Annotated in this window: 56 protein-coding genes (2 of these 56 cut by a window edge); 37 read left to right on the top strand and 19 right to left on the bottom strand. The window is 64.1% G+C overall.

Annotated features, from left to right (window positions below; all coding sequences use genetic code 11):
- On the bottom strand, window positions 1–211 hold the 5' portion of the coding sequence (locus tag DEIPE_RS13290; RefSeq protein ID WP_015236488.1) for a hypothetical protein. Its footprint begins 38 nt before the window's first position; only the first 211 of its 249 coding nucleotides appear in the window; the start codon lies at window positions 209–211; the stop codon falls past the left edge of the window.
- Window positions 212–287: 76 nt separating this feature from the next.
- Window positions 288–1,079, bottom strand: a complete 792-nt coding sequence (locus DEIPE_RS13285) for an APH(3') family aminoglycoside O-phosphotransferase (protein ID WP_015236487.1) — start codon at window positions 1,077–1,079, stop codon at window positions 288–290.
- Between the two features lie 75 nt (window positions 1,080–1,154).
- Here DEIPE_RS13285 and DEIPE_RS13280 point away from each other — a divergent pair, with 75 nt between their 5' ends.
- From DEIPE_RS13280 to DEIPE_RS13270, 3 genes are read left to right on the top strand one after another with little or no spacing between them, the layout of a single operon-like run.
- Window positions 1,155–1,691 (top strand): RNA polymerase sigma factor, encoded by a 537-nt coding sequence (locus tag DEIPE_RS13280; RefSeq protein WP_015236486.1) that lies wholly within the window; start codon window positions 1,155–1,157, stop codon window positions 1,689–1,691.
- Between the two features lie 8 nt (window positions 1,692–1,699).
- Complete coding sequence (locus DEIPE_RS13275) at window positions 1,700–1,966, top strand: hypothetical protein (RefSeq protein WP_041231540.1); 267 nt, start codon at window positions 1,700–1,702, stop codon at window positions 1,964–1,966.
- Complete coding sequence (locus DEIPE_RS13270) at window positions 1,963–2,736, top strand: hypothetical protein (protein ID WP_015236484.1); 774 nt, start codon at window positions 1,963–1,965, stop codon at window positions 2,734–2,736. The genes DEIPE_RS13275 and DEIPE_RS13270 overlap by 4 nt, the downstream gene beginning before the upstream one ends.
- A 13-nt stretch (window positions 2,737–2,749) precedes the next feature.
- On the opposite strand, the gene DEIPE_RS13265 is transcribed toward DEIPE_RS13270, so the two are convergent.
- Window positions 2,750–3,220 (bottom strand): MarR family winged helix-turn-helix transcriptional regulator, encoded by a 471-nt coding sequence (locus tag DEIPE_RS13265; protein WP_015236483.1) that lies wholly within the window; start codon window positions 3,218–3,220, stop codon window positions 2,750–2,752.
- A 283-nt stretch (window positions 3,221–3,503) separates the two neighbouring features.
- Here DEIPE_RS13265 and DEIPE_RS13260 point away from each other — a divergent pair, with 283 nt between their 5' ends.
- A complete protein-coding gene (locus DEIPE_RS13260) occupies window positions 3,504–5,084 on the top strand; it encodes a catalase (protein ID WP_015236482.1) in 1,581 nt (526 codons plus the stop codon).
- A 137-nt stretch (window positions 5,085–5,221) separates the two neighbouring features.
- Here DEIPE_RS13260 and DEIPE_RS13255 read toward each other — a convergent pair whose 3' ends face one another.
- Window positions 5,222–5,650, bottom strand: coding sequence for a hypothetical protein (locus DEIPE_RS13255; protein ID WP_015236481.1), 429 nt, complete (start codon window positions 5,648–5,650; stop codon window positions 5,222–5,224).
- A gap of 316 nt (window positions 5,651–5,966) precedes the next feature.
- Here DEIPE_RS13255 and DEIPE_RS13250 point away from each other — a divergent pair, with 316 nt between their 5' ends.
- Window positions 5,967–8,375, top strand: coding sequence for a glutamine--tRNA ligase/YqeY domain fusion protein (locus tag DEIPE_RS13250; RefSeq protein WP_015236480.1), 2,409 nt, complete (start codon window positions 5,967–5,969; stop codon window positions 8,373–8,375).
- Window positions 8,376–8,436: 61 nt separating this feature from the next.
- Window positions 8,437–8,892: a hypothetical protein gene (locus DEIPE_RS24065; RefSeq protein ID WP_157448869.1), complete on the top strand. Its 456-nt coding sequence runs from the start codon at window positions 8,437–8,439 to the stop codon at window positions 8,890–8,892.
- Between the two features lie 64 nt (window positions 8,893–8,956).
- On the opposite strand, the gene DEIPE_RS13240 is transcribed toward DEIPE_RS24065, so the two are convergent.
- The 3 genes from DEIPE_RS13240 to paaZ form a co-directional block, all read right to left on the bottom strand.
- Window positions 8,957–9,175 (bottom strand): hypothetical protein, encoded by a 219-nt coding sequence (locus tag DEIPE_RS13240; protein ID WP_041230902.1) that lies wholly within the window; start codon window positions 9,173–9,175, stop codon window positions 8,957–8,959.
- A gap of 193 nt (window positions 9,176–9,368) precedes the next feature.
- Window positions 9,369–10,649, bottom strand: coding sequence for an AMP-binding protein (locus DEIPE_RS13235; RefSeq protein ID WP_015236477.1), 1,281 nt, complete (start codon window positions 10,647–10,649; stop codon window positions 9,369–9,371).
- A 45-nt stretch (window positions 10,650–10,694) separates the two neighbouring features.
- Entirely contained in the window at window positions 10,695–12,758 is a 2,064-nt protein-coding gene (gene paaZ / locus DEIPE_RS13230; RefSeq protein ID WP_015236476.1) for a phenylacetic acid degradation bifunctional protein PaaZ, read from the bottom strand.
- Between the two features lie 257 nt (window positions 12,759–13,015).
- Between paaZ and DEIPE_RS13225 the strand changes: the two genes are divergently transcribed.
- Window positions 13,016–13,759: an alpha/beta hydrolase family protein gene (locus tag DEIPE_RS13225; protein ID WP_015236475.1), complete on the top strand. Its 744-nt coding sequence runs from the start codon at window positions 13,016–13,018 to the stop codon at window positions 13,757–13,759.
- Between the two features lie 38 nt (window positions 13,760–13,797).
- On the opposite strand, the gene DEIPE_RS13220 is transcribed toward DEIPE_RS13225, so the two are convergent.
- From DEIPE_RS13220 to DEIPE_RS13205, 4 genes are all read right to left on the bottom strand, one after another.
- Window positions 13,798–14,007 carry a hypothetical protein gene (locus DEIPE_RS13220; protein ID WP_041230901.1) on the bottom strand — a complete coding sequence of 70 codons (210 nt, stop codon included), beginning with the start codon at window positions 14,005–14,007 and terminating at the stop codon, window positions 13,798–13,800.
- Between the two features lie 21 nt (window positions 14,008–14,028).
- The gene (locus DEIPE_RS13215) at window positions 14,029–14,478 is read right to left on the bottom strand and encodes a MarR family transcriptional regulator (RefSeq protein WP_015236473.1); all 450 of its coding nucleotides are present in this window, start codon (window positions 14,476–14,478) and stop codon (window positions 14,029–14,031) included.
- 93 nt (window positions 14,479–14,571) lie between these two features.
- Entirely contained in the window at window positions 14,572–15,528 is a 957-nt protein-coding gene (locus tag DEIPE_RS13210; protein ID WP_015236472.1) for a CPBP family intramembrane glutamic endopeptidase, read from the bottom strand.
- 93 nt (window positions 15,529–15,621) lie between these two features.
- Window positions 15,622–16,668 (bottom strand): threonine aldolase family protein, encoded by a 1,047-nt coding sequence (locus tag DEIPE_RS13205; protein WP_015236471.1) that lies wholly within the window; start codon window positions 16,666–16,668, stop codon window positions 15,622–15,624.
- A gap of 256 nt (window positions 16,669–16,924) precedes the next feature.
- On the opposite strand from DEIPE_RS13205, the gene abc-f reads away from it, so the two are divergent.
- From abc-f to DEIPE_RS13180, 5 genes are all read left to right on the top strand, one after another.
- A complete protein-coding gene (gene abc-f, locus DEIPE_RS13200) occupies window positions 16,925–18,529 on the top strand; it encodes a ribosomal protection-like ABC-F family protein (protein WP_157448868.1) in 1,605 nt (534 codons plus the stop codon).
- A gap of 155 nt (window positions 18,530–18,684) precedes the next feature.
- Window positions 18,685–19,827, top strand: a complete 1,143-nt coding sequence (locus tag DEIPE_RS13195; RefSeq protein WP_157448867.1) for a CinA family nicotinamide mononucleotide deamidase-related protein — start codon at window positions 18,685–18,687, stop codon at window positions 19,825–19,827.
- A complete protein-coding gene (gene thpR / locus DEIPE_RS13190) occupies window positions 19,824–20,378 on the top strand; it encodes an RNA 2',3'-cyclic phosphodiesterase (protein WP_015236468.1) in 555 nt (184 codons plus the stop codon). Before DEIPE_RS13195 ends, thpR begins: the two co-directional genes overlap by 4 nt.
- Before the next feature lie 49 nt (window positions 20,379–20,427).
- The gene (gene recA / locus DEIPE_RS13185; protein WP_015236467.1) at window positions 20,428–21,474 is read left to right on the top strand and encodes a recombinase RecA; all 1,047 of its coding nucleotides are present in this window, start codon (window positions 20,428–20,430) and stop codon (window positions 21,472–21,474) included.
- Window positions 21,475–21,787: 313 nt separating this feature from the next.
- On the top strand, window positions 21,788–22,048 hold the full coding sequence (locus tag DEIPE_RS13180; RefSeq protein ID WP_015236466.1) for a hypothetical protein: 261 nt from the start codon (window positions 21,788–21,790) through the stop codon (window positions 22,046–22,048).
- A 9-nt stretch (window positions 22,049–22,057) separates the two neighbouring features.
- Here DEIPE_RS13180 and DEIPE_RS13175 read toward each other — a convergent pair whose 3' ends face one another.
- Entirely contained in the window at window positions 22,058–22,843 is a 786-nt protein-coding gene (locus DEIPE_RS13175; RefSeq protein WP_015236465.1) for an enoyl-CoA hydratase/isomerase family protein, read from the bottom strand.
- A 190-nt stretch (window positions 22,844–23,033) separates the two neighbouring features.
- On the opposite strand from DEIPE_RS13175, the gene DEIPE_RS13170 reads away from it, so the two are divergent.
- The 7 genes from DEIPE_RS13170 to DEIPE_RS13140 all read left to right on the top strand — a co-directional run bounded on the left by DEIPE_RS13170 (window position 23,034) and on the right by DEIPE_RS13140 (window position 29,108).
- Window positions 23,034–23,243, top strand: coding sequence for an FmdB family zinc ribbon protein (locus tag DEIPE_RS13170; RefSeq protein WP_015236464.1), 210 nt, complete (start codon window positions 23,034–23,036; stop codon window positions 23,241–23,243).
- Between the two features lie 69 nt (window positions 23,244–23,312).
- A complete protein-coding gene (locus DEIPE_RS13165) occupies window positions 23,313–24,404 on the top strand; it encodes a S1C family serine protease (RefSeq protein ID WP_245557537.1) in 1,092 nt (363 codons plus the stop codon).
- A 66-nt stretch (window positions 24,405–24,470) separates the two neighbouring features.
- Entirely contained in the window at window positions 24,471–25,421 is a 951-nt protein-coding gene (locus DEIPE_RS13160) for a GNAT family N-acetyltransferase (RefSeq protein WP_052326704.1), read from the top strand.
- A gap of 32 nt (window positions 25,422–25,453) precedes the next feature.
- Window positions 25,454–26,065, top strand: a complete 612-nt coding sequence (locus DEIPE_RS13155; protein ID WP_015236461.1) for a deoxynucleoside kinase — start codon at window positions 25,454–25,456, stop codon at window positions 26,063–26,065.
- On the top strand, window positions 26,066–26,689 hold the full coding sequence (locus DEIPE_RS13150) for a deoxynucleoside kinase (protein ID WP_015236460.1): 624 nt from the start codon (window positions 26,066–26,068) through the stop codon (window positions 26,687–26,689). It begins immediately after the preceding gene.
- 561 nt (window positions 26,690–27,250) lie between these two features.
- Window positions 27,251–28,699, top strand: a complete 1,449-nt coding sequence (locus tag DEIPE_RS13145) for a UDP-N-acetylmuramoyl-L-alanyl-D-glutamate--2,6-diaminopimelate ligase (protein WP_015236459.1) — start codon at window positions 27,251–27,253, stop codon at window positions 28,697–28,699.
- The gene (locus DEIPE_RS13140) at window positions 28,692–29,108 is read left to right on the top strand and encodes a universal stress protein (RefSeq protein ID WP_015236458.1); all 417 of its coding nucleotides are present in this window, start codon (window positions 28,692–28,694) and stop codon (window positions 29,106–29,108) included. The genes DEIPE_RS13145 and DEIPE_RS13140 overlap by 8 nt, the downstream gene beginning before the upstream one ends.
- A gap of 7 nt (window positions 29,109–29,115) precedes the next feature.
- Here the strand turns inward: DEIPE_RS13140 and DEIPE_RS13135 are convergent, their stop codons facing one another.
- Window positions 29,116–30,933: a glycoside hydrolase family 15 protein gene (locus DEIPE_RS13135; protein WP_015236457.1), complete on the bottom strand. Its 1,818-nt coding sequence runs from the start codon at window positions 30,931–30,933 to the stop codon at window positions 29,116–29,118.
- 360 nt (window positions 30,934–31,293) lie between these two features.
- Window positions 31,294–32,838 carry a sensor domain-containing diguanylate cyclase gene (locus DEIPE_RS13130; protein WP_015236456.1) on the bottom strand — a complete coding sequence of 515 codons (1,545 nt, stop codon included), beginning with the start codon at window positions 32,836–32,838 and terminating at the stop codon, window positions 31,294–31,296.
- Window positions 32,839–32,942: 104 nt separating this feature from the next.
- Between DEIPE_RS13130 and argF the strand changes: the two genes are divergently transcribed.
- From argF to argJ, 6 genes are read left to right on the top strand one after another with little or no spacing between them, the layout of a single operon-like run.
- Window positions 32,943–33,938 carry an ornithine carbamoyltransferase gene (argF, locus tag DEIPE_RS13125; protein WP_015236455.1) on the top strand — a complete coding sequence of 332 codons (996 nt, stop codon included), beginning with the start codon at window positions 32,943–32,945 and terminating at the stop codon, window positions 33,936–33,938.
- Between the two features lie 51 nt (window positions 33,939–33,989).
- Window positions 33,990–34,280, top strand: coding sequence for a PAAR domain-containing protein (locus DEIPE_RS13120; protein WP_015236454.1), 291 nt, complete (start codon window positions 33,990–33,992; stop codon window positions 34,278–34,280).
- A gap of 8 nt (window positions 34,281–34,288) precedes the next feature.
- Window positions 34,289–34,735, top strand: coding sequence for a hypothetical protein (locus DEIPE_RS13115; protein ID WP_015236453.1), 447 nt, complete (start codon window positions 34,289–34,291; stop codon window positions 34,733–34,735).
- Window positions 34,728–35,726: an N-acetyl-gamma-glutamyl-phosphate reductase gene (gene argC / locus DEIPE_RS13110; protein WP_015236452.1), complete on the top strand. Its 999-nt coding sequence runs from the start codon at window positions 34,728–34,730 to the stop codon at window positions 35,724–35,726. The genes DEIPE_RS13115 and argC overlap by 8 nt, the downstream gene beginning before the upstream one ends.
- A 32-nt stretch (window positions 35,727–35,758) precedes the next feature.
- Window positions 35,759–37,528 (top strand): sensor histidine kinase, encoded by a 1,770-nt coding sequence (locus DEIPE_RS13105; protein WP_083865812.1) that lies wholly within the window; start codon window positions 35,759–35,761, stop codon window positions 37,526–37,528.
- A gap of 21 nt (window positions 37,529–37,549) precedes the next feature.
- On the top strand, window positions 37,550–38,698 hold the full coding sequence (gene argJ / locus DEIPE_RS13100) for a bifunctional glutamate N-acetyltransferase/amino-acid acetyltransferase ArgJ (RefSeq protein WP_015236450.1): 1,149 nt from the start codon (window positions 37,550–37,552) through the stop codon (window positions 38,696–38,698).
- Between the two features lie 116 nt (window positions 38,699–38,814).
- Here argJ and DEIPE_RS24620 read toward each other — a convergent pair whose 3' ends face one another.
- Entirely contained in the window at window positions 38,815–39,234 is a 420-nt protein-coding gene (locus DEIPE_RS24620; RefSeq protein ID WP_052326703.1) for a hypothetical protein, read from the bottom strand.
- On the opposite strand from DEIPE_RS24620, the gene DEIPE_RS24615 reads away from it, so the two are divergent.
- The 3 genes from DEIPE_RS24615 (at window position 39,221) to DEIPE_RS23615 (ending at window position 41,512) form a co-directional block, all read left to right on the top strand.
- Window positions 39,221–39,397 carry a hypothetical protein gene (locus DEIPE_RS24615; protein WP_157448866.1) on the top strand — a complete coding sequence of 59 codons (177 nt, stop codon included), beginning with the start codon at window positions 39,221–39,223 and terminating at the stop codon, window positions 39,395–39,397. The genes DEIPE_RS24620 and DEIPE_RS24615 overlap by 14 nt on opposite strands.
- A 201-nt stretch (window positions 39,398–39,598) precedes the next feature.
- Window positions 39,599–40,696, top strand: a complete 1,098-nt coding sequence (locus tag DEIPE_RS13090) for a hypothetical protein (RefSeq protein WP_015236448.1) — start codon at window positions 39,599–39,601, stop codon at window positions 40,694–40,696.
- Between the two features lie 381 nt (window positions 40,697–41,077).
- Window positions 41,078–41,512, top strand: coding sequence for a DUF2511 domain-containing protein (locus tag DEIPE_RS23615; RefSeq protein WP_015236447.1), 435 nt, complete (start codon window positions 41,078–41,080; stop codon window positions 41,510–41,512).
- On the opposite strand, the gene DEIPE_RS13080 is transcribed toward DEIPE_RS23615, so the two are convergent.
- From DEIPE_RS13080 to groES, 3 genes are all read right to left on the bottom strand, one after another.
- Window positions 41,478–42,053 (bottom strand): YfiT family bacillithiol transferase, encoded by a 576-nt coding sequence (locus DEIPE_RS13080; protein ID WP_015236446.1) that lies wholly within the window; start codon window positions 42,051–42,053, stop codon window positions 41,478–41,480. The genes DEIPE_RS23615 and DEIPE_RS13080 overlap by 35 nt on opposite strands.
- A 269-nt stretch (window positions 42,054–42,322) precedes the next feature.
- The gene (gene groL / locus DEIPE_RS13075) at window positions 42,323–43,969 is read right to left on the bottom strand and encodes a chaperonin GroEL (RefSeq protein WP_015236445.1); all 1,647 of its coding nucleotides are present in this window, start codon (window positions 43,967–43,969) and stop codon (window positions 42,323–42,325) included.
- 74 nt (window positions 43,970–44,043) lie between these two features.
- Complete coding sequence (groES, locus tag DEIPE_RS13070) at window positions 44,044–44,337, bottom strand: co-chaperone GroES (protein ID WP_015236444.1); 294 nt, start codon at window positions 44,335–44,337, stop codon at window positions 44,044–44,046.
- A gap of 479 nt (window positions 44,338–44,816) precedes the next feature.
- On the opposite strand from groES, the gene DEIPE_RS13065 reads away from it, so the two are divergent.
- The 9 genes from DEIPE_RS13065 to DEIPE_RS13025 all read left to right on the top strand — a co-directional run bounded on the left by DEIPE_RS13065 (window position 44,817) and on the right by DEIPE_RS13025 (window position 54,173).
- On the top strand, window positions 44,817–45,434 hold the full coding sequence (locus DEIPE_RS13065) for a GGDEF domain-containing protein (protein WP_015236443.1): 618 nt from the start codon (window positions 44,817–44,819) through the stop codon (window positions 45,432–45,434).
- Between the two features lie 201 nt (window positions 45,435–45,635).
- Window positions 45,636–46,934, top strand: a complete 1,299-nt coding sequence (locus DEIPE_RS13060) for an alpha/beta hydrolase family protein (protein ID WP_015236442.1) — start codon at window positions 45,636–45,638, stop codon at window positions 46,932–46,934.
- 196 nt (window positions 46,935–47,130) lie between these two features.
- Window positions 47,131–48,216 carry a M12 family metallopeptidase gene (locus DEIPE_RS22360; RefSeq protein ID WP_015236441.1) on the top strand — a complete coding sequence of 362 codons (1,086 nt, stop codon included), beginning with the start codon at window positions 47,131–47,133 and terminating at the stop codon, window positions 48,214–48,216.
- A gap of 169 nt (window positions 48,217–48,385) precedes the next feature.
- Window positions 48,386–49,777 (top strand): TldD/PmbA family protein, encoded by a 1,392-nt coding sequence (locus DEIPE_RS13050; protein ID WP_015236440.1) that lies wholly within the window; start codon window positions 48,386–48,388, stop codon window positions 49,775–49,777.
- A gap of 5 nt (window positions 49,778–49,782) precedes the next feature.
- Window positions 49,783–51,120, top strand: coding sequence for a TldD/PmbA family protein (locus tag DEIPE_RS13045; protein WP_041230899.1), 1,338 nt, complete (start codon window positions 49,783–49,785; stop codon window positions 51,118–51,120).
- A gap of 112 nt (window positions 51,121–51,232) precedes the next feature.
- Entirely contained in the window at window positions 51,233–52,357 is a 1,125-nt protein-coding gene (gene mqnE, locus DEIPE_RS13040; RefSeq protein WP_015236438.1) for an aminofutalosine synthase MqnE, read from the top strand.
- Window positions 52,358–52,375: 18 nt separating this feature from the next.
- On the top strand, window positions 52,376–53,245 hold the full coding sequence (locus tag DEIPE_RS13035) for a menaquinone biosynthetic enzyme MqnA/MqnD family protein (RefSeq protein ID WP_245557536.1): 870 nt from the start codon (window positions 52,376–52,378) through the stop codon (window positions 53,243–53,245).
- A gap of 73 nt (window positions 53,246–53,318) precedes the next feature.
- Complete coding sequence (locus DEIPE_RS13030; RefSeq protein ID WP_157448865.1) at window positions 53,319–53,819, top strand: DinB family protein; 501 nt, start codon at window positions 53,319–53,321, stop codon at window positions 53,817–53,819.
- A 9-nt stretch (window positions 53,820–53,828) separates the two neighbouring features.
- Complete coding sequence (locus DEIPE_RS13025; RefSeq protein WP_015236435.1) at window positions 53,829–54,173, top strand: MGMT family protein; 345 nt, start codon at window positions 53,829–53,831, stop codon at window positions 54,171–54,173.
- A 13-nt stretch (window positions 54,174–54,186) separates the two neighbouring features.
- Here the strand turns inward: DEIPE_RS13025 and DEIPE_RS13020 are convergent, their stop codons facing one another.
- A protein-coding gene (locus DEIPE_RS13020) for an NAD-dependent epimerase/dehydratase family protein (RefSeq protein WP_015236434.1) crosses the window boundary here: on the bottom strand, window positions 54,187–54,251 show its end. Its footprint extends 880 nt past the window's final position; 65 of the gene's 945 nt are visible here — the last part of the coding sequence; its start codon lies beyond the right edge, outside the window; the stop codon is at window positions 54,187–54,189.

The following is a 54,251-nucleotide window of genomic DNA, read 5'->3' as shown; positions in this document are numbered from 1 at the left end:
CAGGCTGATGGCCGTCGATGACGCGGACATTGCGGATGTGGTGATGCTGTCCTTCGAAGACGAGGTGGTTGTCGTACTCGCCCTCGGTACCCTCGCCACGACCAGGCTCGATCAGCACGCGCGCGCCCTGCGGCAGCCACGCGAGTGGGCTTTCGAGTACCACATGCTCGTTTTGTGCGCCGTTCGGAATGGTTTCTACGATGACGTCCATGCCGGCATTGTTCCGGGCCCGCCGCCGGGCGCCGTGAGGAGCGCCTCAATGCGTCTTGACCCAGTACCGCGCGAGCTTAGAACAGTTCGTCGAGCAACTGGTAAAACTGCAGCTTGTCCTCATCGACCAGGGCACGCCCATACGTGTCCAGGAACAGCAAAGCAAACTCTTCACCGTAGTTGCGTCGCAGGCTGCGCACGGCCAGGGCGAGGTCGGCATGCCGGTCGGCGATGCCGGCGCGCCCCACATCGACAAACCCCGCCACGAACTCACCGGCCACGATCACGTTGGGCAGACAGGCGTCGCCGTGGGTGAGCACCAGGTCCTCACGGTCCGGGCGAGTGCGCACCACCTCGCGCAGCACGTCCCGCGCGCGGTGCCCGGCACGCTCCCCGTCGAAGTCGGCTTCGTCGACCAGCCCCAGCCCGACCCGCTCGCGGGCTTCTGCCAGCATGACGCGCAGACTCATGTCGAAAGGACAGTCGCGTACAGGCAGCGCGTGCAGTTCCCGCAAAGCGCGCGCCAGCAGTTCGGTGTTGCGACGGGCGTGCAGCGCCGCGTCGGGATGGCTCATATCGATGCCCCGCAACCGCTCAGTGGCCAGGTACTCGGTGCCGCTTTCCTGGTGATAGGCCACCACGCGTGGAACGGGAATGCGCGACGCCAGCCAGCGCAGACGCTCTTTTTCGGCGAAGAGCGTGCCGTGGATGCGTTTCGGCTGAATTTTCAGCATGAAACGCGAGGAACGCAGCACGCGCGCACCGCTCTCGCCGACCGTGACCTCTTCCCAGCGGGCAGCGGGCAACGTGGCCCTCAGCGCACCGGGCAGCACGAGGCTGCGCGTTTTCAACGACTCGGAATCGCTCACCCGCGCAGCATAGCGAGTCTGGGACAAGCGCGGGAACTTTTTTCGATCGGCGTCCTCCAATAAGGTGAGGAAAGCTTGGAGCACTGGAGCGACGAACAACTGCTCGCCGAAGCACGGCGAAGCGAGGCGGCCTTTGAAGTCCTGATGCGCCGTCACCTGCCACGTGTTCACCTGCTGGCGCACCACCTCGTGGGCCGCGGCGCGGCGAACGATGTGGTGCAGGAGGTGTTGATGAGCGTGCACCGGGGCCTGCGCTCATTTCGCGGTGACGCGCAGTTCTCGACCTGGCTGCACCGTGTTACCCTCAATGCCTGCTACAAGGCGCTGTGGGCCAGGCCGAGCCTGCCACTGGACGACACGCCGGACCTGGTGGCGTCCAGCGATCCGGTGCACGTGGGTGAAATCGCCGATCTGCGGGCCCGGTTGGCCTGGGCGTTCGCGCAATTGCCCGCCGATCAGCGTGAAGCGGTGGCACTGCGTGAACTTTCCAGTCTGGAGTATCAGGAAATCGCTCAGGTGTTGGGCGTGGAACTCGGCACCGTCAAGTCACGCATCTCTCGTGGACGCCAGGCGCTCAGGAAGCTGCTGATCAAGGAGGGAGTCACTCCGTGAAGGGTCCCATGAAACCACAACCGTTCGACGACGAGAACCTGGACGCGCTGTTCGCCGGCGCGCGAACCCTCACGAGCCTTGACGAAGCTGCGGCAGAACGTGCCCTGCGAAGCTGGCGGCAGACCCGCGCGCGCCGCAATGGATGGCGCTGGGCTTCGGGACTGCTGGCCACGGCAGCGATGCTGGGCGGCGTGTTGTATCTGCAGCACGGTCAGACGCTGCCCACGCACGCCGCGTACGAGGTGTACAACCAGGCCAGCGGGGTGGGCTGGTGAGGCGTTTCGCCTGCGGCGTCCTGGCACTGCTGCTCGGCAGCAGCGCCCAGGCCCAGGACCTCGCTTCCTTTCTGGACGCCATGCGCCGTGCGCGGCACCTGGAGGTCCACGGCACCGTCGAGAGCAGCGTCTATTTTCCACCGCGCGGAAACCCGACGCGGCGTGTGCGTACTTTGCCTCGGGTAGAGTTCGTTCCCTGGCTGGTGCAGCGCAACTTCGACCTCAGCGCGGGCACGAACGAGACGCTGGCGGGTCGTGGGGTGGTGCGTTACGACCTGACTCCCAAACGGGGTTCAGCCGACCGCTGGACCATCTGGCTCGACGCCCGCTGGGATGTGCCGCTGGCCTACGAACAGCGTACGTCCACCGGCGAGGTGATCCGGCGTGCCGCCTTCACGCGTGTGCAGGGCAAACCCAGGCGGCGCCTGAACATCATGACCGAGCGCGTCAGTGACCCACCGTTCCGCCAGGCCGTTTTGCGTGGCTTGCCCGGCCTGGCGTTGCCCGAGACTTTCGAGCCGGTGGGCTGTCACGCCAGTGAGACTGGACGCGAAATTCTGCTGTCAGACGGCCTGAACGTGCTGGCGCTCGTGATCGCGCCGCGCGATGTACAAGGTGGCAGCGGCGTGACCTCGCGCCGCGTCGGGCCGTACTACCTGTGGCTGATCGGCAGTCTGCCGCAGGCGCAACTGCGCGACGTCATCGCGCAGGTTCAGGACGTGAAACTCGAAGCGCTGGAATTTTTCGCTCCGCAGGAGGGTGGACGCTGACCCCAACGCGAACTCAAGAAGACGATTCGGAAAGGGTTGCCGCGCGAAAATGTGCCGTGACGCTTTGCAGGGTCCGCTTGAGGTCCTGCAGTTCCTCGACCGAGAGTCCGGTCAGGCAGGACACCTGAGCGGGGACGTGCTCGAGCTGCTGTTTCAGGGCATGACCAGTTGGGGTCAGCGAAATTCGCAGCGTCCGCTCGTCGCGCTCATCACGCACGCGTGAAATAAAGCCGCCCGCTTCCAGGCGCTTGAGCAGGGGCGAGAGCGTACCCGCGTCGAGGACCAGGCGTTCGCTGAGTTGGCGCAGACTCTGGGCGTCGTGCTCCCACAAGGCCAGCATGACCAGGTATTGGGGGTAGGTCAGCTTCACCGCTTCAAGATGCGACCGGTACGCCGCGATCATGGTGCGTGACGTGACGTACAGATCGAGACACAGCTGATCGTCGAGCAAAAAGGTGGTGACGGGGGCCGTTGATGGGTCCAAGGGAGGACACTCTCTTCCTGGCGCCGTACGCCAGCGTGCGCCGGGACGCCGGCGGTACTGGGCTGATTATGGCACGCCGCTCGTGGGCGTGCCCGCTTGACGCGCAATAGTTTGTATGCAAAGTATAGGGCGGAGCTGCCCTCTTGCCCTGTGTGCGGTGACGCCGGACCGGTCGGTTCCCTCAGCATTGGCGTTTCATGACGAGCGGCCGGGTGGTATTGGCCACCGTGTCACAAACGAATGTCAAGGGAAGAGGACAGCGACGCCACCCGAGGAGGACACCATGAGCGAGACCAAAAAACCACCGACCTCAGTCACCGACACCCCCAAAGAGCAGACCCTGACCACCCGCCAGGGGCACCCGGTCTACGACAATCAGAATCTGCGCACCATCGGCAGCCGTGGACCGACCACGCTCGAAAATTACCACTTTCTGGAAAAAATCACCCACTTCGACCGTGAGCGCATTCCCGAGCGCGTGGTGCACGCGCGCGGCGCCGGAGCACATGGTTACTTCGAAACGTACGGCAAGGTCGGTGACGAAAATATCGCCAACTACACGCGCGCCAAGCTGTTTCAGGAAGCCGGCAAGCGCACTCCGGTGTTCGTACGCTTCTCCTCGGTGATTCACGGTGGACATTCACCCGAAACCCTGCGCGATCCCCGCGGCTTCGCGGTCAAGTTCTACACCGAGGACGGCAACTGGGACCTGGTCGGCAACAACCTCAAGGTGTTCTTTATCCGTGACGCCATGAAATTCCCGGACATGGTGCATGCCTTCAAACCCGACCCCGTCACCAACGTGCAGGACATGGGGCGCTTTTTCGACTTCATCAGCAATACTCCGGAAGCGCTGCACATGGTGACCTTCCTGTTTTCGCCCTGGGGTATTCCTGCCAACTACCGCCAGATGCAGGGTTCGGGCGTGAACACCTACAAGTGGGTCAATCAGGACGGCGAAGGGGTGCTCGTCAAATACCACTGGGAACCCAGGCAGGGCATCAAGAACCTCACGCAGGAGGAAGCCGAGGCCATTCAGGCCAAGGACTTCAACCACGCCACCCTGGACCTCTACAAGGCCATCGAGCGCGGCGAGTTTCCGGAGTGGGAGCTGTGCGTGCAGATCATGTCTGACGGCGAGCACCCGGAACTCGACTTCGATCCGCTCGACGCCACCAAGCTGTGGCCCGAGGACCGCTTTCCTTTCCTGCCCGTGGGCCGTATGGTACTTGACCGCAACGTGGTCGACTACCACGCCGAGGTCGAGCAGGTGGCCTTCGGGACGGGTGTGCTGGTCGACGGGCTGGACTTCAGCGACGACAAGCTGCTGCAGGGCCGCACCTTCTCGTACTCGGACACCCAGCGATACCGGGTGGGGTCGAATTATCTGCAGCTGCCCATCAACGCCCCCCAAAAGCAGGTGGCCACCAACCAGCGTGGCGGGCAGATGGCCTACCGCGTGGACCTCGCGCTCGGTCAGAATCCGCACGTCAACTACGAACCGTCCTCGCTGGGGGGTTTGCGTGAAGCGAAAAGCGCGGGCAAGGACCACACTCCGACCGTGCAAGGTCCCCTGGTCCGCCAGAAGATCGCACGGCAGAACAACTTCCAGCAGGCCGGTGAACGCTACCGGCTCTTCAGCGACTTCGAACGTGATGAGCTGATCAAGAATCTGGTCGGTGCCCTCAAGGACGCCCGTGAAGACATTCAGGAGCGCATGGTGTTCCTGTTCTCACAGTGCGACGAGGACTACGGCCGCCGCGTGGCAGAGGGCCTGAGCCTGGATGTCCAGAGCGTCAAGGACAAGCAGGACCAGGCGGTCAGCCAAGCCGAAGAGCAAGGACACGAAGCGCAGCCGTACTGATCATTTGGACGTAAAGCGAGCGGCGCTCTGAATATCAGAGCAGGGGAAGTGAACCTCGGCTTCCCCGCTCACATGTCTCATTTTGTCCGTTCGGCGCGCCGTCGTACAAGACAGGAAGCGCCTGGCACGCTGGCGCGTCACGCGCGACTGGCGTCTGGATCTTCTCCGTCAACGTAGTCACCGGTGTCGGGTGCATTCTCAAGTTCGACTTTCGGCTTCGAGCGTGCGAGGCGTTCCTCGAAGCGGCTCATGGCACTTTCGAGGTCATCACGCGCCGCACCGCCGAAGTCCTGAGGAGAAGCAACGCCGCCTGGGTAAACGCGCTCACGGTATATACACAAAGCGCGGGCCAACAGGAAAGTTTCGTGTTCCATCAGCGCTGCACCGTTCCCGGGCGCCTCGCCGAGCTTCTCGATGGACGGCGGAACAGGCACCGGGCGGGCAATGGTGCCGATCAGTTGCTGCACCCAGCCGCGAAGCTCGGGACCAAAGTCCGGGAAAAGCGTGATGGCGGACTCGAGCAGGTTGAGCGCTTTGTTCTCGGGGTGCAGGGTCGCGAAGTCCATGCCTCATGCTAAGAACGCCGTGCGGCAGCATTCTCTAGGTTAAGGATCCCTGAAATGGCCATGTCAATATTTCACAAAATCACATTTGCCCGTGATGTTTTTAGCGTAATATGAGCGCACTGGAACAGGAGCGCCGTGAGCGTGCTCGCCCGCAGTTTCCAGCTTGCCCTAGAGGCTCAAAGCTTGATCGCAAGAAAGTCCTGCCTCGCGCGAGGCAGGACTTTCTTCTCATCATCCTGTGCGCTGCGTATATCCGCACGGCCACAGTTCCCGACACAGCGCTGTCCCACCAGGGCGTGTATCCTGCGTTCACTGCATGAGCACGCCAACGAACAGCCCACAAGAGCGACTGGTCAGCCCGAACTTCATCACGGACGTGATCGACGCCGACGTGCAGTCCGGACGCGTTACGCAGGTCGTCACGCGTTTCCCACCCGAACCCAACGGATACCTGCACCTCGGCCACACCTACGCCAGCTTTCTGGACTTTCAACTCGCCAAAGATTACGGTGGCCGCTATCACCTGCGTCTGGACGACACCAACCCTGAAGGTGAATCCGAAGAGTATGCCCAGGGTATCGCGCGTGATCTTCGCTGGTTGGGGTGGGATTGGGGTGAGCATCTCTACTACGCCAGCGACTATTTCGAGCAGTACTACGCCTACGCGCAGGAACTGATTCAAAAAGGGCTGGCCTACGTCGACAGCGTCAGTGGGGAGGAGATGGCCCGGCTGCGCGGCACGGTCGATACGCCCGGCACCCCGAGTCCCTACCGGGAACGCAGCGTCGAAGAGAACCTGGATCTGTTTCGTCGCATGCGTGCGGGAGAATTTCCGGATGGTGCCCACGTGCTGCGCGCCAAAATCGATCTGGCGAGCCCGAACTTCAAGTTGCGCGACCCGGTGCTCTACCGGATTCTGCGTGCCCATCACTACCGTCAGGGCGACGCGTGGTGCATCTATCCCCTGTACGACTTTCAGCATCCCCTGCAAGACGCCATTGAAGGTGTGACCCACAGTCTCTGCTCGCTCGAATTCGTGGACAACCGCGCCATCTACGACTGGCTGATGGAACACCTCTTCGCCAATCGGCCGAGGCCGCATCAGTACGAATTCGGCCGGCGAGCACTGGAGTACACCGTGGTCAGCAAACGCAAACTGCGCAAGCTGGTCGAGGGTGGCCATGTCAGCGGATGGGACGATCCCCGCATGCCGACCATTGCCGCGCTGCGCCGCCGGGGGGTCACGCCTGAAGCCGTGCGCCGCTTTGCCGCCGGCATCGGCGTCAGTCGCACCAACCGCACCGTGGACATCGCAGTGCTGGAACACGCCATCCGGGATGACCTCAACACCCGCGCTCCGCGCGTGATGGCCGTACTGCGCCCCCTGCGGGTGGTCATCGAGAACCTCCCAGAGGGTGATGGGCAGAAGGTGAGCCTGCCATACTGGCCGCACGACGTGATCAAGGAGTCACCCGACGGGCTGGTGGCCCTTCCCTCCGGCGAACGGGTTCCGCCGGAGCAGGCCGTGCGTTTCGCGCGCCTCACGCGTGAAGTGTTCATCGAGCAAGAAGACTTCGCCCTCACGCCATCACCGGGTTTCAAGCGTCTTTCGCCGGGCGGACGGGTCCGGCTGCGGGGCGCGGGCGTCATCGAGTGCCAGGAAGTCATCCAGGATGATGCGGGCGAGGTGAACGAACTGCGCTGCACGCTGCTGCCCGAGACCGAAAATGCCAAAGGCGTGATTCACTGGGTCAGTGCTTCACAGGCGCTGAGGGCCGAGTTCCGCCTGTACGACCGCCTGTTCACGGTACCCAGCCCTGAGGAGGGTGCAAGTGACATCGAGCCTCAGGACGGTGAAATCAGCGATGCCAGCCTCGGCCCGGTTGACACCGACTTCCTCGCTTACCTCAACCCCGACAGCCTGCACATCCTGCACGGCTTCGTCGAGTCCAGCGTCCTGCACGACCCGATGGACACCCGCTACCAGTTCGAGCGTACCGGGTACTTCTGGCGCGACCCAACCGAGAACGTGCAGCGCCCGTCGGGGGCGCCACTGGTCTTCAACCGCATCATCACCCTGCGTGACTCGAAGCCCCGCGAAGAAAGCGCGCCAGACAGCAAAAACAGAAACAGCAGGTCCGAGCGGACCCGCCCCCCGCAACCCGCCAGCGCGGGCGCCGCTCCGCTCCTGACGCCTCAGCAACAGGCAATATATTCTGCCTGGCGCGAACGGGGCACCGGGGACGCCGAAGCGCTGGTGCTGGCCCGTGAAGCGACGTTGGCCGCCTGGTTAGAAGAAGCCGCCGTCCACGCTTCCGTCAGCGTGGGAATTCTGGCGGGTTGGGTGGTCAACGAGCTTGGCAGCGCCCTGCGCGACGGCAGCAACCGAATCTCCCCCGCCGCACTCGCGCAGTTGGTCGCCCGCCTCCAGGACCAGACCATCACGGCCCGCATCGCCAAGGAGGTGCTGGCCCAGGCCCAACTGTCGGGCGAGGACCCGGTGCAGATCGTGGAGCGTGAAGGACGTCGCACGGTCAGCGACCGCGCCACGCTGATGGCCGTGGTTGACCGCGTCATGGCCGACTCACCTGACAAGGTTCAGGCTTACCGCAGTGGCCGCACCGGCCTGATCGGCTTTTTCACCGGTCAGGTCATGCGTGCCACAGGCGGCCAGGCCGACCCTCAGCGGGTCGCTGAACTGCTCCACGAAAAGCTGGACACCTGAGTGCATTCTCGGTTCATGGAGAGCGCCGGGCCGCTGTGCCCGGCGCTCTCCATGAAAACTGATGAAGGCGGCGTTCACAGTGTCAGTCGGGGCTGTCAGTGGGGCCGCACCAAGCGGGCAGCTTTCAGAACGCCTGAGCCGCAAAGGCTGTCCGGTCGGCGGGCAGAAGGCTCATCTTGGGAAGAGCTTTTTCTTTCAATGTTGCGCTAAAGAAAAATGGACGCCCCGCGCGGCGGCGTTCACGAAACCAGATGTCGGGCCGCATTCCGGCCTTTTACGCTGGGTCATGGAAGTCATGATTCTTTGCGAGGCTGGGAACTTCGAGCATGGCGTGCCGGGTCATGTCGTGGAGAGTTCGCTGGGTTGGCTGAAAACAGGTGATTCGGTGGGGTTTCAGGTGGCGCAGAACGGAACCACCTGGGTCCAGCACCACGGCCATGACTACCAGTTCGCCTTGCACGGACTGTCCGATGTGGTCGAAGAAAAACAGGTGTTTCTGCTCGCCATTGTCAATTGACCCGGCCAAGGGAGCTTCAGGCGCTGCCCTTCTCCGTGAAAACGGTTGACCGTGTTTCGTCCGCTCATCCGGCGGCGCTGGGCTCAAGCCGATGGTTGTGTGGCTCCCCGAATGAACGGTAGTTGAGCTGTTCTGTACGGTAGGTGCGCAAGAGACCCTCAAAGGTCGCCTCTCCCCCCTGGCAGACCTGCTCGATTTCGCTCATAATCACACTCCGACCGGCCAGGTGTAGGGACAGGAGCTGCAGCAACTCGGTCAGTGCCTGCTGCTCAGCTTCGTTCAAAGCGAGTCGGGTACCGAGCAGTTCCCTACTTCCGTTGCCAACCGGGCGTTCACGCCATCCAACCACATGACTGTACTTTACTCAACGTTCACCCGCCTCACCTGACAGCGTCATGACCAATCGTTGACTTTTTACTCATGACGCACGGGCTGCTCCGTGTTTCTGCACGATGAGGGCGGTTTCTGGTCGCGCTTCAACGCGCTTCTCGCAGATCGAGGACCCGCTTGAGTTTGCCACCCTCGCTGCGCGGCACCGTGCCCACTTCGCACAGCTCGCAGCTGATGCTGATACCAACGCTGTCCCTGACGCGCCGTACCACTTCCTGCGACAGAGAAGCGTCGCGCCGTGCGCTTTCGATGCGCAGTTGCAGCTCGTCCATCAGGCCGGTGCGGGTCAGTACGATCTGGTAGTGCGGCGTGAGTTCCTCCAGTTGTGCCAGCACCGCTTCCAGCTGGCTGGGGTAGACGTTCACGCCCCGCAAGATGATCATGTCATCCACCCGGCCCTGAATGCGGTCCATTCGCCGCACGCTGCGTCCGGTGCTGTTTTCACCGGTCAGCAGTCGGGTGATGTCGCCGGTCCAGTAGCGCAGCACGGGCATCGCCGTGCGACTCATGGAAGTCAGGACCAGTACACCCAGCTCGCCGTCGGCCACGTTGAGGCCCGTTTCGGGATCGACGATTTCGGGATAGAAGTGGTCTTCCCAGAGGTAGCTGCCGCGCTGTTCGGTCACGTCCTCGTTGCTGACTCCAGGCCCGATGATCTCGCTGAGACCATAGATGTTGGTGGCCTTGACCCCGAGCTTCTGCTCGATTTCACGCCGCATGCCTTCCGACCACGGTTCGGCGCCCAGAATCGCGTACTTCAGGCGGGTGGTGCCAGGCGCGTGGCCCCGTCTGCTCAGCGCTTCAGCGAGCACCAGCGCGTAACTGGGCGTGCAGGCGATGATCTCAGGCTCGAAATCCTCGATCAGGGTGACCTGCCGCTCGGTCATGCCGCCCGAGACCGGCACGGTGGCGAGGCCCAGACGGTCGGCACCTCCATGCAGTCCCAACCCGCCCGTGAAGAGTCCGTATCCGTAGGCGTTGTGAAAGACCATCCCCGGTCGGGCACCGGCTGCATACAGGCTGCGTGCCACCACCTCGGAAAAGACTTCCAGGTCATTTTCGTCGTACCCGACGACGGTGGGTTTTCCGGTGGTACCGCTCGACGCGTGAAAGCGCCGGATGTCCTCACGCGCCGCGCTCAGAAGCCCGAAGGGGTAGTGGTCGCGCAAATCCGCCTTGCGGGTGAAGGGCAGGCGCGCGACGTCGGCCAGGGTCCGGAGTTCCCCAGGGTTCATGCCGACCTCGCCAAGGCGCCGACGATAAAACGGCACCTTCTCGTGCACGCGCGCGACCGTGTCCTGCAGGCGCTGCAGCTGTAATTCCCGCAGTTGCGCGAGGGGCATGCTTTCAGCGGTCGGGTTGAACATGTTTCCTCCAGAAGAAGCAACTTCTGAACTGCGCCTGGACCGTACTTACCCCTGCGTCCGCTCGACCAGCGTCAGGATCGAGTAGGTCGCCACAAGCTGATCATGCTGGTTGGTGATGTCGACTGCCCACTCGACCACGCCGGTCGGCCGCTCGCCGGGACGCGTGTCCTTGGCGGTCTTGCTTTTGACGGTCAGACGCGCACGGATGGTATCACCGATGCCCACGCTCTCGATGAAACGCAGATGCTCCAGGCCGTAATTTGCCAGCACTGGGCCAGGAGCCGGGCTGACGAACAGGCCGGCAGCGGCGGACACCAGAAAATACCCGTGCGCGACGCGGCGCCCGAAAATCGAGTCGCGCGCGGCAATCTCGTCGGTGTGGGCATAGAAGGTGTCACCGCTGACGTTGGCAAAGTTCACCAGATCCGTCTCGGTCACGGTGCGGCGGTGGGTCAGCAAGGAATCACCCACCTGCAGCTGCTCGAAATGCTTGCGAAACGGGTGGACGGCGTCCTCGCTGACCTGCGCGCCACGCACATACTCGCCCGTCAGCGCCATCAGGGTGGTGGGATCGGCCTGCAGGGCAGTGCGCTGCAGATAGTGCTTGACGCTGCGCAGCCCTCCCAGTTCCTCTCCTCCACCCGCGCGGCCCGGCCCGCCGTGCTTGAGCTGTGGCAGCGGAGAGCCGTGGCCGGTGCTTTCCCCCGCGTTGTCGCGGTTGAGCATCAAGACCCGCCCGTGCGCGCTGGCCAGCCCGAAGAAAAGCGAACGGGCTTCGGTGCGGTCATAGGTGACAATGCTGGCCACCAGGCTGCCACGTCCGCGCCGCGCCAGCGCGCTGGCTTCCTGTTCGCCCTCGTAGGGCATCAAGGTCACGACCGGCCCGAAGGCTTCGAGTTCGTGCGGCGCGTTGGCCGTCAGTGGCCGCTCGCACAGCAGCACGGTCGGGGCCATGAAACCGCCCTTTTCCCAGTCACCGCCCCGCAACTCGGGCACCTCGCCGCCCACCACCAGCTCGGCCTCACCGCACAGGGCTTCCACGACCTTGCGGGTTTCGTTACGCTGATGCGCGCTCACCAGTGGACCCATGCGCACATCCTCGCGCGAAGGGTCACCGAGGGTCACTCCCGACAGTCGCGTCCGCAAGGCTTCCACCACCTCTCCGGTCACGCTGCGTGGCACGATCACCCGCCGGATGGCCGTACACTTCTGCCCGGCCTTGGAGGTCATTTCGCCCGCCACCTCACGCACGAACAGGTCGAATTCGGGGTCGTGCGGACGCACGCTCTCCCCCAGCACGATGCAGTTGAGCGAATCGGCCTCGGTGTTGAAAGGAATGCTGCGCGCCACGATGTTCGGGTGAACTTTCAGGCAGCTTGCGGTGGCCGCCGAGCCCGTGAAGGTCACCAGGTCCTGCTCCTCGAGGTGATCGAAGAGATCGCCCGTACCGCCGCAGATCAGCTGCAAAGCGCCTTCGGGCAGCAGACCCGACTCGGTGATGGCGCGCACGACCGCCTCGGTCAGGTACGCGGTCTGGGTGGCCGGCTTGACGATGGCCGGCACACCCGCGATGAAGTTGGGCGCGAATTTCTCCAGCATGCCCCACACTGGAAAGTTGTAGGCGTTGATGTGCAGCGCCACCCCCTCGCGTGGTACGAGCACGTGGCGTCCCACGAACGACCCTCCCTTGGAGAGCTGCTCGACCTCGCCTTCCAGCAGGAAACGCTCGTTGGGCAGCTCGCGCCGCGCGATGCTGGAGTAGCTGAACAGCGCGCCGATACCGCCTTCGATGTCCACCCAGCCGTCACGCCGGGTGGTGCCGGTGTGAAAGGAGAGCTGGTAAAAGGCTTCTTTGCGCTCCAGCAGGTAGCTGGCCAGGGCGCGCAGCATGCGGGCACGGTCGTGAAAAGTGGTGCGCGAGAGGTGCCGGCAGCCGGTTTCGCGTCCGTAGCGCAGCACCTGCGCAAAATCGATGCCGTCACTGCTGACCCGCGCGAGGGGCGCGCCGTACACGGCGTCGAGCACTTCGGTACCGCCCTGGCCGTGGATCCATTGACCGTGCACGAAGCTGGCCAGCGACCGGGCGGATGAAGGAGGAGAAGTTGTCATGTTGCTTCCTTTCAGGCTTCAGGCGAGGAGCGTGGGCGTCCGAAGGGCAGGACCCGCACGGGAAACGAGCCGGCAGAGTCTACCTGAGCCTACCCGGTCCGAAATCACCCAGGAAGCAGCACTTCCGGGCGACATTTAACTGGCCTCTCCAAGCGCTTCCTAACATTAGTTAGGATGATTTAAGCAGGGCCCGTCACCGGTGTCAACGCGCTTGTCTGGCAGCCGAACGTCAGACTGCGTCTGCCAGAGGAGCAGGCATGAACGAATACCCGCACATCGCCGGTGTGCACTTGCCCCAGGTGCCCGACGCGCACCCAGTCGAACTCGTCTTCGACGACCTGACGCTGGGAGGCTATCTGCTCGAAGCGTGGACCTCACAGCGGGCGTTGCTGCTGCTGCACGGCTGGGGCGAAGATGCCTCCAGCCATCTGCATGCCGCGCGTTTTTTTCGTGAGCGTGGCTTTCACGTCCTCACGCTGTCCCTGCGCGGCTCACGAGGCTCAGGGGGCTGTGACGACTACGGCCTGCGGCAGCCTCACGACACCATCCGGGCACTGAACTGGCTTCAGGCACGCACCGGGGCCCAACAGCTGTATCTGTACGGCTTTTCGCAAGGCGGTCTGGTGGCGCTGCTCACCCTGGCGCAGGGCGCCCCGGTCACGGCCACCGCCGTCCTGAACGCGCCCACGGACGTTAAGGATTTTGCGCGCACCACGAGCTTCTCTTTTGTCACCCGTTACCTCGAAGCAGTCTGCGCCGACGGCCTGTGGCAGGAACGCTCGCCGCTGCATCAGGCCGGGCGGATTCGCGCGCCCGTACTGATCGTCGCGTCGACTGCCGACCGGCAGGTGCGGCCTGAGCAGAGCGCCAGGCTGCACGCCCTCCTGCCCGGCAGCACGTTGAAGACCCTGCCCGACGAAGACCACCTGCCCGGCGAAACGGTTCTGCGCGAAGTCTGGGAAGCAGTCGCCCGCTTCTACGACGCGTCCTCTCTCCGTTGACGCGGCACACCCCCAGCCCGACATACCCTCAGCTCGACTCAGAGCGGCAGTAACGGCGGCTGCGTCCGCAGCACCGCGTGAATTTTCTTGGCCACCGCCCGCACCTTGCGCTTTTGTTGCGGGCGCAGTCCGTTGAGCGGTGAGGCGATGAACACGGCCGGATCGTTGCGCAGGGCCTGCATCAGCTCGGGGCGGCCGGCCAACAGCACGTCGGCGCGCGACAGGAGTTTCACCAGTTCACCTTTCAAGAGAGGTGTAGTGTACTACCTTCAGGCCGCCAGGGCGTAAAGATGACGGCCGCGACCGCGAGACGCGCCGATCCTGACCACCGTGCGAATCAGGTAGCCGTCGGCGGCCAGTTCCTGCGCCACGCGCTGGGTGGCGCTGCTGCTGGCCCCCAGCGCCTGCGCGATCTGCTCGGAGGTCAGCGGCCCGATGGCCGACAGCAGCCGCAGGACACGCATGGTCAGGTCGCCGTCCGGCTGGGCATGCAGCCGCAAGAACAGCACGTCAAGCCGGTCTTCTCCCTGGCGCGTCAAAAAGTACAGATCGCCACGCCGAACCAGATACCCGACGGCGACGGCTGCGAGGAGCGCGTCGCGCCCACCGGGCACCACACCGTACAAGGCCTGCGCGCTGCAACCATGCGCGCAGGCGCGACTGAGCAACGCGTATTCCAGGGCCTCGTGGACGAGGGGGCCAAATTGAGCCTCGGTCATGCCCCAGGGTACGAAACAGCTTCTTGCAAGGTTCTTACGAAGCAGATAAAGGCCCGTCGGCGGGGCCAGGCGGGCAGCAGCCAGACCAGCAATTTATTGGGGGCGCAGCAAGCCGATCAACTGCGACAGCCGTTGTCCTGACAAGGACACGGCTGCGCTCAGCACAAAAAAAGCCAGCGGTACCAGCAGGCTGGCCGACCACAGCGGACCCCGCTCGATTGGACGCGTTTCACGCACCCGCAGCCAGGCCGCCGCACCCCACAGCGCGGCGAGCGCCACTACAAGCGCTGCCAGGCCCGCTGCCAGTGACACCCGCGCGCTGGAGGCACTTTCCTGCAGCAGTTGCTCGAAGACGGGACTGGAGAGCAGCAATGCAGCCAGCCCCAGTGACAGCGAGTTGTTGAGCACGTGCATTCCTACCCCGGTCCAGAAACTGCCGGAAAACTGCACTGCCCGCGCGATCACCCAGCCCAGGGGCAGCACGGCCAGCACTTGTGCCGGCACGCCGTGAATCAAGGCAAAAAGCAGGCTGGTCCACAAGGCCGCCATCAGTGGCGATCGCCGCCGCTCGTAACCGGTCAGCCCGAAGCCCCGAAAAACCCATTCCTCGACAAAGGGTATCAGCAGTCCGCCGCCGATCAGGACCAGCAGCACGCCGCCGCCCTGCAGAAACTGCAGATTGTACTCCTGCAAAGCCTGGGAGCTGCCCGGCCAAACCGCCTGCAAAAACACCGTGAAGGCACGCGAGGCGACAAAACCCAGACCAAACGCGCCCAGCATGGTGAGCAGGTCGGGGGGGGTGCGCCATCGGTGATGCTGGCGCAGTTCACGCCACGCTCCCGGAAACATCAGCGGCAGGAGGATGATCAGCAGCAGCCCTTCGATCACCAGAATCGCGCCGATGGACAGGCGGAAAACCAATCCCAGCAGCAGTTGCAGTCCCGCCGAGAACAGCAGGTACAGCAACATCGCGCGGTTGGCGGTCACGGGATTGAGGTGGGACAGTTCGGGGGCAGCGGAAGGCAAAGAGGCGCCGGACTCGGACGTCATGCCGCCAGCCTAACCGAGGACCGGGCAAACGGCGTCATAGCCGAAAAGACCAAGCGTGGAATCATCCTTGCCACGCTTGGTCTTCTTCCCGTTTCAGGCTCCCAGCACGGCAATGGCGCGCGTGAGCATCTCGTCGGTGATCTGGTGATGCAGCACGAAACGCACGGTGTCCGGTCCCAGCGCATTGGCTTTCACGCCCTGCGCGCTCCAGGCGTCGACCCGGGCCTGCGCGCCCGGGACGGTCGCGTACACCATGTTGGTCTGCACACTGCTCAAATCGACCGAGAATCCGGCGTTGACCAAAGCCTGCGCCAATTCACGGGCACGGCGATGATCGTGTGTCAGTCGGGCGGGCCCTTCGCGCAGGGCCAGCAGGCCGGCGGCCGCCAGCATCCCTGCCTGGCGCATACCCCCACCCATCATCTTGCGGTACCGGTGAGCGCGCCCAATGAATTCGCGTGATCCGACCAGCACGCTGCCCACCGGCGCACCGAGCCCTTTGGAAAGGCACAGACTGACCGAATCGAAGGGACGGGTGATCTCGGCCAGCGGCACACCAAGCGCGACGGCGGCGTTCATCACCCGCGCGCCGTCAAGGTGCAGGGGAATTCCCTCAGAGTTCGCCACCTCGCGCACCCCGTGAATGACCTCCAGGGGTACGACCGTTCCGCCCGCCTTGTTGTGGGTATTTTCCAGTACGATCAGGCCGGTGGGGCTCTGGTGAATCGAGCGGCGCACACCCGCCCGGACGCTTTCGGGCGCCGGTACTCCGGCCGGCGCAGGCACGAAACGCGGCACAACGCCCGAGAAGGTCGCCATCATGCCGAGCTCCCACTCGTAGACGTGCGCTCCCTCGGGCACGATCACTTCCTGGCCGCGCTGCGTGTGCACGGCGATGGCCACCTGATTGGTCATGGTGCCGCTCGGCATGAACAGACCGGCCTCGAAGCCCATGAGTTCAGCGGCCTCCGCCTGCAACTGGTTCACCGTGGCGTCTTCACCGTACACATCGTCGCCCACGACGGCCTGCGCCATCGCGCTGCGCATGCGCTCGTCGGGCACCGTGACGGTATCCGAGCGCAGGTCAATGGCCTGGCTGGAAAGCCGAGTGCGTGATGCTTCTGTGTCAAGCTGCGTCATGAAGTAAAGACTAGCGCGCAGCCCGCGACGAATTGAGGCCCGGACGGGGTTCCGGAAAAGCGGGCGCCTCCGGTGAAGGTATGCCGCTTGACGTATTGAGCCGGCGCAGCAGGCCCGTTAAGGTGAACAGGTCCCGACCAGGTTTCCTGGGGGAAGGCCCGCCGTCCTCGTAGGAGTGAAGCTGCATGACCGAACGCCGCTGACCGAACGCAACAGTTGAACGTTCGTTTCTCTCCGAGAGGAGGTCAGCGTGGTCATGCACGGTGTTTCCGTAAAACGTGTCGCCAAGCAATTTGGCGACCACAAGGTATTCGAAGGCGTGTCGCTTGAGCTGAGCGCGGGCGACAAAGTTGCCCTGATCGGTGCGAATGGCAGCGGGAAAAGCACATTGCTGCGTCTGATGGCGGGCACGGAACGGCCCGACGTGGGCAGCGTGCACACGTCCGGGCGGGTGGCACTGCTGGGCCAGCATGCCGAGCGCGTCGCAGGAACCGTGCTGGAAGCGGTGACACCACGGGAGCTGCTCACTGCCCGCGCCGTCCTGGAAAAAGCGCAGGACCGCCTCACCGACCCCACGTCCGCGCACCTGGAGGCGTTCTCGCTTGCCGAAGAGCATTACCGGGTACTGGGCGGCTACGACTTCGAGGGACGCGCGGCGGCCGTCCTTGCTGGTTTGGATCTGCGCGCTGAATTGAGTACTGCTGAACTCTCGGGCGGTCAGGGACGCCGGGTCATGCTGGCGGCGTTGCTGCTCTCTCGTGCCGAGGTGTGGCTTCTGGACGAACCGACCAACCACCTCGACACGGAAAGCCTGGCGTGGCTGGAGGCGTGGGTGCGCGCTTCTCCTGCGGCAACCCTCGTCGTGTCACACGACCGGGCTTTTCTCGATGCGACCGTGACGCGCGTGGCAGAGCTGGAGCGCGGGCAACTCCACGAGTTCAGGGGCAATTACTCCGAGGCGATGGCGGTCAAGCGTACGCTGCGCGAAGCGCAGGAACGACAGTACGAAGCACAGGAACGCAAACGTACGGCCCTCACCGAGGAGATGCAACGGCGGCAAAGCAAGGCCCGCAGCGCGAACACCTACAACCCGAGCCGTGCGTCCGACGGCGACAAGCTGCTCGCAAAGGGCAAGGCGCAAAACGCCCAGAACGTGAACGCCTCGCGGGCCAAAGCCCTGGAAAAGCGGCTGGAGCAGATGTGCGTGCTGAAGAAACCCTATCAGGAACGCGCACGCGTGGAGGTGCCACTGCCCGGTGTGCCGCCCGGACCCTCGGACGTGCTGCGCGTGGAGCGTCTTGGCCTCACCCGCGGCGAGCGAGTGCTGTTCACCGACCTCAGCTTCACCTTGCGGCGCGGAGAGAAGCTGGCCCTGAGGGGTCCGAACGGCAGCGGCAAGAGTTCCCTGATCGCCGCCCTGCTGGGCCAGCTGACACCGACGACGGGCAGCGTGGTCACCGGTCATGGCCTCAGCGTGTACTGGGCCGGGCAGCATGGCGAGGAGCTGCACGGGTATCGCACCCAGGACGAAGCCTTGCGCGCGGCACAACCGGCGCTTCGTACCCAGGACCTGCACCACCTGCTGGCCCGGCTGGGCTTGCCACCCCAACCGGATTTTGTGCTGAGCGGGCTTTCGGGGGGTCAGCATACGCGTCTGTCTCTTGCACGCCTGGCCGTGACGCGCGCGTCCCTGCTGATACTGGACGAGCCGACCAATCACCTGGACCTGGAAGCCATCGGCGCGCTTGAGGAATTGCTGCGCGAGTACCCTGGCACGGTGCTGTTCGCGTCGCACGACCGCAGGCTGGTCGAAAAGGTGGCCACCGGTATCCTCACGCTCCCCACGGGCGAGGTGCGTTGAATCCGAGGCAGCCGGGGGCTGTGATCTTCGGACACTGTCCGGCTTGCATCCGGTTGGCCACGAACTGCAGGCTACACTGCGCGCATGTTTTCGACTTCTTCCTGTTTCGTTTTCTGTTATACTGACCCGAGGTGGTTACGCTGATAGCAGAAATCGTGAGTGTAGGGACCGAGTTGCTGCTCGGAGAAATCACCGACACCAACGCGGCCTTCCTGGCCAGCGAACTCAAGTCACGCGGCGTGACCTTGTATCACAAAAATGTCGTCGGAGACAACCTGGGGCGTATCGTCGACACCCTGCGTCTCGCGCTGTCACGCGCCGACCTGGTCATCGTCGGCGGCGGTCTCGGCCCCACCGACGATGACCTGACGCGTGAAGCCATCGCCGAGGTCGCAGGAGAAACCCCCACCATCGACGACGAGCAGCTGCGGCACGTCCGCGGCCTGTTCGAAAACCGCGGGCGCAGCTTTCCAGATGCCAACCGCAAGCAGGCCTGGCTGATTCCCAGCGCCCAGGTGCTGCCCAATCCGGTGGGCACCGCACCCGGCTGGTTCGTGCGGCAGGGCGGCAAGATCATCGTGGCCCTGCCGGGTCCGCCGCGCGAAATGCAACCGATGTGGCGTGAACAGGTGGTGCCACGGCTGGAATGGCCGGCCAGAGCCTTGTGGTCCACCACCCTGCACACCTGGGGTCTCGGCGAGAGCCACATTGCCGAATTGCTGGGCCAGCTGACCACGCTGGCCAATCCTTCAGTGGCCACGTATGCCCGTCGGCACGGCGTGGACGTCCGGGTGGCTGCAAGCGCGCAGACCCTTGCCATTGCCGAGCAGCTCGCCGCGCCTACCCTGGAGCAGGTGCAGTCGGCGCTGAGTGAATCCATTTATGGCCGCGACGGAGAAATGCTGGCAGCCAACGTGGCACGCCGCCTCAAGGCCCGGGGCGAAAGCGTTGCCAGCACCGAGCTTGGCAGCGCCGCCCTGACGCACCAGCTGGCTTTGCAAGGCTTTTCGGGTGGCACGGTCGTCGGCAGCGAAACATCCGGACCGTTTGATGAGCAAACCGCCCTGCAGCTGGCCCGGCAGGCCAGAACGCAATTTCATGCCGACTGGGGCGTGGCGAGCATGGTAGGTGACTCCAGCGTGGTGGCGCTCAGCGGTCCCCTGGGTGAACGCAGCCTGTGCCTCGACTGGCCTGCCGAGCGCTCCCTGGTGGCCGAACGCGCCGCATCCTCGGTCCTGATGCTGATGTTGCAGCAGCTGCGCGAAGTCGAGCGCCAGCCCGAGAAGGTGAACGCGTGAGGCTCTTTTACGCCGTGAAAGTGCCGGACCGCGTCGCCGGCGAGCTCGCACCCGTTCAGCAGGAACTGCGGGGGAGCTGGCGCGCCGTGCGTCCGGACCAGTTCCACATCACCCTGGCCTACCTGCCCGACGTGCCCCAGGAAGCCCTGGACCACCTGCGCGAGGTCGGGCGCGAAGCCGCACGTGAGGTGAGTGCCTTTTCCCTGCGGGTGCGGGGAAGCGGCTACTTTCCGAACGAAGGCAGTCCACGGGTCTGGTTCGTGAAAGTCGAAGCTCCCCAACTCGACGACCTCGCGCAGCAGGTGCGCTCGCGCCTGAAGGTTCCCTTTGACGACAAGCCCTTCAAAGCGCACATCACCCTGGCCCGCAAGAAAGGCCCCGCGCCGCGCGTAGCGCCCAGGCAATGGGACGATCTCGCCTGGGACGTGGCGGACTTCTCGCTGGTCCACAGCACGCTGACCAAGGCTGGGCCGATCTATGAAGCCGTCCGGACGTTCAAGCTCACCGGCTCACCAAAAGTCACCGAGCGCGAACTCCCCGACGCCCACTGAAGCTGCCGCAACCGTCCTTTCACTCACCCCACCCGCCCCGGAGGCACTTATGGATAAGGAACGTTCAAAGGCCATCGAAACGGCCATGAGCCAGATCGAAAAGCAGTTCGGCAAAGGCTCGATCATGAAACTCGGTGCCGAAACCAAGCTCGACGTGCAGACCATCTCGACGGGCAGCCTGTCCCTCGACGTCGCCCTGGGCGTGGGCGGCATTCCGCGTGGCCGCATCACCGAAGTCTATGGCCCCGAATCGGGTGGCAAGACCACCCTGGCGCTCTCGATTGCTGCCCAGGCCCAGAAGGCGGGCGGCACGGCCGCCTTCATTGACGCCGAACACGCCCTCGACCCGGTGTACGCCCGCGCGCTGGGCGTCAACACCGAAGAGCTGCTGGTGAGCCAGCCGGACAACGGCGAGCAGGCGCTGGAAATCATGGAACTGCTGGTACGCAGCGGCGCGATTGACGTGGTGGTGGTGGACTCGGTCGCGGCCCTGACACCCCGCGCCGAAATCGAAGGTGAGATGGGCGACAGCCTGCCCGGTCTGCAGGCCCGCCTGATGAGTCAGGCGCTGCGTAAACTGACGGCGGTACTCAGCAAAACCGGGACTGCTGCCATTTTCATCAATCAGGTGCGTGAAAAGATCGGCGTGATGTACGGCAACCCGGAAACCACCACGGGAGGCCGGGCCCTCAAGTTCTACGCCTCGGTGCGCCTCGACGTGCGCAAGATCGGTCAGCCCATGAAAAGCGGCAATGACGCGGTCGGCAACACCGTCAAGATCAAGGTCGTCAAGAACAAGGTCGCCCCACCCTTTCAGGAAGTCGAACTGGCCCTGATCTTCGGCAAGGGCTTCGATCAGCTCAGCGACCTCGTGACGCTGGCGAGCGACCTCGAAATCATCAAGAAGTCGGGCAGCTTTTACAGTTACGGCGACGAGCGCATCGGTCAGGGCAAGGAAAAAGCCACCCAGTACATCGGCGAACGCCCCGAGATGGAGCAGGAGATTCGTGACCGTGTGCTGGCGGCCATCCGCGAAGGGCGCAATCCGACCCTGATCAGCCCTCCTCCGCAAGGGGATCCGGTCGGCGAAGCGTAAAACGCAGCCTGACAACAGCAGCGGCCCACTCTGTGTGGGCCGCTGCTGTTGTCTCATGAGGCGGCGCACCAAAAAAAGCTCGTACTGCACGCACACCGAACGGCACCAATACCGTTTGTAAGAAACTCGTGAGACCGAATGTGATTTTTTATATACAGCCGCGCGCAAGAGCGTGGTACCCACACTCACGTCACAGTCTGCTGTTTCTGGCCCACAACCAGAGCGCTCTCCCCTGAGTCACGCTTTGTTGCGGCGTGGCGTTCAGATGAGCTGCATTTTTCTTGCCGTCGACCCCGCGAAAGGTGGTTCAGCCATGACCGCACAACCCCATTCACCCGACTCCACCATTTCTGCTGGTCAGGGCGCCCCTGACGCCACCTTACGCCGCTATGAATTTCAGGTACTCGGACACCTGCTCGGCCGCAAAGAGAATGTGCAAGGCATCGCCCTGGCGGTCGGGCTGTCCCTCGCCCAGGCTCAGCAGGTCTGTCAAGCGCTGTGTGCGCAAGGCAAGATCAGCGTCACCACGGAGGGCGCTGAGCAGATCTACAAGGTGGCTTCACCCCCACGCTGACCTGAGCGCTCAACGCTCTTCAGTCTTCCAGTGGGCGTCGCGTTTTTCCAGAAACGCACTGACTCCTTCTCGCAGATCATCCGTGGTCCGTGTCCAGGCATTCACGCCCACCGCGTAACGCAGCGCCTCGGCGAGGCCCATGCCCGGAACGAGCGAGAGCATCTCCTTGGTGGTTGCCAGCGCCGTGGGGGAATTGCGGCTGATCTCGGCGGCAAGCGATAAGGCGCGCGTCAGCGCTTCGCCGTCGGCCACCACCTCGCTCACCAATCCCATACGCCACGCCTCGGGCGCCGACACCAGCTTGCCGGTCAGGAGCAGCTCACGTGCGTGCTTTTCTCCCACCACCCGCAGCAAAAACACCATCACAATGGCCGCCACGAACCCCAGCTTGACTTCGGTATAACCGAATTTCGCATCTTCTCCGGCCACAATCAGGTCACACACCGACGCCAGACCCGCGCCGCCCGCGACAGCCGCGCCCTCCACCGCCGCGATGACCGGTTTGGGATACGTATAAATGGTCTGCAACAAGTCTGCCAGCCGGGCCGAGTCCGCCTTGTTCGCCTCGCTGGAAGCGCCGCCCAAATCGGACAGCGCGCGCAAATCGGCACCCGCACTGAAAGCCTTGCCCGCACCAGTGATGACAATGGCGCGCACTCCCGCCTCATCACGCAAGGCAGCGAACAGCACCTGAAGTTCGGTGACCAGCTCGGCAGAAAGGGCGTTGCGCACATCGGGCCGGTTGAGTTGCAGCAGGCACACGTCAGCATGACGCGTGGACAAAACATTCGACATGCGACGACTGTACCGCCTGGGAACGCCAAGGGTCACCCTGGCTGCACACCTGATGAGGCCGTCGACTGCCTTTTCCCCGACAACTTTGGTCCCAAACGACCCACCGTCCATCACGCTGGTGCGTGAAGACTTTCTCAAGGTCACATTTGCTGGTCGACCTTTTGCTAGCATGATTTTTCGGAGGACCAACATGCCAACGTACCTCTACAAAGGCTTGGAAAGCGGCGAAATCTACGAAATCAAACAGAGCATGAAAGACGCAGCCCTGGAATCGCACCCCGAAACGGGCGAAAAAATCAAACGAGTTCTGGCACGGCCGGGCATCGCCTTCAGAGGCTCAGGCTTCTATGTAACGGACAACCGTCCTAAGGAAAGCACCGGCGCGGCCAGCTCGGACTGAGCGCCACAACGCGCCCCGGGCGGGGCAACACGCGAGTGCAGTGAAAGGATCTTGGTGGGGAAAACGAACTTGAAGCTGTGGCGGCGCCTGGCCTTGATGGGGAGCCTTGCCGCCGTCGCCAGCCTCGCCTACGTTTCCGGGCGCGTCAGTGCCCAGCGAGCCCTGATCACCCCCGACGAGATCAACACCGTCGAAGTTACTTCCAGCGCGCTCAAGGCGGTGGTCCGGGTTGACGTGCGCATTCCGAAAGCGCAGCTGCAACCCGGCGAAGACCCCATCGAGACCGGCTCGGGATTTTTCTACAAGCCCAACCTGATCATCACCAACTACCATGTGGTGCAGTACCAGGAAAGCATCACCGTCACGCTGTACGACGGCCGGACCGTCAACGCCCGCCTGGAAGGCGTAGACCCCGGCATCGACGTGGCCATCTTGCGGGTGAGCGGCGTGAACGCTCCCAAAACACTGCAGTTCGGATCGAGCGCCCAGCTGATTCCCGGACAGAAGCTGATGGTCATCGGCGCTCCATTCCGCTATCAGAATTCCATCTCCACCGGCATCTTCTCCACCACGGCCCGCACTCCACCCCCCGGTGAGGATATCGGCCTGGAAATTCCCAGCATGCTGCTCACCACCGCCAGCATCCAGTTCGGGAACTCAGGCGGCCCGGTGCTCAATTCACGCGGCGCGGTCGTCGGCATCGCCGACGCGAACCTGTCCAGCAACAACCTGGCGCCAGGGCTGATCGGGCTGGCCGTGCCTTCCGATCTGGTAGCGCAGAGCGTCGAGGACCTCGAAAAGGTTGGCGTACCCCAGCGGGGCACCCTCGGGGTCAGCCTGGTGGACCTTGGAAACCTCGATCCGGCCTTCCGGCGTGGTGTCGGACTGACCAGCAGCGAAGGCGCACTGGTAGACGAAGTTCCCGCCGGATCGACCGGAGCGCGTGCCGGGCTGCGTGGCTCACTGCGCAACGCGCAAGGACAATTGGTCACCCTGGGAGACGTAATCGTCTCGGTGGACGGCAACCGGGTACGCAGCCAGTTCGACGTGATTCGCCTGGTGGCCTCCAAACGCCCTGGGGAGTACATCACGTTGAAGGTCTGGCGCAACAAACGCGAGGTCAACGTCCGGGCACAACTCCTGAAACGCACCCTGCAGTAAAACCACCTCACGACGCCCGCACTGCTTTTTGGCACCGTGCGGGCGTCGCCCTGTCACAATAACGGCGTGTCCCTGATTCGTCCCGCCACGCCGCAAGACGCGCGCCGTCTGGTGGAACTGCTCAGCCCCACGCGTCCACGGCCCCTGACCCTCGAAGAATTTACCCGGCAGGAATCCGAATGGCCCGCCCCGCAATACCGTCAGCGCTGGGTTCTCGAACAGCACGCCACGCTCGTGGGGACTGCCCAGCTGTTCTGGTGGCCGTTCATCGCAAAAGACGCGCTGCAGGGCAGCGTCGTCGTCTCGCCAGACCACCGAACGCAAGGACATGGCTGCAGGCTGCTCGCGCACCTCGAAGAAGTCGCGCACTCGCGCCGCACCACACGGTTACTGGGCAACATCCTCGATCAGGATGACACCTCCCGCAACTGGGCCGAACGTCACGGCTACCGCGAAGACATGCACCGTTTCGCCTCCGAGCTGCCCTTAGGGAGCTTCGATTGGGACGCTTTCGCCCCACAGCTGGCGCAGGTACAGGCGCGCGGCGTCACCTTCCAGACCATGCAGCACGCCGACGCGGAAGAGTGGGCGCGCTTCGACGATTTCGCTGCCGACCTGCTGAGCCAGACACCCGACCTGCAGGGTCTGCCCCGCTGGACCAGCGAGCAGGTTCGCCTGGAATTCCAGACGCGTCCGGTTTCACGCCCCGACTGGATCTGGATTGCCCGCAATGAATCGGGAACGTGGCTTGGACTGACCGCCCTGGCGCAGTTTCCCGACCTGGTTTATAACAGCTTCACCGGCGTCATCGCCCCAGCACGCGGTCAAGGCCTCGCACGCGCCCTCAAGCTGCTGGCCATTCAGGCGGCCCGCCAGGAAGGTGTCACGCGCATGCGCACCAACAACCTGTCCATCAATGCGCCCATGCTGGCCGTGAACCACGCGCTGGGTTTCGAGCAGCTCCCCGGTCACTGGGTGATGACGCGCGATCTTCCTGCGCCGCCACCGCTCACCTGAGGCTTTCGTGAAATCGGCTAGGATGACCCTCAATGTATCTGGTTGTCGAAGGTCCCATCGGGGTGGGCAAGACCAGCCTCACCCGACTGCTCGCGCGTGAGTTCGGCGCACGCGTCAACCTGGAAATCGTCGAGGAAAATCCTTTCCTGGCCGCATTCTATGAAAATCCAAGTGCGTTTGCCTTCCAGGTGCAGGTGTTCTTTCTGCTCTCCCGCTTCAAGCAGCTTCAGGCGCTTTCCCAGGCCGAGCTCTTCGCGGGCAACGTGGTGTCAGACTACCTCTTCGACAAGGACTTCATCTTCGCCGCCATGAACTTGCGCGATCACGAATTCAGCCTGTACGAGGACCTTTACCGACACCTCAAACCTCGCCTGGCCCGCCCGGACCTGGTCGTCTACCTGCGTGCCGAAAGCGACCTGCTGCTCGCGCGCATCGCGCAGCGTGGCCGTCCCTTCGAACAGGCAATGGAAAGCGCTTATCTCGCAGACCTCACGAAACGCTACGACGAGTACTTCCGCACTTACGACGGCAAGGTGCTCTTCGTCGACGCCAGTGAGTACGACTACGTCGGCAACCCGAGCGATGAAACGGCCATTCTGCGGCGCGTACGGGACGCCCTGCACGACGAACTCGTGGTGAGCTGAATGTACCTGGCGATTTCCGGCAACATCGGCAGCGGCAAAAGCAGCCTGACCGGGCTGCTCAGCGAACGCTACAACCTCGCGCCCGTCTACGAAGCCTTCGATCAGAATCCCTACCTGGAAGACTTCTACCGGGACATGCGCCGCTACAGCTTTCACAGTCAGGTCTTCTTTCTTTCCAAACGCCTGGAGCAGCACCTTGCCCTCATCAACGGCGCCAGCGGCGTCATTCAGGACCGCACGGTCTTCGAGGACGCCGGTATCTTCGCCCGCAACCTCTTTGAGACCGGACAGATGGAAGCGCGTGACTGGGAAACCTACCTTGGCCTGTTTCAGGGCATCCTGCCCGCCCTGCGTGCGCCCGATCTGCTCATTCACATCGACGCATCCCTCGGCACCCTCAAGGGGCGCATCTCGAAACGGGGGCGCGATTACGAGCAGACCATTCCCGACGCCTACCTGCGCAGTCTGAACCGCCTGTACGACGAATGGGTCACCTTGTACGACCACTCGCCCGTGATTCGCGTTCCAGGCGACCGGATTGATTTCGTGCAGGAGCGGGGAGGGTTTGAGTGGATTTGTGAGCGGATTGAGGGGTTGGGGTTTGGGGTGCCGCTTTTGCGGTGATGGTGAAGAGGTTTTGGTGGGGGTTGTTTTTTTATCGTTTTCTTGCTTTACCCCACCCCCAGCCCCTCCCCGGAGGGGAGGGGGAGCGAAGCGCTGCGCTCGGCAGGTTCAGGTGGAGCGCGCCACAAGGCGATGTTGCGCCACCTTTCGGCAACGGCCCACCTGGGCGTCCACACCAGAGCAGGCGTTGAAGGTGGTCCGGGAAGTTGGTGTGCGCCGGGCGGGCGTGGCCGGAGCACACTGAAGGTCCGTCACACGTCAACCTTTGTGGGCTCCCTTCGTGGGCTCTCCTTGTTCAAGATGCCCTGGCTCCAGGCGCACCCCGCCTTGCCCCGTACCGTCCCGACCTCCAACCCCACGGGTCATGAAGGTGTTCGGCCACTTCCCGGCGGCACCACCCACTTGAGAAACACCCAGGAACCCGGCGCTTCAACGGAACCTGCCGAGCGCAGCGCTTTGCTCCCCCTCCCCTCTGGGGAGGGGGCTGGGGGGTGGGGCAAACGCAAGAAAACTGAAAAAGACAACCCCTCCCCGCCACCTTCTCCGCATTAGACTCAACCCGTGAAGCTCTCCCACCTCGCCGCTGCCCTCCACCTCCCCTCCCCACCCCACGACCCCGAAGTCGAGGGCGTCACCCACGTCGCGCAGTGGGTCAAGCCGGGCGACGTGTTTGTGGCGATTCAGGGCGCGCGGCATGACGGGCATAACTTCATCGCCCAGGTGGTGGAGCGTGGCGCGGTCGCGGTGGCGGGCGAGGGCTACGCTAGGCCCTGCGCCGTGCCGTACCTGCAGGTGCCAAGCGCGCGGGCTGCGCTGGCCGACCTGGCGGCGGAGCTGTCGCAGCATCCCAGCCGGACGCTCCGCACGGTCGGTGTGACCGGCACCGACGGCAAGACCACGACCAGCTGGTTGACGCTGCATCTGCTCCGGACGGCAGGGCTGCAGACGGGCTTGCTGTCCACCGTGGGCTACCAGCTGCCCGATGGGCTTTTGCGGCACTTTCCGGCGCACTTCACAACGCCGGAAGCGCCTCAGGTACAGGCGACGCTGCGCGAGATCGTTGAGGCCGGCGGTCAGGCGGCGGTGGTAGAGGCGAGCAGTCACGCGCTGGCCCTGGAGCGTTTGCGGGCAGTGGAGTGGGAGGTGGGCGTGTGGACGCACTTGTCGAGCGAGCACCTGGATTTCCATGGCACGGTCGAGGCGTACTTTGCCGAGAAACGCAAATTGATCGAGCGGGCACGGTTTGCGGTGCTCAATGCCGATGACCCGTGGACCGAGCGGTTGAAGCTGGGCGATCACACGACCTACGGGGTGGACAGCGAGGCCACCTGGCGGGCGCATGGCATCGAGGAAATCGCGGCTGGGCTGCGGTTTCGCGTGACGTCTCCCCTGGGTGACTTTGGGGTGGAGCTGCCCATGATCGGACGCTTCAACGTTCAGAACGCCCTCGGGGCGATGGCGGCAGCGACACATCTGGGAGCGGACGCAGCACAGCTCCAGGCGGGCCTGGCGTCGTTCGGCGGAGTACCGGGCCGCATGCAGATCGTTTCCGGGGGGCCACGCCGGGTCATCGTGGACTTCGCGCACACCCCGCCCAGCCTGGAGAAGGCGCTGCTGGCTTTGCGCCAGACGACGGCGGGCCGCCTGATCGTGGTGATCGGCTCGGCGGGTGGAGCGCGTGATCCTTCCAAGCGCGCCCCATTGGGCGCCGTGGCCACGACCTTGGCCGATCAGGCGATCTTCACGGAAGAGGATCACCGGGACACGCCGCTGGAGGAAATCCTGACTGAAATGGCGCGTGGCGCGCGCGCTGCAGGCAGGCAGAACTTCGAGCTGGTACCTGACCGGCGCGACGCGATTCAGCGGGCGCTGTCTCAGGCGCGTGCGGGTGATACGGTGTTGCTGGCCGGTAAAGGACCGGAAGACACCCTGGAGCGTGGCCATGTGCTGCTGCCCTGGAACGAAGTTGAAGAGGCCCGGGCAGCCCTGGCGGGAGGTGCGCATGTTTGAGCGGGTGCTGGTGATGATGGACTTCTCCGAGGCGGCGCTGCGGGCACTGGAAACGGTGAAGACCCACTTCCCGACGGCCGACATCACACTCCTGCATGTACTGGAGTCTTCCAACCTGTCTGAAGCCTTTCGGACACCCTCGGCGGGCATTGGAGGCACGCCGAGGGTACGTGAGGCCCGACAGGACGCCTGGGAAGCCGAGGTGCTGACGCGTCTGGCCGAGTTGGGTGGTGGCGAGGTGCTGCGCGGTGATCCGGCCGAAATCGCGCTGGCGCACGCCGACCGGATCGATTTGATCGCGGTGGGCACCGGTGCGAAGAGCGGCCTGTCGCAGCTGCTGTTCGGTTCGGTCGCTACCCGCATCGTGCGGGATTCGCCGGTACCGGTGTTGACCGTGCGGGCGTTGTAGAGGTTTCTCAGCCTATGCTCCGTCCGCTCAGCGCCCGGTCGAGGTGAAAGGCCGCTGAAATCAAGGCCAGGTGTGACAGGGCCTGCGGCATGTTGCCCAGCAGGCATCCGCTTTGCCCGAACTCTTCGGACATCAGGCCCAGCGGCGAGGAAAAGGCGAGCAGCTGCTCAAATTTGGTGCGGGCTTCTTCCAGGCGCCCGGCGCGCACGAGGCACTCCACCATCCAGAAGCTGCACGCCAGAAAAGCCCCTTCCTCACCTTCCAGGCCGTCGTCCGCGCCGTCCTCCAGCCGGTAGCGGTACACGAGCGGTCCCACTGCCAGTTTTTCCAGGCTGCGATCCAGGGTGCTGAGCCAGCGGGGATCACGGGGTCCGACAAACTTGACAAGCGGCAGCAGCAGATTGGCGCCGTCCATCAACTTCGTGTCGTAGGCCTGCGTGAAGGCGCCGAGTTCGGGGTCAAAGCCACGCGACATGACTTCCTCGTAGATGGTGTCGCGCTCCTCACGCCAGCGATCAAGCTGACCGGGCAGCCCACGGTAGTTGGCAATGCGGATGCCGCGTTCCAGTGCCACCCAGCACATCACCTTGGAGAGCAGGTGAGGCTGCTGTCCGCTGCGCACTTCCCAGATGCCGTCGTCGTCTTCACGCCAGTGCTCGCAGACCCAGTCGAGCATGGCGCGCACCTCGCACCATTCGTCGTAGGACAGCGGTTCCCCATGACGGTTGTAGAGGTAGATGGCATCGATCAGCTCGCCGTAGATGTCGAGCTGCTTCTGGCCGTGTGCGCCGTTGCCGATGCGCACGGGACGCGAACCTCTGTAACCTTCCAGGTGCGGCAGTTCCTGCTCATCGAGGCTGTTGCCGCCGTCGATGCGGTAAATGGGCCGCACGATACCACTGCCGCCTTCGCGCGAACGGGCTTCGATGAAGTCGTTGAAAGCCTTGGCCTCGGCAGTAAAACCGAGGCGCAGCAGGGCGTACACCGTGAAGGCCGCGTCGCGTGGCCACATGTAGCGGTAGTCCCAGTTGCGCTCTCCACCAACGTGCTCGGGCAGCGAAGTGGTCGGCGCCGCCACGATCGCACCAGAGGGCGCGAAGGTGAGCAGCTTGAGGGCCAGCGCGCTGCGCCACACGGCCTCACGCCAGCGACCGGTGTACTGGCACTGCGAGATCCAGTTTCGCCAGAAGTCCAGGGTATCGCGCTCAAGGGCCGAAAGGTTCTCCGGCACCGGATCGTCATGTGCGCCCAGCGTGAAAGAAACGTCCTCCCCCTGACGCAGCGTGAAGCGGGCGACGGCCGCGTCTTCCTCTGCTGCGAGGTCCACGCTGGCCCGCAGCCGCAAAGCGAGTTCTGGAGTGCGGAACTCGGCGTCCCGTCCACGCACTTCGAGCGCGTGAGGTTGCCGGGCATAGTCAAAGGCCGGTCGGCAGGACGCCTTCACCGGCAACTCCCCCGTGAGCGCGCGCACCAGCCGGACCAGCCGGGGCGGCGGTCCACCCACACCAAGAGGCCGATCAGGCGTGATGCGGGCCTCCGGAGGCACCGGCATGAAATCGATGACTTCCAGAATGCCCTGTTCGCACATGAAGGCGGTGACCAGCACATTGCTGTCAGGCAGATACAGCTGCCTCGTCGACGAGACCTCGACTTCCGGAGCGATCTGGAAACGCCCACCTTTGGCGTCGTCAAGCAAAGCGCAGAAAATGCTGGGGCTGTCGAAACAGGGGTAACACATCCAGTCGACACTGCCATTCTTGCCAATCAACGCGCTGGTACGCATATCGCCGATCAGGCCGTAGTCTTCCAAGGGCAGGTAGGGCACGAGAAAACCTCCTGAGCGAGGTGTATCACGCGCCGGCAAAGGGTACCCGTCAAAATTACGCCAATACTTCTTTACTCTTGCTTGACGCAAGGGCCCGGCAGGAGCGTCCTGCTGATACGGATGAGAAACGGAATTTTATGCAATGTCGCGGCGTGGGCCTGAATTTTGATTTGGCAGTCGGGGCCGAATGGGCTTACGAAGCGAATGGGTCCTGCGGTTTGGGCGGTGTTCGTTGCAGTGGGTTGTGTTGCAGTGGGTTGTGGGGTAAACGGGGGCGCAGAGGGTGTGGCGAGCTGGTGCGGGAGGAGCGTTTGGGTGGAAATTTTTATGGTTTCCTTGCCCCACCCCCAGCACACCCCATCACTCACCGCTCTCCCCCCGCCGCACATACCGTTCCCTCTTCTGCCGGTACATCCGCTCATCCGCTACCCTCAGCAGCGCCGAGAGGCTGCGCCCTTCAGCTGGCGCACTGGCCACCCCCACACTCACGCTGAATCCTTCAAAGCCTGTGCGACCCATGATTTCGCTGATGCGCTCCAGGCGCTGCACGATGTCCTGTTCCATATCCTGCACCCCCGGGCTGGGCGGCGGGCGCACGACAATGGCAAATTCGTCGCCGCCGAGGCGATAGACCCGGTCCGCGTGGTCCACGGCCGTGACGAGGACGTTGGAGAAGCTGCGCAGCAGCAAGTCTCCTCGGGCGTGCCCTTCGCGGGCGTTGAGGCCGCGCATATCGTCGATGTCGAGGACGGCCAGGCTGATGGCAGGGTAGCCCTGCAAGGCAGTTTCGACGTGCATTTCGAACGCGCGGCGGTTGCCAAGACCAGTGAAGCTGTCGGTCAGCGCGGCAGTCTGGAGTTCGCTCAGGTGCCTGCTGCGCTGCAGGGTGACGCTGACGCTGCGCGCGGCGGCCTCGATCAGGGCGCGGTCCTGGGTACTCCAGCCTTGGGCACCGGTCAGGCGGACACCACAGAACACAAAGGTGGCGCCGCCGACCTCACCGAGCGGCACGAATGCCGCCGACTGCACTCCGACCTCGATGAGCGCCGGCAAGGCACCTGTTTGCTCGGCGTAGCGCTCGATATACAGTGCCTCACCGCGCTCCAGCGCCTGCCAGATCAGACCCTGTCCGCGGGGAACGCCCTGCGAGACGATGCGTCCGAAGTTTTCACTGAGGGCCGAGCGGCTCCAGGCGGTGACCACCTGGGCCTGGTTTTCGGTGACGAGAACCAGGCCGCCCCAAGTGGCTTCGGTCACGTGCGAAACGAGCTCAACGACCCGTTGTGTCATTTCACGCGGCTCCAGGTCGAGCTCCAGCAGGGTCGAAACGGCCAGCAGCGTTTCGGCGTAGGAAGTGTTTTTCCGCAAACTTTGAATCAGCAGAGCCGAAGCTTGCGCTTCTCGCTCCAGCTCCAGGCGTTTCAGGCGCAGTTCGAGTTCGTCGATCACCATGGCAGCGAGGTCCTGCAGAATGCTGCGTTCGCGTTCACCAAAAGGTCGGGGATGGTCGTCGGTCACGCAGAGGGTGCCCAGGGGATAGCCGTCCGGGGTGATCAGCGGCGCGCCAGCATAGAGATGCACATGGGGCCTGCCGGTCACCATGGGGTTGTCAGCAAAGCGCCCGTCGTTTCGGGCATCGGGAACCACCATCACCTCGTCGGAGAGGATTGCCCAGGCACAGAAGGAATCCTCGCGGGGCACCTCACTGCTCCCCAGGCCGTAGCAAGCCTTGCCCCACTGCCGGTGCCCGTCGATGAAGTTGACAATGGCTACCGGGACATCGAGAACGCGGGCTGCCAGGCGGGTGATGCGGTCGAAGGCTTCCTCGGGCAGGGTATCGAGCACCTGATAGCGGGCCAGCGCTTGAATCCGCTGGTATTCATCGTGCGGCAACGAAGGAGGCATAGAACGCCTTAATCTAGCAAACTGGCTTTTGGCGCACGGCGTCGTTCCTTGGTCCGTCCGAACGTTTTGCATGAAGATGCGCCAAGTGTGTATACTTATTCTCTATGACGCTTTCGGCTTCTCCTCACCCTGACCGTCCCGGACCACACGGGGAATTGCCCACGCCCATTTTGCAAGGCCGGGACTTTCTCTCCAGCCTCGACCTCAGCGCCGGAGAATTGCGTACTGTTCTGGATACCGCACACAGCATGAAGCGCGGCGAGTGGCGCGGCACGCGTCCGCTGGCAGGTCTGGCGCTGGCTCTCATTTTCGAGAAAGCCTCGCTGCGTACCCGCACCACTTTCGACGTCGGCATGTACCAGCTGGGCGGACACGCCATCACCCTCAGCAATCAGGAAATCGGGCTGGGCAGCCGTGAACGCGTGGCCGACGTGGCCCGCAACCTGGAGCGCTGGGTGGACGGCGTGATGGGCCGCGTCTACGAGCAGACCACGCTGATCGAGCTGGCCGAGTGCTCGAGCGTTCCGGTGATCAACGGTCTCAGTGACGCCCTGCACCCGGTGCAGCTGCTGGCAGACTACCAGACCATCGAGGAACGCTTCCCCGATACGCGCGGTGTGAGAATCGCCTTTCTGGGTGACGGCAACAACCTCGCCAACAGCCACATCGAAATGGCCCGCCTGACGGGCGCCAGCCTGACCGTCTGCACTCCAGTCGGTCATGAGCCCAACGGTCGGGTGCTGATGGAAGCCCTGAAGGCGGGGGCCGAGGTCAGGCTCACTCACGACGTGAACGAGGCCGTGACGGGCGCTCAGGTGCTCTACACCGACGTGTGGATCAGCATGGGCCAGGAAAGCGAAGCCGAGCGCAAAAAGCGGGTGTTCTACTCGCAGGGCTTTCAGGTCACGCCGGACATGCTCGAACGTATTGCGCCCGAAGGCATCTTTCTGCACTGTCTGCCCGCACACTACGGCGAGGAAGTGGTGCCCGAGGCCACCGAGCATGCCAAGAGTTTCGTGTTCGATCAGGCCGAAAACCGCCTGCACGCCCAGAAAGCGCTGCTCTATCACATCCTGGGTGGGCAGCTTCCACGCTGGTGACTTGCCGCCACTTTCGCCCTATCCTCAGAACAAACGAGGTACGCTGACCACATGCCATCTGCCGCCCGCCTGTCCGACCTCCACACCTGCCCGATGGTAACCGGCACCGTTGCGCACGTCGGCGGCCCGATTTCGGGTCCGGGCGTGCCCAGCGTGCTCATTTCCGGCCTGCCGGCAGCCGTGGCCGGTGACGCATGCGTCTGTGCCGGGCCCCCCGACACGATTGTCGCCGGCTCCGCGACCGTGCTGATCGGCGGTCGCCCGGCGGCGCGCCAAGGTGACCCGACCGTGCACGGTGGCGTGATCGTGGCGGGTGCACCGAATGTCATGATCGGCGGATAGGGGCGAGGGTGCAACGCAAGGTTGCCGAGGAACAGCTCTTGGGAAAGTTCCGTTTTCCGGAGGAAGACCCCACAGCCGTGTTTTACTGCCAGAACCTGCTTCCCTGGCCGAATGACGCGCAGCCGTTCTGGACAGGTTTGCGACAAGGTCGGCGCAGGCTGGTCTCCATGGCCGCTCTTGACCTCTTCGATCAGCCGCTTGTGCAGGCCGCCCAAGTGGCACGGGTGGTTCTCACGCCTCTGCAGCCGACAGCCTGGCTGTGGACCCACCTGAAGGCGGGCGAGGCTGTCGAATGGCAACGGCCTTATCGAGGTGACGTACTGATTCAAGTCGAAGAGCCGCTCGGTGCAGAGTACAGAGAAGCGTTGCTCGCGAACCTGGACCGGGCGCAGAGGCTTGAACTCACCAAAATGCGCGCCGCGCGTTTTTCTTCCAAGGAGTTGTCCCTTGAGTAAACCCACCATCTTCATCGACGGCGAAGCGGGCACCACCGGTTTGCAGATCCGCGCCCGCCTGCGCCACCGCCGCGACCTCGCGCTCGTCAGCATCGACCCGGCGCGCCGCAAGGACGAAGCGGCCCGCCGTGACCTGCTCAACAGCGTGGACCTCGCGGTGCTGTGCCTGCCCGACGATGCCGCCCGGGAAGCGCTGCGCCTGATCGACAATCCCCAGGTGCGGGTGCTGGACGCCAGCAGCGCCCACCGCGTGCAGGACGGCTGGACTTACGGTTTTCCGGAGCTGACCAGGAATCAGGCTCAGGCCATCGGCGAGGCACGCTTCGTGAGCAACCCGGGCTGCTACGCCACCGGCATGATCGCGCTGGTGCGCCCGCTGGTGGACGCGGGTCTGCTGCCCGCCGATTACCCGCTCAGCGTACAGGGCGCGTCGGGGTACAGTGGCGGCGGACGGTCGCTGGTCGACGCCATGGAAGGGCGCGGCGGTGAACACCCCCTGGCCGGACCTTACCGGGCCTACGCGCTGGAGCTGGCGCACAAGCACGCGCCCGAAATGCAGCGGCACGGTGGCCTGAGCCTGAGGCCGCTCTTCACGCCTGCCGTGGGCGCCTGGCGGCAGGGCATGCTGATTCAGGTACCACTGCACCTGCGCACCCTGGGCGGGGTCACGGCATCGGAGCTGCACGGCGCCCTGCAGCAGCACTACGCCGGCCAGCGCTTTGTGCAGGTCATGCCACTGGAAAGCAATCCGGCTGTGCTCGATCCGGAGGCCCTCGCCGACACCAACCAGATGGAACTCTTCGTGTATCACAACGAACATCACCAGGTGCTGCTGATGGCGCGACTCGACAACCTGGGCAAAGGGGCTTCGGGCGCGGCCGCGCAGAACGTGGACCTGATGCTGGGGCTCACAGGTGACCATTCATACACCGTGCATCAGGACACCGTGCAGGGCAGCATGCCCGCAGCCTCGCTGGAGCCGTCCTCCTGACAGGGCGCGCGGCACGGCGCTATCCTGCCTGTATGTCCGATTCCCACATGAGCGAAGCGCGCTTCCGGCTGGCCCTGAAGGCTGTCCGGCAGGGCGCGTGGGAATTCGATCTGCGCACCAACGAAGGCTACCGCTCGCCCGAACTGGTGCAACTGCTGGGCGTTCAGCAGGCCCATCCCACCCTGAGCGACTTCCTTTCGAACGTCTGGCCCGACGACCGCCCCCTGGTAGTGCAGACTTTCGGACAACTCCGCCGGGGCGAGCGGGACGAGTCGGTCCTGCAGTTTCGCTACCGGCGTGATGACGGGCAGACAGTCTGGGTCGAGCAGCACACCCTGGTCGAGCGGGACGAGTACGGTGAGGCCTGCCGGTTGTACGGCCTGTCCCGCGACATCACCCTGCGCAAGCAGGCCGAGCAGGACCTGCAACAGCTGAACGCCACTCTGGAAGCGCGCGTGGCTGAACGGACCCGTGAACTGGAAGCTGCCGCCATGCGGCTGGCCACCCAGAACGCCGCACTCGAAGCGCGCACGATGGCCCTGGAAGGGTTTGCGGAGCTCGCGCGGGGCCTGACCATGCAGGCCGATCCCCAGGTGCTGCTGCGGCGTGCCCTGGAGTTCGCGCTGTCCGTGCTGCCCGAGGGCTACGGAACCTACTCTCAGCTCGAGGACGGCTTGTGGCGCACCAAAGTGCTGGTCGGCAACCGGCGCAACGCCGAGCTGCAACAGGTCATGGAAGCCGGGGTCCCTTATGACATGATGCCCAGTCTCTCGGAACCGTGGAGCACGCGCCAGCCGCTGTATCAGGCTGTCTACGCACCCGGCAGTGACCTCGACGAGAAGCTCGGCAGCGCCATTCACGCGCTGGCAACCCTGCCGGTGCTGGTGAAAGGTGAACCGGTGGGAATTCTGGGGGTAGTGTTGTTCGAGCAGCGTCCCTGGGCTCACGTCGACAAGGTGGTGCTGGAAACCGTAGCGCGCAGTCTGGGCGTGGCCATGGAAAATGCGCGCGGGGTAGCGGAACTGGCACAACGCACCCAAGAGCTCGAACGCAGCAACCAGGAGCTCGAGCAGTTCGCCTACATCGCCTCGCACGATCTGCAGGCACCACTTCGTGCGGTCACCAGCTTCGCGCAGTTGATCAGTGACCGCTACGGCGCGCTGCTCGACGAGCGCGGCCAGGTTTACCTGCGCCAGATCGTTTCGAACGGACAGCACATGAAGCACCTCGTGGACGATCTGCTGGCGTTTTCGCGCCTGCACACCCAGCGGCGTGCCCTGAAACCGATCAGCAGCGCCGCCGTGCTCGCGACCGTGGTCGAGCGTCTGAAAGCGGACATCGAGGCCCTCGGAGCACAGGTCGCCTGGGATTCGCAGGCCTTGCCCAGCGTACTGGCCGATCGGGGACAGCTCGACTCGCTGCTGCAGAATCTGCTGCAGAATGCCCTGAAGTATCACCGCTCAGGCGTCGCGCCGCACGTCCGGGTGAGCGCGGAGCGCGACGCCGGGTTCTGGCGCTTCGCGGTGACCGACAACGGGATTGGCATCGGTCAGCAGCACTTCGAGCGGGTCTTCGAGATTTTTCAGCGCCTGCACTCGCGCGCGGAGTACGAAGGCACCGGCATCGGTCTGGCGGTCTGCAAACGCATTGTCGAAGGACACGGCGGACACTTGTGGCTCGAAAGCACGCCGGGAGCGGGCAGCACCTTTTACTTCACACTGCCCGCCGTACCTGTCCCGGAAGTCAAGACAAAGGGCGCACCCTGGAGGGTGGCGCACCGCGACGCTGGGCATGGAATTTGAGCTGCCCGAAACGAGGAATATATGAATCTACCCCAGGGCTTTCAGACGGCCTCACTGGCCGCCGGCATCAAACCTTCCGGAAAAACCGACCTCACGGCAGTCGTGAGTGATTCCCCGTGTGCCTGGGCCTTTGCGGGAACACTCTCCACGGCGGCGGCGGCGAGCGTAGCGCGCAACCGCGACCTGTACGCCTCCGGTGAAGCAGTGCGCGCCCTGCTGGTGAATGCCGGGAACGCCAACGCCGCAACCGGGGACGGTGGCGCGCAGGACAACGAGGAAATGGCGGGTCTGCTCGCCGGTCTGCTGGGGCTCGCGCCCCAGGCGGTGCTGACGGCCTCGACGGGTGTGATCGGTCACCGCCTGCCAATGCCGCGGGTACGCTTGGGGGTGGAGGCCCTTCGTGGCACCTTCGAGGAAGCGCTGACGGCACATGCGCAGGCCATCATGACGACGGACCTTGTACCAAAGACCGCCGAGCGCACCCTGTCCACCGGGCAACGGCTGGTGGGAGTCGCCAAAGGCAGCGGCATGATTCATCCCAACATGGCGACCATGTTCGCTTTCGTGTACAGCGACGCCGAAATCGATCAGGAGTTGCTGCGAAGCCGCTTCGGCGCCATCGTCGACCGAACCTTCAATGCCGTCACGGTCGACGGGGACACCAGCACCAACGACATGGCCGTGGTGCTTGCCAACGGCGCGGCGGGGCGGGCAGACACCCGCGAATTTCTGGTCGCCCTGGAAGAGGTGATGCGCGACCTTGCTCGTCAGATCGCCCGTGATGGAGAGGGGGCAAGCAAGCTTCTCACGGTGCGGGTGACGGGGGCGGCCACGGAAACCGAAGCGCTCGTTGCGGCGCGCACCTGCGCCGTGAGCCCGCTGCTGAAAAGCGCCGTGCACGGCAACGATCCCAACTGGGGGCGTACCATCATGGCGTTGGGACGCTCCGGGGCGACGCTCAATTTGCCGCAGCTGCGCGTCAGCGTGCAAGGCACGCCGGTCTTCGCCGGCCAGCCACTGAATTACGACGCTGCCCAGGTCTCGCAGACCATGCGAAGTGAGGAAGTGGTCTTCGACATCGACCTGGGCGTCGGAAGCGCGCATGGAGAAGCCTGGGGCTGCGATCTCAGCGCCGAGTACGTCCGGATCAACGCCGAATACACCACCTGAAGCGGGTGTGGCGGCGCCCGGTCTCCCGGAGACGGTTTTCGCTGCTCAACTCTCCTTGCCCGGTAAGATGGTGGTCTGGCTGCGCAGCACCAGGGCCCCAGGCTGACTCAGGCCGGTCAGTTGGCCAGGTAACGCACGAAGGACAGCATGTCGTTCACGCAAGGATCAAGCGCGCCGTCGCGGAAACTGCCCGTGAAGGTACGCAGCTTGCCTCCTTCGGACAGATAAAGCTGAGTGACTTTGAACACTTCATTGCCCGTGGTGTATTTGTAACTGGCCAGCACACCCCACTTGCCGCTGCGCTCCACGGGTTGGGTGTAGACAGTCTGCATCTTCTGGGTGTAGAGCGACTTTTGCAGGCGGGCAGCGAACTTGGCCGCTTCCTCGGAGGTCGCGAACGCCGGAAAGTCCTGGACGTATTTCTCCTCGCGTATCAGACACGTACCCGAGTCGGCACTCCAGGTGGTGCGGTCCTGGGCACTCCAGCCGCTGAAGGGTACGGTGTAGGCCGGCACGGGTGGGGTGGGCGCGCTCACCCCGGAATTCACGGGGGTTCCGGGTACGCTCGGGGCAGACGGAGGTGAAGCGGCCGGAGGACTGGCCGGCTCCGAATTCACGGGTGGTGAGGTGATGGGCATGCCCGGCGGAATCGTGCTGGCGGCCTGGACCCTGGCCGCCGCACTGACCGGGACACCGTAAGCCAAGGTCGACGTCGAGAGCAGCAGGAGGACAGGAAGCGCACGCATACAGTCAAGCTAACACGTACCCTGAAGATCTGATGAAGCGCTGCTAAGACGATCCCGTCCGGCCTTGAGAACTTGCAGGCGGAGCGTGTGGCAATGTCGGGATTGAGCAAGGGCGGCGGTCAGGGCGGTGTAAGGTGAGCGCAGGAGCCAATTGATGACCAGCCTGTCTCAGCCTGCCTTTCACCCTTCCCTGCCCCGGCTGCGCGCTTCACCTTCTCAGAATGTCATGACCCTGTTCGTCAGCTGGTGGCTGATGATCGGCATTTTTGTCGACGGCTGGGCACACAACACCTTCGGTGAAACTCTGGAAACCTTTTTTACGCCCTGGCATGGCGTCTTTTATTCGGGTTTCCTGGCAACGGCTTTGTGGGTGGGAATTCTTGTCGTTCGTGGTGTGCGGACCGGGCGGCGTGGTCTTGCGGCGGTCCCGCTGGGGTACGAACTCGCCGTGATCGGAATGCCCGTCTTCGCGCTGGGCGGTCTGGGCGACATGATCTGGCACACGGTGTTCGGCATTGAGGTCGGTCTCGAAGCGCTGCTGAGCCCCACTCACCTGCTGCTGTTTCTGGGTGCGGAGTTGCTGGCGCTCGCACCGCTATCGAGCGCCTGGCAGGAGCGCACGGGGCGTGTGTCGCCGCCTGGGGTGGTCTGGCCGGCCGTGCTCTCGGCCACGGCCGCACTCAGTTTCGCCAGCTTTATGCACATGTACGCCTGGGCACTGGTCGAGTCACCTGCGCCCGTGGATTACCTGTCCACCCGCGCGCACCTGACCGGCACGCTGTTGACGGCCCTCTTGCTGACCGCGCCGGTCCTGCTGCTGCTCAAACGCTGGCAGTTGCCGCCCGGCGCAGTGACGGTGCTGTACCTGGTGAATACCTTGCTGATGAGCGCCATGACGGGGGACCTCACGCGAAGTGGTCCGGTGCTGCTGCTGGCGCTGGTCTCCGGCCTGATGAGTGATCTGCTGATTCGCGGGTTGCGTCCTTCTCCCTCGCGGCCGTGGGCGTTCCGTGGAGGGGCACTGGCGCTCCCACTGCTGGTGTGGGCGCCTTTTTACGCGGGGGCCAGCGTCCTGGGCCTGCTTTCCATGAGCCTGGAATTGTGGCTGGGTGTCAGCGTGATGAGCGCGCTGGGCGGTTTGGGCCTCAGCGCACTGATCCTGCCGCCCGCTTTGCCGACCGAAGCAACCGTAACCAAAGAACCTGCCGGAAGCGACCTCTCGGTTTCACGACCTGGCACTGCCAGCCAGTAGTCCCGACTGTGCTTTCGTGCTTTCTTGCAGACCTTTTGCCAAGAACGCGCTGTATGCCCCATGCCCCGCCGTGTGCTCTTCAGTCGGTTCACTGTCGTTGTAAACGGCGCCTCAAAGCCCTGGGCACCGCTCTTGTCAACCAAAACACGGAGGCTGGCAGGCACCCGTCGTGTCTGCCACCGAAGATGACTTTTATGCTGTCTGCGGCAAGAGACATCACCACGCCGACACCGGTTTCCCCGGTCATCTTCATCAGGCGAAGCTGGCACTTCATACCGACTGTGTAGAATGAGCGCTCGAAACACCCCGCGTTTGCCCAAACCAGCCGTTGGTCTGCCCCGGAATTCCGATCCGCGTTCGACCATCCTTTGGGAACCATCTATGAAAGAGCGTCCTGCGCACAATCCACAAGACCTCCGCACCGCGCAGCGGGTCGCGGCAATCACGCTGACCACCTTGCTGGTGGTCGGCCTGATGGTGAGCTTGCCCCTCAGGCGGGCGCCGGGCATCCAGGCGGCGCCCGTGGTGCCGGGTTCGGGTGGCAGTGCCCGACTGGTTCGGCAGCAACACTTCGGGATGGCCTGGCCCTTGACCGTCAACTCAGGCGAGTTGCGCTGCTCGGATGGCGGGGAAGTGACCTTTACGGCGGGCGGCACCACTTACGCGGTAAACGCGGCAGCCCAGCGGCATAAGGTGTACGTACCTATCCGCAAAATCTGGGTGGAGCGGGACAACTTCTACCTGCCCGGCAAAAGCATGCAGCCCCTCATCGAGGCCGGTCTCAGCCTGTGCCCGCTTCCTGCCCATCTGCGCTGAACGTTCCGATGTCCCGGGCAGCCGACAAGGCCAGCCGGATGTGCGCGAGGTGATGACGGATGTGCCATTCGTGCTTGGCCAGCAGACGCCACAAATCCTGCTCGCCTTCCTGGGGATGCCGTAGGGTTCTTGACAGCGCGTTGGTGTCCAGACCGACCAGCAAGGCCATCCAGCGCTCGTTGACTGCTTCCAGCAAACGCAGGGACACGTCCGGCGGCAAGGCGTAGTCAGCGAGCGACGCCCAGGTCACCTGATTCATTGGCACGATCACAGGATGATCGTCTGTCAGGCCCCAGCGGAAGCGCATCAGTCCCTGCTCGTGGGCATCGGCGATGTGGTGCACCAACTGACGCACGGTGAAGCTGTCCGGGCGATACGTGCTTGCCAGTTGCGGTTCGGTCAGGCCCGTAACGGCAGTACGCACCTGGGCCACGCCCACACCCAGGCCTTCCGCATATTCACGCACTGCCTGAGCGTCCCGGCGCTCAGGCAGCACGATTTTTCCTATCGGGTACTGGTGGGCATCAAGCGCTGAGTTCATGCGTTGACCTCCTGGGGTGAGTCCGGGTTTCCGACCACCTGCGTGTAGGCCGAGGCAGGCAAAACAGAAATCAGCCTCAATGGCGACTCCACGCCTGCAGCTTAATACACAAAGCCCGCTGGGCACGAAATCAGGCGCACGAGCGTGCTTGCCGACATGAGCCGTGGTCTTCACAAGTGCCCCGAAACACGCAGACGGACAGCAGCCGTCCACCGTCCAGACAAAGAAAGAACGGCGGATGATCCGCCGTTCTTTCTTTGATGTGAGGTTTAGAAGTCCATTCCGCCCATGTCGCCGCCACCCATGCCGCCGCCCGCGGGAGCGGCAGCTGCTTTCTCGGGGCGGTCACTGACGATGGCTTCGGTGGTGAGAATCAGGCCGCCGATGCTGGCCGCGTTCTGCAGCGCGGTACGGGTCACCTTGGCGGGGTCCACGATGCCTTCGGCGATCATGTCGTCCACGAACTGGCCGTTGGCGGCGTTGTAGCCGTAACGGGGTGATGCGTGGTTCACGATGGCGTTCACGGCCACGCTGCCTTCGAAGCCGGCGTTGGCGGCAATCTGCCGGGCGGGCTCTTCGAGGGCGCGGATCAGGATGCGCGCACCGGTCGCTTCGTCGCCTTCCATGCTGTCGGCCAGGGTGCGCAGCGGGGGAATCAGGCGCAGCAGCGTGGTGCCGCCGCCCGCGACGATGCCTTCCTCAACGGCCGAGCGGGCCGTCGAAAGGGCGTCCTCGTAGCGGTGCTTTTTCTCCTTGAGTTCGGTTTCGGTCGCGGCGCCCACGCGGATCACGGCGACGCCTCCGGCGAGCTTGGCCAGACGCTCCTGGAGCTTCTCCTTGGCGTAGTCGCTGTCGGTGCCTTCGAGTTCGGACTTGATCGCGCCGACGCGGGCGTCGATTTCTTCCTGGCTGCCGTAGCCGTCGATGATGGTGGTCTCGTCCTTGGTGATGCGGATGCGCTTGGCGCGGCCCAGCATTTCCATGGTGGTGTTCTCGAGCTTGTAGCCGAGGTCTTCGGTGATGACCTGACCACCGGTGACGGCGGCGATGTCGCGCAGCATTTCCTTGCGGCGGTCACCGAAGCCGGGGGCCTTGACGGCGGCGATGTTGAGGGTGCCGCGCAGCTTGTTGACGACCAGGGTCGCGAGCGCTTCGCCTTCGACGTCCTCGGCGATGATCAAGAGGGGACGGCCAGTCTGGGCGACCTTCTCCAGCACGGGCAGCAGGTCCTTGAGGGCGCCGACCTTCTTTTCGTAGATCAGGATGTAGGGCTCTTCGAGCTGGGCTTCCATCTTGTCGGTGTTGGTCACGAAGTAGGGATTGATGTAGCCCTTGTCGAACTGCATGCCTTCCACGACGTCCACTTCGGTGTCAAAACCGCGCGACTCTTCGATGGTGATGACGCCTTCCTTGCCGACCTTGTCCATCGCGTTGGCGATTTCCTGACCGACAGTGTCGTCGTTGGCGCTGATGCCCGCGACCTTGCGGATGGCGTCGCTGTCCTCGACGGGCACGGCGAGCTTGCGGATTTCCTCGACGGCCACGGCAACAGCCTTGTCGATGCCGCGCTTGAGCGCGAGCGGGTTGGCGCCGGCCGCGACGTTGCGCAGACCTTCCTTGACGATGGCCTGACCGAGCACCGTGGCGGTGGTGGTACCGTCACCGGTGATGTCGTTGGTCTTGCTGGCGATTTCCTTGAGGAGCTGCGCACCGATGTTCTCGAGCTTGTCCTCGAGTTCCACTTCCTTGGCGACGGTGACGCCGTCCTTGGTGATGGTGGGGCTGCCGAACTTCTTCTCGATCACGACGTTGCGACCACGGGGGCCGAGGGTAACCTTGACAGCGTTTGCGACAGCGTTCACGCCACGTTCAAGGGCCCGGCGGGCGTTCTCTTCAAAAACCAGTTGTTTCGCCATGTTGGTAAGTCTCCTTGGTTGATCTCAGGAAAGTGTTGCGCGGTAAGGCAGCTTCACGTGGGCGCAAAGCGCGCTCAGGAAGCGTTTTCGACGGCGAGAATGTCGCGCTCGGCGAAGATCTTGTACTGCTTGCCGCCGAGCGACACTTCGGTGCCGCCGTACTGTGCAAAGTAGACCGTGTCGCCTTCATTGACTTCGACGGCGACGCGCTGGCCGTTGTCAAGCACACGGCCCGAGCCGACGGCGACGACCTTGCCGCGCTGCGACTTCTCTTTGGCCGTGTCGGGCACATACAGCCCACCCGCGGTCTTTTGCTCGGATTCCTCCAGAATTTCAACCAGCACGCGATCGCCTAACGGTTTCAGCATTGTGTTCTCCTCCAAAAAAAGCTTGAGTGTCCAGCTTGCGGCCTTCCCGGCCCGCGCGGGCAAACGCCGATGTGCCGCCCTTGCGAACCGGCGCTTTGCGCTCACCGACTCCAAGCGAAATGTTAACCACTCACTCAGGCAAATGTCAATTGGTCAAATACAAGATATGAGCGCTCAACACTCACATTCCTGCAAACGCCGACGAGCACCCCCAGGTACGGCCCGCTTCAACGGCCATCCGCACCCGACTGCACATTGCGGCAGTTTTCAGACCTTCCCGATCAGCATCGGTACTGCCTTCGCCACAATAGCGCCAATCCGCCACCGGGCAACGGCGGCACGCCCGACTTGAGGAAGCTCACCCTACAGGCACGCCGGCCAGCAGCGCCAGGAGCCGAGTTCGGATCGCACACAGCTATGCCGATATTATCATTGACATATATATGTAAATCATCATACGATCCTCATAGGAGGAATTCATGAAGAGTTTGCCCTTGCTCAACCGCGCCAGTTTTGACGAAGCCCTCGAACAACTCAATCGGCAACAGCCACTGACCGTCGGGCTGATGGACCTCGACAATTTCCAGAGTGTCAACGACCAGCTGGGGCACGACGTTGGAGACAAGGTCCTGCGGTTCGTCGAGCGCGTGCTGACCGGTTCGCTGCCAGGTGACAGCCTGGTCGCCCGGATCGGAGGTGACGAGTACGCGCTGGCACTGCCCGACACCTCAACCGAGACCGCGCTGATTTTGCTCAACGAGGTCACCGGACATTTCCGCGACTCGATCGGCAGCCTGGACGTGCCGCGCTCGCTGGGCCTGGGACTTTCGGTCGGGCTTGCACAGCGTCCTGCCCACGCACAGACGCCCGCGGAGCTGCTGCGCGCCGCCGACGAGGCGTTGCTGCGTGCCAAGCGCGAAGGACGTGGGCGCATTGCCATCTACGTCGAAAGCAAGATGGTACTCAAAAGCAATTACTACCCGAAGGCCAGCCTGGAGCGCCTGGCCAAGCTTTCGACCGCGCTCGGCCGAACTGAGGCCAGCCTGCTGCGCGAAGCCCTCGACGAGCTGATCGACAAACACCGCGAAAGCTTGTGATCCGGGCTCAGCAGGCATTGCCTGATTGTCACCACGCCACTAGGCAAAGGCGGTGAATGCTGGCAGCACGGGGCACAACGGCGATCGGCTTGACGCCTATACCGGCGGATGCCATGATCAGGCGGAAAGTTGAAATACGTTGTTATAGCCGAACCTGCGCACGCTGCAGGTTCATTTCCGCATCGACTTCGGAGGGTTCAGATGAGATACGCCTTGACGGCCGCCTTGACGATGGCTTCGGTCTTTCTTTCCGCTTCTGCGCAGACGAACCGCATTGACGCCGTTCGCCCCGACGCCCCGGAGTTGGCCGCCTACGGCAAGCACGCCGTGGGCGTGCAGACCCTCAGGCTGGTCAACGCCAATCAGGTTGATGTCGTGAACACCAAGGCCGGTGAGCCCAACAAAATGTACGACCGACCGCTCACCGTGGAGGTGTGGTACCCGGCAACCCTGTCCGCCGACCAGAAACCCCAGGGAGAGTACCAGACCGTCACACGCGACGGGAAAACCCCGACCACGCTGATCGGGCGCGCGGTGCGCAACGCGGCCCCTGATCGAAGCAGCGCGCCCTATCCGCTGGTCATCATTTCGCACGGCTATCCGGGCAACCGCTTTCTGCTCAGCCACCTCGCGGAAAATCTGGCCAGCAAAGGCTACGTTACGGCCTCGATCGACCATACCGACAGCACCTACAGTGACCAGGCTGCCTTTGGCAGCACCCTCCTCAACCGGCCGCTCGACCAGCTGTTCGTCCTGAATGAACTTGGCCGCCTGGGCCAGGCAAGTGGGTTCCAAAAGGGCCTTTATGACGCCAACAACGTCGGGCTGATCGGCTACTCGATGGGCGGTTACGGGGTCGTCAATACCATCGGGGGCGGCTTCAGCGCCGAGGTCATGCAGTCGCCGCTGGCACCCCCCAATAACCTGCTGGCGCAACGTCAAGCTGGAAATGCCGCCTACATTGCCAGCATGGACACACGGATCAAGGCGGCCGTGGCAATCGCGCCGTGGGGCTGGAATCGTGGGTTCTGGACTGCCGAAACCCTCAGGGGAATCAGAACGCCCGTACTGTTCATGGCCGGCAGCGCTGATGATGTCTCCGGGTATCAGCCGGGCGTGCGCAACATCTTCGAAGGGGCAAGCAACGCGGAGCGCTATCTCCTGACCTTCGAGAACGCCAACCACAACGCCGCCGCACCCATTCCCGCGCCACAGGAAGCCTGGGCACCGAACGCGCCCTTCAACCATTACGCGGACGCAGTCTGGGACACGGCACGCATGAACAACATCGCACAGCACTTCACGACCGCCTTCTTCGGGCAGCTCCTCAAACGCGACACGGGAATGCAGGCCTACCTGAACCTGGTGGAAAACGCCCGAGACGGCGTGTATTCCGTGGAGCAGAACGGTCAGCCGAAAGCCGACCACACCTACTGGAAAGGCTTCGCCAACCGCACCGCCCAGGGACTGCGCCTGGAACACCGCAAACCCGGACAGTAACGCTGCGCCAGGCTACACGAAATCCTTCGGCAGCCACGCCCGCCTGACCGGAAGTGCCTTATAGCCGAGTGCCTGCCAGCTGCCAGCAAAACCAGCGCGCACCGATTTCGACCTGAATCTAGAGCTCACATGAAACAATAAAGCGGCAAAAAATCTTCACATCACCTTTATTTTTTGCAATTAGTAAAATGAGCTTATGCCCAAGAAGGTGAAGTTCTCCCTGGCGCTGCTCATGCTGGCGCTGACCATCGCCGGATGCGGTGCGGCGCCAACCAAGCTCACGAGTGGCGTCGCCATCATCCTCAATGATGGCGAAACGCACCTGAGCGCTCAGGGGGAACTTTCACCGGATCAGATTGCTGTCGTTCTGAAGGCTGCCGCCGGACGGGCCACCTTTCAGGACGGCACCGAAATCGAATGGGAAAATCGCGCAGGCACCGTGTTCTTCACCGACGACGCGGGCGCCGGGCCGATCAGCCTGCTTCCCCAGCACCTCAAGGCTTATCAGGATCATGTCCGGGTTGCCGGACAGCATGACGGACGCGTCGCCACGCAAGGTGTGGGGGTCACGCCGTACAACAAGTGCAATTTCTGGTTCTTGTGGTGCTGGTCTTCGTCCTCTTACGATTCCCGCTGGTCTGCCGCGACCATTCCGTACGGCTACGCACCGGGAACACCCGCCGATCTGCGCGCCGAGTTCGAGGAAGCTGCCGGGCACTGGAACGCCTCGCTCAAGGAGTACCGCGACCAGTACAAACCCTCGGGCCGCTTTCCGCGCTGGGTGTTCAACCCCCGCCACCCCGAACGGGTCGAGGTGGCCTTTACCAATGTGGGAGGCAAGGGCAGCAGCGCCTACGGAGGCGAATCGGAATTCGTAGGTTTCGGCAACACGGTCGGCACCCAGTACCTGAAGATCAACGCCAATCCGGACTTTCCCCGCCCACTCGGACTGTACCTGCACGAAATGGGACACGTCGCCGGCCTGCTGCACGAACACCAGCGCTGCGACCGGGATGAAGCCATCACCATCAAAACGGACAGCGTGTTCCCCGACCGCCTGAATGCGTTTGGCAAGATGTGCCAGAGCAACTATGGCAGCTACACGCCCTACGACTACGAATCGGTGATGCACTACCCCAAAAAAGCCTTCAGCCGCGACGGAAAAGACGTCATTGTGGCCAAGCCGGGTGCCCGTGCCCTGGGGCGCAGCGAACTGATGGGCCTGCAGCTCGACCTCAGTGAGGGTGACCTGCGCGCCCTGGTCGAGATGTACAGCCGCTGACCGTTCCCGTCGTTCCCTCCTGCGCAACGTTCGTTCACGCCACCGCAAGTTGCGGTGGCGTTAAGTCATCTGGCCTACTCCAGCAAAAATCCGTTCGACCGTGCCCGGCACGCTAGGCTGAGGCCCAATCAACAAGCGGGCCGCACCACAAGGGGGCCCTGGAGGGTAAATGCTGGATCGGGAGCTCGTAGCGGAAGTGCTCGGCGTGGCGCGCACAGGCGGCGCCGACTGGGCGGAGCTGTTCATGGAGGACACGCTCACCACCTCACTTCACCTGCTGGACGGCACGCTCAAGGACGCCGGAGGCGGAAACCTGTACGGCGCGGGTTTGCGCCTGCTGTACGGCACCAAGGTCGTATACGCCTACACCAACGACTGCAGCCGTGAAGGCCTGCTCGAAGTGGCGCGCACCATGGCCAAGTCGCAAGGTGCCCACGGCGAGGTGGAACGCGAAGGGTGCGGAGGACTGGATTTTCGTCAGGTGAACGCGCGGCGCCTGTGGGACGTGCGCGACCATCCGGAACGCACGGGCAAAGGGCAGAAACTCGACTTGATGCGCCGCGCGCACGGCGCGGCCCGCACCGGTTTCGTCAGGACCGTCGACGTGCGTTTTCTCGACGTGGCGCAGCGCATCCTGGTCGCCAACAGCGACGGCGACTGGAGCGAGGACGAACGGGTGCGCAGCCGCCTGGTGGTCAGCGCCATCGCGCAGGACGGTACCCAGCGCGCTACCGGCCATCACGGGCCAGGGGCCGCACGGGGCCTGGAGTTCTTCGACGACGACCTGCCCGAACGCACGGGAGCCGAGGCGGCCCGCATCGCCAACGCCATGCTGCACGCCGGGTATGCTCCGGCCGGCAAGATGCCCGTGGTGATCGGCAACGCTTTTGGCGGCGTGATCTTCCACGAAGCCTGCGGGCACATTCTGGAAACCACGGCCGTCGAGAAGAATGCCAGCGTTTTCGCCGGCAAGATCGGCGAGCGCATTGCCGGAGCGTGCCTCAGCGCGGTCGACGACGGCACCATTCCCGGCGCCTGGGGGTCGATCAATGTCGACGACGAAGCCACGCCCAGCGAACGCACGGTGCTGATCGAGAACGGCATCCTGAAGTCCTACATGGTGGACCGCGTCGGTGAACTCAAGACCGGGTACCGCCGCACCGGTTCGGGCCGTCGCCAGGATTACACCTTCGCGCCGGCCTCACGCATGCGCAACACCTTCATCACGCCAGGAGACCAGACGCCGGAGCAACTGGTGAAAGACGTGAAATTCGGCCTGTATGCGCGCACCATGGGCGGCGGCAGCGTCGCGCCGGGTACGGGTGATTACAACTTCACCGTCAACGAGGGCTACCTCATCCGGGACGGCGAACTCTGCGAAAGCGTCCGGGGCGCCGCGTTGGTCGGCAACGGCGCGCGTGACCTGATGAACATCGTGGGGGTCGCCGGTGACCTGGCCTGTGGGCAGGGCATGTGCGGCAGCGTCTCGGGCAGCATTCCCACCGACGTCGGCCAGCCGCACATCCTGATTTCCGAAATCACCGTGGGAGGCCGCTCGTGAAACCCATGACCTTTGACGAAGCCCGCACCTACCTGATGAACCGGGCACGCGAACAAGGCGTGCAGCTCGAAGTCTTCGCGCAGCGAGGAAGCAGCACCAGCGTCAAGGCCTTCGATGGGCAGGTCAGCGAGTTCAAGCTGGCCCAGCGTCAGGGCCTCGGTCTGCGCGCCCTGGCGGGCGGCGCCTGGGGATACGCGTTCACCGAGAACTTCAGCCGCCCGGCGCTGGACCGGGCACTGGACAGCGCCCTGGAAAACGCCGCGCTGGTAGGGCCTCAGGCCCACGCCCGCCTGATTGCCTGGGGAAAAGCGCCCGAACTCGATCTGCACGGCGAAGGTCTGTCCGGCGTGACGGTGGAGCGCAAGGTGCAGGCAGCCCTCGCGCTCGAGCAGGCCGCCCGCAGTGCCGACGGACGCGTCAAGAGCGTTCCCTACAACGCCTACGCCGACAGCGAAGACGAGGTGGCTGTGGCGAACACTGCCGGGCTGGAGCGGCGCTACACCTCGCTGGGCATTTACCAGTACGTTTCTCCCCTGGTCAGCGAGGACGGACAGCACAAAAGCAAGTCCGAGTTTCACTTCACGCGCGAGTTCGAGGAACTCGATCCCACCCGCACCGCCCTGGAAGCCACCCGCAAAAGCCTGGCGCTGCTGGGAGCGAAAAGGGCACCGAGCGGCCATTTCGGCGCGGTGATCGACCGGGAGTGCATGGCCACCTTGTTCAGGGTGTACGCCGGAATCTTCAGCGGAAAGATGGTGCAGGAAGGCAAGAGCCCACTGGCCGGCAAACTCGGGCAGCAGGTTGCCACCCCGCTCGTGACGTTGCGCGACGACGCCACGCTGGCCCGCGGCATGGCATCACGCCCGTTCGACGCCGAAGGCTGCCCCAGCGCGCCCCTGACCCTGATCGAAGGTGGCAAACTCGGCGCCTTTCTGCACAACAGCGAAACGGCGGCGCACGCGGGCGTGGACAGCACCGGACACGCCTCGCGCGCGGGTTACCGGGGCACGGTCGAGGTCTCCCCTACCAATTTCTTTCTGGAGCCCGGCCAGGACTCGCGAGAAGATCTGCTGCGCGCGCTGGGCAGCGGCCTGCTCCTTACGGCGGTGCAAGGTGTACACGCAGGCGCCAACCCCATCACCGGCGAGTTCAGCCTGCAGGCCGAGGGCTTCTGGGTAGAAGAAGGACGGGTGGCTTACCCGCTCGACGTTTTCACGGTCGCCGGCAACTTCCTGGAACTGCTCCAGGAAGTTGAGGCCGTCGCGAATGACCTGAAGTTCTTCCCGAGCGGTGCGGGCGCTCCCAGCGTGCGCGTGCGGACACTGGCCGTCGGTGGCGGGTGAAGTGAAGAATTGGTAGCCTGACGCTGCTGCCCGGACAGCTTGCCTGTGGCCCAAACCGGTCTGGACGTCAGGTGTTCCTTTTGTCCCCGCCGCCCGGCGCTAGACTGAAAACATGAAGTGGATTCGCGACCCTCACCTCCTCCCCATCGCCGAGAAGGTCGAGGCGGGCGAGCGCCTCAGCTTCGAGGAAGGCCTGCAGCTCTACCGCACGCGCGACCTGAACGCCCTGATGCGCCTGGCGAACCTGATACGTGAGCGCCTGCACGGTTCCAAGACCTACTTCGTGCACTCCATGCGGCTGGAGTTCACCAACATCTGCTACGTCGGCTGCACCTTCTGCGCCTTTGCGGCGCGCAAAGGCGAGGAGCGCGCCTGGGACTACGACGTCGACACGGTCGTCGCCAAAGTGCGCGAGAAGTGGGAAAGCGGCATCACGGAACTGCACATGTCCAGCGGCCACCACCCCAACCGGCCCTGGAGCTACTACCCGGAAATGGTGCGCGCCCTGAAGGCCAGCTTTCCCGAGCTGCAGGTCAAGGCCTTCACGGCGGCCGAGATCGAGCACTTCAGCAAGATTGCCAAAAAACCCACCCTGGAAATTTTGCGTGAGCTCAAGGACGCCGGCCTGGCCGCCCTGCCCGGCGGGGGCGCGGAAATCTTTGCCGACCGGGTGCGCCGGGAAGTCGCAAGGAACAAGGTCAAGGCCGACAAGTGGCTGCAGATTCACCGTGAAGCGCACGCGCTGGGTATCCGCACCAACGCCACCATGCTCTACGGGCACATCGAGACCCTTGAGGAGCGCCTCGACCACATGCACCGCCTGCGTGAGGTGCAGGACGACACGGAGGGCTTTCACTCGTTCATTCCGCTGGCCTTTCAGCCCGACGCCAACGCGTTGGCCTTCAACCTCGGCAAGACCGAGTTCACCACCGGCCTCGACGATCTGCGCAACCTCGCGGTCGCGCGCATCTACCTCGACAACTTCCCGCACGTCAAGGGCTACTGGGTGATGATCGGCAGCGAACTGACCCAGGTGAGCCTCGACTGGGGTGTCAGCGACATCGACGGCACCATCATCGAGGAGCACATCGCGCACGCGGCGGGCGCCCAGAGTCCGCTGGGGCTCAGCAAACAGCGCATGATCGAGATGATTCAGCGCGCCCGCCGCGTGCCCGTGCTGCGCGACGCCTTTTACAACGAACTGGCCGTCTACGGTGCCGCGCAGGCCGCCGACTGAGTGCCGGCGACGGAGCGCGTGACAACCGAATTGGCCGTGGCCGGCCAGACCCGGCTGACGCCCTACCGTCTGGGCTTGATCGAGTACACCAACGTCGCGCCGCTGACCGAGAATCTGGCCTTGCCGGCGGGTGTGACGCTCTCGCAGGGGGTACCGAGTGAGATGAACGCCGCGCTGCTGGCGGGCCAGGTGGACCTCGCCAACATCAGCGTGCTGGAATTCATCCGTCACGCCGACCAGTTCTCGGCCCTGCCGGACTTCAGCGTCAGCGTACTGGGCGCGGTGTACAGCGTGAACCTTTTTCACCGCCGGCCCTGGGAAGAGTTGCAGGGGGGGCGGATTGCGTTGACCTCGCAAAGCGCCACCAGCGTGGGGCTGCTGGAAGTGCTGCTGCGCGAAAGCGGCCTGGGCGCGCAGCTCGTGCGTGCCGAAGGAGAAGCTACGGCCCTCCTGAACGCCGGATTCGACGGGGTGCTGCGCATCGGGGACAGCGCGCTGCGCGAATGGTACGCCGTGACCGGGCCCATCGGCGAGGACCTCAGCATGCTGGCCCTGCCGCACCACAAGGACGGCGTCACCGTGACCGATCTCGCGCAGCGCTGGTACCAGTTGACCGGGCATCCCTTTGTCTTTGCAGTGTGGGCTTACCGCAAGGACCGCCCGCCACCGCGCGAATTGCTGCTGGCCCTGCGCGCCGCGCGCCGTGCGGGCCTCGGGCGGCTCGGCGAGATCTCAGGGCGCCACGCGCAGAAGCTCGGGCTGCCCCAGCGGGTGGTGCAGCATTACCTGTGGAATTTCCGCTACCACCTCGAGGCGCCCGACCGGGCCGGCCTGCTGCGTTTTGCACAACTACACGTTCCGGACCACGCGCCGCTGATCTTCGAGTAGCGCCGCATAGCCCACGCGGACCCGAGCCCCGCAACCGGACAGGGAATGACGGGAAGCCCGCTTAAGCTGAGGCATGCCCGAAGTGATACAGCCCGAGAAACCGAGCGGCACCCTGAACCTCGTGTGGCGCACGAACGCTGAGGTGAACGACCGGCTGCTCGCTCACCTGACGCCGGAGATGCTGCCCGCCGTCACGCCCGGCGGCGGCTTTTTGGTCGCGCAGCACCTCGCGCACATGGCCGAGGTCACGAAATGCTGGACGTCACTGCTCGATCAGGACGCTGTACGTGACGTGCCCGACCTGTACGAAACGCAGGCGCAGGAATTCGTGGCCGAGACTGACCTTTCGCGCACCTGGGAGGTGCTGGGTCGCACACGTAACGCCACCTGGCAGGCCCTGCAGGAAGCGCGGGGCGTAGGAAATCTGCCGCACGCCCCGACCGCGCAGTTCCTGACACACCTGCTGGTGCACGACGCACACCACCGTGGGCAGATTCTGCTGGCCCTCAAGGTGAGTGGGCATCCCCTGCCCGCTGATGAAGCGCTCTGGGCACCCTGGCGCGACGCCCGCTAAGGTGAGCGCATGACGACTTCGATGGGAGAATTTCGCTCGCGCGTGCTTGATCTGGTGGCCCGCATTCCTGTTGGGCGCGTGATGACCTACGGCCAGCTGGCCCTGCTGGCGGGCAGCGCCGGAAACGCCCGTCAGGTGGGGTTCATCATGCAGGGCCTGGCCGAGAGCGAGCTGCCCTGGCAGCGCGTGATCAACGCCCAGGGCGCCATCAGCACCTACAAGGTGGGCTTCGGGGAAACCCAGCGGGCCCTGCTGGAAGCCGAGGGCGTCAGCTTCGACGAGAGCGGCCGCTGTGACCTCACCCGTCTGCAGTGGTGGCCTGACCGGGAAGACGAGCAGCCTGCCCTGCTGTAAGTGAAATCGGCCTTCAGTGGCCGAGCAGCTCCGCTTTTTTCTCGTGCGTCAGGCCGAAGTCCTTCACATCACGCCCGC

Origin of the sequence: Deinococcus peraridilitoris DSM 19664 (assembly GCF_000317835.1) — a bacterium.
Lineage (GTDB): Bacteria > Deinococcota > Deinococci > Deinococcales > Deinococcaceae > Deinococcus_A > Deinococcus_A peraridilitoris.
This window is presented reverse-complemented; position numbering and strand designations above follow the sequence as displayed.

Excerpts from the sequence above, each read along its gene's own strand:
- DEIPE_RS13275 (WP_041231540.1), top strand. The coding sequence starts at position 1,700 with ATGAAACCACAACCGTTCGACGACGAGAACCTGGACGCGCTGTTCGCC.
- DEIPE_RS13260 (WP_015236482.1), top strand. The coding sequence starts at position 3,504 with ATGAGCGAGACCAAAAAACCACCGACCTCAGTCACCGACACCCCCAAA.
- DEIPE_RS13255 (WP_015236481.1), bottom strand. The coding sequence starts at position 5,650 with ATGGACTTCGCGACCCTGCACCCCGAGAACAAAGCGCTCAACCTGCTC.
- DEIPE_RS13250 (WP_015236480.1), top strand. The coding sequence starts at position 5,967 with ATGAGCACGCCAACGAACAGCCCACAAGAGCGACTGGTCAGCCCGAAC.
- DEIPE_RS24065 (WP_157448869.1), top strand. The coding sequence starts at position 8,437 with ATGAAGGCGGCGTTCACAGTGTCAGTCGGGGCTGTCAGTGGGGCCGCA.
- DEIPE_RS13235 (WP_015236477.1), bottom strand. The coding sequence starts at position 10,649 with ATGTTCAACCCGACCGCTGAAAGCATGCCCCTCGCGCAACTGCGGGAA.
- paaZ (WP_015236476.1), bottom strand. The coding sequence starts at position 12,758 with ATGACAACTTCTCCTCCTTCATCCGCCCGGTCGCTGGCCAGCTTCGTG.
- DEIPE_RS13225 (WP_015236475.1), top strand. The coding sequence starts at position 13,016 with ATGAACGAATACCCGCACATCGCCGGTGTGCACTTGCCCCAGGTGCCC.
- DEIPE_RS13215 (WP_015236473.1), bottom strand. The coding sequence starts at position 14,478 with ATGACCGAGGCTCAATTTGGCCCCCTCGTCCACGAGGCCCTGGAATAC.
- DEIPE_RS13210 (WP_015236472.1), bottom strand. The coding sequence starts at position 15,528 with ATGACGTCCGAGTCCGGCGCCTCTTTGCCTTCCGCTGCCCCCGAACTG.
- DEIPE_RS13205 (WP_015236471.1), bottom strand. The coding sequence starts at position 16,668 with ATGACGCAGCTTGACACAGAAGCATCACGCACTCGGCTTTCCAGCCAG.
- abc-f (WP_157448868.1), top strand. The coding sequence starts at position 16,925 with ATGCACGGTGTTTCCGTAAAACGTGTCGCCAAGCAATTTGGCGACCAC.
- recA (WP_015236467.1), top strand. The coding sequence starts at position 20,428 with ATGGATAAGGAACGTTCAAAGGCCATCGAAACGGCCATGAGCCAGATC.
- DEIPE_RS13180 (WP_015236466.1), top strand. The coding sequence starts at position 21,788 with ATGACCGCACAACCCCATTCACCCGACTCCACCATTTCTGCTGGTCAG.
- DEIPE_RS13175 (WP_015236465.1), bottom strand. The coding sequence starts at position 22,843 with ATGTCGAATGTTTTGTCCACGCGTCATGCTGACGTGTGCCTGCTGCAA.
- DEIPE_RS13170 (WP_015236464.1), top strand. The coding sequence starts at position 23,034 with ATGCCAACGTACCTCTACAAAGGCTTGGAAAGCGGCGAAATCTACGAA.
- DEIPE_RS13155 (WP_015236461.1), top strand. The coding sequence starts at position 25,454 with ATGTATCTGGTTGTCGAAGGTCCCATCGGGGTGGGCAAGACCAGCCTC.
- DEIPE_RS13150 (WP_015236460.1), top strand. The coding sequence starts at position 26,066 with ATGTACCTGGCGATTTCCGGCAACATCGGCAGCGGCAAAAGCAGCCTG.
- DEIPE_RS13140 (WP_015236458.1), top strand. The coding sequence starts at position 28,692 with ATGTTTGAGCGGGTGCTGGTGATGATGGACTTCTCCGAGGCGGCGCTG.
- DEIPE_RS13130 (WP_015236456.1), bottom strand. The coding sequence starts at position 32,838 with ATGCCTCCTTCGTTGCCGCACGATGAATACCAGCGGATTCAAGCGCTG.
- argF (WP_015236455.1), top strand. The coding sequence starts at position 32,943 with ATGACGCTTTCGGCTTCTCCTCACCCTGACCGTCCCGGACCACACGGG.
- DEIPE_RS13120 (WP_015236454.1), top strand. The coding sequence starts at position 33,990 with ATGCCATCTGCCGCCCGCCTGTCCGACCTCCACACCTGCCCGATGGTA.
- DEIPE_RS13105 (WP_083865812.1), top strand. The coding sequence starts at position 35,759 with ATGTCCGATTCCCACATGAGCGAAGCGCGCTTCCGGCTGGCCCTGAAG.
- argJ (WP_015236450.1), top strand. The coding sequence starts at position 37,550 with ATGAATCTACCCCAGGGCTTTCAGACGGCCTCACTGGCCGCCGGCATC.
- DEIPE_RS13090 (WP_015236448.1), top strand. The coding sequence starts at position 39,599 with ATGACCAGCCTGTCTCAGCCTGCCTTTCACCCTTCCCTGCCCCGGCTG.
- DEIPE_RS23615 (WP_015236447.1), top strand. The coding sequence starts at position 41,078 with ATGAAAGAGCGTCCTGCGCACAATCCACAAGACCTCCGCACCGCGCAG.
- DEIPE_RS13080 (WP_015236446.1), bottom strand. The coding sequence starts at position 42,053 with ATGAACTCAGCGCTTGATGCCCACCAGTACCCGATAGGAAAAATCGTG.
- groL (WP_015236445.1), bottom strand. The coding sequence starts at position 43,969 with ATGGCGAAACAACTGGTTTTTGAAGAGAACGCCCGCCGGGCCCTTGAA.
- groES (WP_015236444.1), bottom strand. The coding sequence starts at position 44,337 with ATGCTGAAACCGTTAGGCGATCGCGTGCTGGTTGAAATTCTGGAGGAA.
- DEIPE_RS13065 (WP_015236443.1), top strand. The coding sequence starts at position 44,817 with ATGAAGAGTTTGCCCTTGCTCAACCGCGCCAGTTTTGACGAAGCCCTC.
- DEIPE_RS13060 (WP_015236442.1), top strand. The coding sequence starts at position 45,636 with ATGAGATACGCCTTGACGGCCGCCTTGACGATGGCTTCGGTCTTTCTT.
- DEIPE_RS22360 (WP_015236441.1), top strand. The coding sequence starts at position 47,131 with ATGCCCAAGAAGGTGAAGTTCTCCCTGGCGCTGCTCATGCTGGCGCTG.
- DEIPE_RS13050 (WP_015236440.1), top strand. The coding sequence starts at position 48,386 with ATGCTGGATCGGGAGCTCGTAGCGGAAGTGCTCGGCGTGGCGCGCACA.
- DEIPE_RS13045 (WP_041230899.1), top strand. The coding sequence starts at position 49,783 with ATGACCTTTGACGAAGCCCGCACCTACCTGATGAACCGGGCACGCGAA.
- mqnE (WP_015236438.1), top strand. The coding sequence starts at position 51,233 with ATGAAGTGGATTCGCGACCCTCACCTCCTCCCCATCGCCGAGAAGGTC.
- DEIPE_RS13030 (WP_157448865.1), top strand. The coding sequence starts at position 53,319 with ATGCCCGAAGTGATACAGCCCGAGAAACCGAGCGGCACCCTGAACCTC.
- DEIPE_RS13025 (WP_015236435.1), top strand. The coding sequence starts at position 53,829 with ATGACGACTTCGATGGGAGAATTTCGCTCGCGCGTGCTTGATCTGGTG.